At 43.0% G+C, this 57,056-nt stretch carries 61 protein-coding genes (2 of these 61 cut by a window edge); 36 read left to right on the forward strand and 25 right to left on the reverse strand.

From position 1 onward, the window contains the following. The 3 genes from AC4E8A_RS05050 to AC4E8A_RS05060 all read left to right on the forward strand — a co-directional run. A protein-coding gene (locus AC4E8A_RS05050; protein ID WP_490197206.1) for a hypothetical protein crosses the window boundary here: on the forward strand, window positions 1-32 show its 3' portion. The gene continues 169 nt to the left of window position 1, outside the view; 32 of the gene's 201 nt are visible here — the last part of the coding sequence; the start codon falls outside the window, past its left edge; the stop codon is at window positions 30-32. 380 nt (window positions 33-412) lie between these two features. Then, window positions 413-943, forward strand: a complete 531-nt coding sequence (locus tag AC4E8A_RS05055) for a GNAT family N-acetyltransferase (protein WP_490197207.1) — start codon at window positions 413-415, stop codon at window positions 941-943. Between the two features lie 78 nt (window positions 944-1,021). Continuing rightward, window positions 1,022-2,101 (forward strand): nitric oxide synthase oxygenase, encoded by a 1,080-nt coding sequence (locus AC4E8A_RS05060; protein ID WP_490197208.1) that lies wholly within the window; start codon window positions 1,022-1,024, stop codon window positions 2,099-2,101. Between the two features lie 239 nt (window positions 2,102-2,340). On the opposite strand, the gene AC4E8A_RS05065 is transcribed toward AC4E8A_RS05060, so the two are convergent. From AC4E8A_RS05065 to AC4E8A_RS05085, 5 genes are all read right to left on the reverse strand, one after another. Then, entirely contained in the window at window positions 2,341-2,565 is a 225-nt protein-coding gene (locus AC4E8A_RS05065; RefSeq protein ID WP_490197209.1) for a hypothetical protein, read from the reverse strand. Window positions 2,566-2,987: 422 nt separating this feature from the next. Continuing rightward, window positions 2,988-3,995: a rod-share determining protein MreBH gene (mreBH, locus tag AC4E8A_RS05070; RefSeq protein ID WP_490197210.1), complete on the reverse strand. Its 1,008-nt coding sequence runs from the start codon at window positions 3,993-3,995 to the stop codon at window positions 2,988-2,990. 394 nt (window positions 3,996-4,389) lie between these two features. Further along, window positions 4,390-6,045, reverse strand: a complete 1,656-nt coding sequence (locus tag AC4E8A_RS05075) for a methyl-accepting chemotaxis protein (RefSeq protein ID WP_490197211.1) — start codon at window positions 6,043-6,045, stop codon at window positions 4,390-4,392. 15 nt (window positions 6,046-6,060) lie between these two features. Further along, entirely contained in the window at window positions 6,061-7,014 is a 954-nt protein-coding gene (locus tag AC4E8A_RS05080; RefSeq protein ID WP_490198771.1) for a BMP family lipoprotein, read from the reverse strand. 359 nt (window positions 7,015-7,373) lie between these two features. Next, the gene (locus AC4E8A_RS05085; protein WP_490197212.1) at window positions 7,374-7,526 is read right to left on the reverse strand and encodes a hypothetical protein; all 153 of its coding nucleotides are present in this window, start codon (window positions 7,524-7,526) and stop codon (window positions 7,374-7,376) included. A gap of 137 nt (window positions 7,527-7,663) precedes the next feature. On the opposite strand from AC4E8A_RS05085, the gene AC4E8A_RS05090 reads away from it, so the two are divergent. After that, window positions 7,664-8,473 carry a DODA-type extradiol aromatic ring-opening family dioxygenase gene (locus AC4E8A_RS05090; RefSeq protein WP_490197213.1) on the forward strand — a complete coding sequence of 270 codons (810 nt, stop codon included), beginning with the start codon at window positions 7,664-7,666 and terminating at the stop codon, window positions 8,471-8,473. Window positions 8,474-8,544: 71 nt separating this feature from the next. Here the strand turns inward: AC4E8A_RS05090 and AC4E8A_RS05095 are convergent, their stop codons facing one another. From AC4E8A_RS05095 to AC4E8A_RS05110, 4 genes are all read right to left on the reverse strand, one after another. After that, window positions 8,545-9,048 (reverse strand): acyl-CoA thioesterase, encoded by a 504-nt coding sequence (locus tag AC4E8A_RS05095; protein WP_490197214.1) that lies wholly within the window; start codon window positions 9,046-9,048, stop codon window positions 8,545-8,547. Window positions 9,049-9,518: 470 nt separating this feature from the next. Continuing rightward, complete coding sequence (locus AC4E8A_RS05100; RefSeq protein ID WP_490197215.1) at window positions 9,519-9,647, reverse strand: DUF2639 domain-containing protein; 129 nt, start codon at window positions 9,645-9,647, stop codon at window positions 9,519-9,521. A 148-nt stretch (window positions 9,648-9,795) separates the two neighbouring features. Continuing rightward, window positions 9,796-11,082: an MDR family MFS transporter gene (locus tag AC4E8A_RS05105; RefSeq protein ID WP_490197216.1), complete on the reverse strand. Its 1,287-nt coding sequence runs from the start codon at window positions 11,080-11,082 to the stop codon at window positions 9,796-9,798. 605 nt (window positions 11,083-11,687) lie between these two features. Further along, window positions 11,688-12,920 carry an aminopeptidase gene (locus AC4E8A_RS05110; protein ID WP_490197217.1) on the reverse strand — a complete coding sequence of 411 codons (1,233 nt, stop codon included), beginning with the start codon at window positions 12,918-12,920 and terminating at the stop codon, window positions 11,688-11,690. Between the two features lie 316 nt (window positions 12,921-13,236). Here AC4E8A_RS05110 and AC4E8A_RS05115 point away from each other — a divergent pair, with 316 nt between their 5' ends. Next, on the forward strand, window positions 13,237-13,383 hold the full coding sequence (locus tag AC4E8A_RS05115; RefSeq protein WP_490197218.1) for a hypothetical protein: 147 nt from the start codon (window positions 13,237-13,239) through the stop codon (window positions 13,381-13,383). Between the two features lie 190 nt (window positions 13,384-13,573). On the opposite strand, the gene AC4E8A_RS05120 is transcribed toward AC4E8A_RS05115, so the two are convergent. After that, complete coding sequence (locus tag AC4E8A_RS05120; protein WP_490197219.1) at window positions 13,574-13,957, reverse strand: hypothetical protein; 384 nt, start codon at window positions 13,955-13,957, stop codon at window positions 13,574-13,576. Window positions 13,958-14,396: 439 nt separating this feature from the next. After that, window positions 14,397-14,849: an RrF2 family transcriptional regulator gene (locus tag AC4E8A_RS05125; RefSeq protein ID WP_490197220.1), complete on the reverse strand. Its 453-nt coding sequence runs from the start codon at window positions 14,847-14,849 to the stop codon at window positions 14,397-14,399. Window positions 14,850-15,242: 393 nt separating this feature from the next. Between AC4E8A_RS05125 and hmpA the strand changes: the two genes are divergently transcribed. Further along, complete coding sequence (hmpA, locus tag AC4E8A_RS05130) at window positions 15,243-16,454, forward strand: NO-inducible flavohemoprotein (RefSeq protein WP_490197221.1); 1,212 nt, start codon at window positions 15,243-15,245, stop codon at window positions 16,452-16,454. A 307-nt stretch (window positions 16,455-16,761) separates the two neighbouring features. Here hmpA and AC4E8A_RS05135 read toward each other — a convergent pair whose 3' ends face one another. Beyond that, window positions 16,762-16,917 carry a hypothetical protein gene (locus tag AC4E8A_RS05135; protein ID WP_490197222.1) on the reverse strand — a complete coding sequence of 52 codons (156 nt, stop codon included), beginning with the start codon at window positions 16,915-16,917 and terminating at the stop codon, window positions 16,762-16,764. Between the two features lie 180 nt (window positions 16,918-17,097). Between AC4E8A_RS05135 and AC4E8A_RS05140 the strand changes: the two genes are divergently transcribed. After that, window positions 17,098-17,472 (forward strand): DnaJ family domain-containing protein, encoded by a 375-nt coding sequence (locus AC4E8A_RS05140; RefSeq protein ID WP_490197223.1) that lies wholly within the window; start codon window positions 17,098-17,100, stop codon window positions 17,470-17,472. Between the two features lie 39 nt (window positions 17,473-17,511). Here AC4E8A_RS05140 and AC4E8A_RS05145 read toward each other — a convergent pair whose 3' ends face one another. Beyond that, window positions 17,512-18,993 (reverse strand): methyl-accepting chemotaxis protein, encoded by a 1,482-nt coding sequence (locus tag AC4E8A_RS05145; RefSeq protein WP_490197224.1) that lies wholly within the window; start codon window positions 18,991-18,993, stop codon window positions 17,512-17,514. A 218-nt stretch (window positions 18,994-19,211) separates the two neighbouring features. On the opposite strand from AC4E8A_RS05145, the gene motA reads away from it, so the two are divergent. From motA to AC4E8A_RS05175, 6 genes are all read left to right on the forward strand, one after another. Further along, on the forward strand, window positions 19,212-20,012 hold the full coding sequence (gene motA, locus AC4E8A_RS05150) for a flagellar motor stator protein MotA (RefSeq protein ID WP_490197225.1): 801 nt from the start codon (window positions 19,212-19,214) through the stop codon (window positions 20,010-20,012). Then, window positions 19,996-20,754, forward strand: a complete 759-nt coding sequence (motB, locus tag AC4E8A_RS05155) for a flagellar motor protein MotB (RefSeq protein WP_490197226.1) — start codon at window positions 19,996-19,998, stop codon at window positions 20,752-20,754. The genes motA and motB overlap by 17 nt, the downstream gene beginning before the upstream one ends. Before the next feature lie 392 nt (window positions 20,755-21,146). Next, window positions 21,147-22,520 (forward strand): alanine/glycine:cation symporter family protein, encoded by a 1,374-nt coding sequence (locus tag AC4E8A_RS05160; RefSeq protein WP_490197227.1) that lies wholly within the window; start codon window positions 21,147-21,149, stop codon window positions 22,518-22,520. Between the two features lie 184 nt (window positions 22,521-22,704). Continuing rightward, window positions 22,705-24,021: an FAD-dependent oxidoreductase gene (locus tag AC4E8A_RS05165; RefSeq protein WP_490197228.1), complete on the forward strand. Its 1,317-nt coding sequence runs from the start codon at window positions 22,705-22,707 to the stop codon at window positions 24,019-24,021. Beyond that, window positions 24,018-25,004: a class I SAM-dependent methyltransferase gene (locus tag AC4E8A_RS05170; protein WP_490197229.1), complete on the forward strand. Its 987-nt coding sequence runs from the start codon at window positions 24,018-24,020 to the stop codon at window positions 25,002-25,004. The genes AC4E8A_RS05165 and AC4E8A_RS05170 overlap by 4 nt, the downstream gene beginning before the upstream one ends. 94 nt (window positions 25,005-25,098) lie before the next feature. Further along, window positions 25,099-25,617, forward strand: coding sequence for a type 1 glutamine amidotransferase domain-containing protein (locus AC4E8A_RS05175; protein ID WP_490197230.1), 519 nt, complete (start codon window positions 25,099-25,101; stop codon window positions 25,615-25,617). A 135-nt stretch (window positions 25,618-25,752) separates the two neighbouring features. Here AC4E8A_RS05175 and AC4E8A_RS05180 read toward each other — a convergent pair whose 3' ends face one another. Further along, window positions 25,753-25,977: a DUF1128 domain-containing protein gene (locus AC4E8A_RS05180; RefSeq protein ID WP_490197231.1), complete on the reverse strand. Its 225-nt coding sequence runs from the start codon at window positions 25,975-25,977 to the stop codon at window positions 25,753-25,755. A gap of 520 nt (window positions 25,978-26,497) precedes the next feature. On the opposite strand from AC4E8A_RS05180, the gene AC4E8A_RS05185 reads away from it, so the two are divergent. Both AC4E8A_RS05185 and AC4E8A_RS05190 read left to right on the forward strand, forming a co-directional pair. Beyond that, complete coding sequence (locus tag AC4E8A_RS05185; RefSeq protein ID WP_490197232.1) at window positions 26,498-26,887, forward strand: YtxH domain-containing protein; 390 nt, start codon at window positions 26,498-26,500, stop codon at window positions 26,885-26,887. Between the two features lie 14 nt (window positions 26,888-26,901). After that, window positions 26,902-27,747 (forward strand): YihY/virulence factor BrkB family protein, encoded by an 846-nt coding sequence (locus AC4E8A_RS05190; protein WP_490197233.1) that lies wholly within the window; start codon window positions 26,902-26,904, stop codon window positions 27,745-27,747. Between the two features lie 471 nt (window positions 27,748-28,218). Here the strand turns inward: AC4E8A_RS05190 and AC4E8A_RS05195 are convergent, their stop codons facing one another. Beyond that, window positions 28,219-30,144, reverse strand: coding sequence for a heavy metal translocating P-type ATPase (locus AC4E8A_RS05195; protein WP_490197234.1), 1,926 nt, complete (start codon window positions 30,142-30,144; stop codon window positions 28,219-28,221). A 949-nt stretch (window positions 30,145-31,093) separates the two neighbouring features. Further along, entirely contained in the window at window positions 31,094-32,275 is a 1,182-nt protein-coding gene (locus AC4E8A_RS05200; RefSeq protein ID WP_490197235.1) for an MFS transporter, read from the reverse strand. 116 nt (window positions 32,276-32,391) lie between these two features. Between AC4E8A_RS05200 and AC4E8A_RS05205 the strand changes: the two genes are divergently transcribed. Further along, window positions 32,392-32,772 carry an OsmC family protein gene (locus tag AC4E8A_RS05205; RefSeq protein ID WP_490197236.1) on the forward strand — a complete coding sequence of 127 codons (381 nt, stop codon included), beginning with the start codon at window positions 32,392-32,394 and terminating at the stop codon, window positions 32,770-32,772. Between the two features lie 106 nt (window positions 32,773-32,878). On the opposite strand, the gene AC4E8A_RS05210 is transcribed toward AC4E8A_RS05205, so the two are convergent. Then, window positions 32,879-33,298 carry a pyridoxamine 5'-phosphate oxidase family protein gene (locus AC4E8A_RS05210; protein ID WP_490197237.1) on the reverse strand — a complete coding sequence of 140 codons (420 nt, stop codon included), beginning with the start codon at window positions 33,296-33,298 and terminating at the stop codon, window positions 32,879-32,881. A gap of 349 nt (window positions 33,299-33,647) precedes the next feature. Here AC4E8A_RS05210 and AC4E8A_RS05215 point away from each other — a divergent pair, with 349 nt between their 5' ends. From AC4E8A_RS05215 to rlmD, 7 genes are all read left to right on the forward strand, one after another. Then, window positions 33,648-34,505: a YfkD family protein gene (locus AC4E8A_RS05215; RefSeq protein ID WP_490197238.1), complete on the forward strand. Its 858-nt coding sequence runs from the start codon at window positions 33,648-33,650 to the stop codon at window positions 34,503-34,505. A gap of 136 nt (window positions 34,506-34,641) precedes the next feature. Further along, window positions 34,642-34,818, forward strand: a complete 177-nt coding sequence (locus AC4E8A_RS05220) for an SE1561 family protein (protein WP_490197239.1) — start codon at window positions 34,642-34,644, stop codon at window positions 34,816-34,818. A 249-nt stretch (window positions 34,819-35,067) separates the two neighbouring features. After that, complete coding sequence (locus AC4E8A_RS05225) at window positions 35,068-35,511, forward strand: GNAT family N-acetyltransferase (protein WP_490197240.1); 444 nt, start codon at window positions 35,068-35,070, stop codon at window positions 35,509-35,511. A gap of 131 nt (window positions 35,512-35,642) precedes the next feature. Further along, window positions 35,643-37,199: a fumarate hydratase gene (locus tag AC4E8A_RS05230; protein ID WP_490197241.1), complete on the forward strand. Its 1,557-nt coding sequence runs from the start codon at window positions 35,643-35,645 to the stop codon at window positions 37,197-37,199. 541 nt (window positions 37,200-37,740) lie between these two features. Then, window positions 37,741-38,541, forward strand: a complete 801-nt coding sequence (pdaA, locus tag AC4E8A_RS05235) for a delta-lactam-biosynthetic de-N-acetylase (RefSeq protein ID WP_490197242.1) — start codon at window positions 37,741-37,743, stop codon at window positions 38,539-38,541. Between the two features lie 141 nt (window positions 38,542-38,682). Then, the gene (locus tag AC4E8A_RS05240; RefSeq protein ID WP_490197243.1) at window positions 38,683-39,555 is read left to right on the forward strand and encodes a DNA-3-methyladenine glycosylase family protein; all 873 of its coding nucleotides are present in this window, start codon (window positions 38,683-38,685) and stop codon (window positions 39,553-39,555) included. Window positions 39,556-39,577: 22 nt separating this feature from the next. Further along, the gene (gene rlmD, locus AC4E8A_RS05245; RefSeq protein ID WP_490198772.1) at window positions 39,578-40,945 is read left to right on the forward strand and encodes a 23S rRNA (uracil(1939)-C(5))-methyltransferase RlmD; all 1,368 of its coding nucleotides are present in this window, start codon (window positions 39,578-39,580) and stop codon (window positions 40,943-40,945) included. Between the two features lie 271 nt (window positions 40,946-41,216). On the opposite strand, the gene AC4E8A_RS05250 is transcribed toward rlmD, so the two are convergent. The 3 genes from AC4E8A_RS05250 to AC4E8A_RS05260 all read right to left on the reverse strand — a co-directional run bounded on the left by AC4E8A_RS05250 (window position 41,217) and on the right by AC4E8A_RS05260 (window position 42,633). Further along, window positions 41,217-41,411 (reverse strand): YfhD family protein, encoded by a 195-nt coding sequence (locus AC4E8A_RS05250; protein ID WP_490197244.1) that lies wholly within the window; start codon window positions 41,409-41,411, stop codon window positions 41,217-41,219. A 130-nt stretch (window positions 41,412-41,541) separates the two neighbouring features. Beyond that, complete coding sequence (locus AC4E8A_RS05255) at window positions 41,542-41,670, reverse strand: YfhE family protein (protein WP_490197245.1); 129 nt, start codon at window positions 41,668-41,670, stop codon at window positions 41,542-41,544. Between the two features lie 54 nt (window positions 41,671-41,724). Continuing rightward, on the reverse strand, window positions 41,725-42,633 hold the full coding sequence (locus tag AC4E8A_RS05260; protein ID WP_490197246.1) for a TIGR01777 family oxidoreductase: 909 nt from the start codon (window positions 42,631-42,633) through the stop codon (window positions 41,725-41,727). 231 nt (window positions 42,634-42,864) lie between these two features. On the opposite strand from AC4E8A_RS05260, the gene recX reads away from it, so the two are divergent. Then, window positions 42,865-43,668, forward strand: coding sequence for a recombination regulator RecX (gene recX, locus AC4E8A_RS05265; protein ID WP_490197247.1), 804 nt, complete (start codon window positions 42,865-42,867; stop codon window positions 43,666-43,668). 77 nt (window positions 43,669-43,745) lie between these two features. On the opposite strand, the gene AC4E8A_RS05270 is transcribed toward recX, so the two are convergent. Further along, window positions 43,746-44,426 (reverse strand): SDR family NAD(P)-dependent oxidoreductase, encoded by a 681-nt coding sequence (locus AC4E8A_RS05270; RefSeq protein WP_490197248.1) that lies wholly within the window; start codon window positions 44,424-44,426, stop codon window positions 43,746-43,748. A gap of 708 nt (window positions 44,427-45,134) precedes the next feature. Between AC4E8A_RS05270 and AC4E8A_RS05275 the strand changes: the two genes are divergently transcribed. After that, window positions 45,135-45,458: a YfhH family protein gene (locus AC4E8A_RS05275; RefSeq protein WP_490197249.1), complete on the forward strand. Its 324-nt coding sequence runs from the start codon at window positions 45,135-45,137 to the stop codon at window positions 45,456-45,458. Window positions 45,459-45,513: 55 nt separating this feature from the next. Here AC4E8A_RS05275 and AC4E8A_RS05280 read toward each other — a convergent pair whose 3' ends face one another. Next, window positions 45,514-45,789, reverse strand: a complete 276-nt coding sequence (locus tag AC4E8A_RS05280; RefSeq protein WP_490197250.1) for a YpzG family protein — start codon at window positions 45,787-45,789, stop codon at window positions 45,514-45,516. Then, window positions 45,719-45,883 (reverse strand): small, acid-soluble spore protein K, encoded by a 165-nt coding sequence (locus tag AC4E8A_RS05285; protein WP_490197251.1) that lies wholly within the window; start codon window positions 45,881-45,883, stop codon window positions 45,719-45,721. The genes AC4E8A_RS05280 and AC4E8A_RS05285 overlap by 71 nt, the downstream gene beginning before the upstream one ends. 139 nt (window positions 45,884-46,022) lie before the next feature. Between AC4E8A_RS05285 and AC4E8A_RS05290 the strand changes: the two genes are divergently transcribed. Further along, window positions 46,023-46,292 (forward strand): YfhJ family protein, encoded by a 270-nt coding sequence (locus tag AC4E8A_RS05290; protein ID WP_490197252.1) that lies wholly within the window; start codon window positions 46,023-46,025, stop codon window positions 46,290-46,292. A 41-nt stretch (window positions 46,293-46,333) separates the two neighbouring features. Here the strand turns inward: AC4E8A_RS05290 and AC4E8A_RS05295 are convergent, their stop codons facing one another. Beyond that, a complete protein-coding gene (locus AC4E8A_RS05295; protein WP_490197253.1) occupies window positions 46,334-47,317 on the reverse strand; it encodes a metal-dependent hydrolase in 984 nt (327 codons plus the stop codon). Window positions 47,318-47,431: 114 nt separating this feature from the next. Between AC4E8A_RS05295 and AC4E8A_RS05300 the strand changes: the two genes are divergently transcribed. Both AC4E8A_RS05300 and mutY read left to right on the forward strand, forming a co-directional pair. Further along, the gene (locus AC4E8A_RS05300; RefSeq protein WP_490197254.1) at window positions 47,432-47,734 is read left to right on the forward strand and encodes a hypothetical protein; all 303 of its coding nucleotides are present in this window, start codon (window positions 47,432-47,434) and stop codon (window positions 47,732-47,734) included. A gap of 75 nt (window positions 47,735-47,809) precedes the next feature. Then, window positions 47,810-48,916 (forward strand): A/G-specific adenine glycosylase, encoded by a 1,107-nt coding sequence (gene mutY / locus AC4E8A_RS05305; protein WP_490197255.1) that lies wholly within the window; start codon window positions 47,810-47,812, stop codon window positions 48,914-48,916. Between the two features lie 21 nt (window positions 48,917-48,937). Here mutY and AC4E8A_RS05310 read toward each other — a convergent pair whose 3' ends face one another. Further along, on the reverse strand, window positions 48,938-49,162 hold the full coding sequence (locus AC4E8A_RS05310; RefSeq protein ID WP_490197256.1) for a hypothetical protein: 225 nt from the start codon (window positions 49,160-49,162) through the stop codon (window positions 48,938-48,940). 105 nt (window positions 49,163-49,267) lie between these two features. Between AC4E8A_RS05310 and fabL the strand changes: the two genes are divergently transcribed. The 8 genes from fabL to AC4E8A_RS05350 form a co-directional block, all read left to right on the forward strand. Continuing rightward, complete coding sequence (gene fabL / locus AC4E8A_RS05315) at window positions 49,268-50,017, forward strand: enoyl-[acyl-carrier-protein] reductase FabL (RefSeq protein ID WP_490197257.1); 750 nt, start codon at window positions 49,268-49,270, stop codon at window positions 50,015-50,017. Between the two features lie 102 nt (window positions 50,018-50,119). Then, window positions 50,120-50,299, forward strand: a complete 180-nt coding sequence (locus AC4E8A_RS05320) for a gamma-type small acid-soluble spore protein (RefSeq protein ID WP_490197258.1) — start codon at window positions 50,120-50,122, stop codon at window positions 50,297-50,299. Between the two features lie 89 nt (window positions 50,300-50,388). Further along, a complete protein-coding gene (locus AC4E8A_RS05325; RefSeq protein ID WP_490197259.1) occupies window positions 50,389-50,784 on the forward strand; it encodes a YgaB family protein in 396 nt (131 codons plus the stop codon). A gap of 788 nt (window positions 50,785-51,572) precedes the next feature. Further along, window positions 51,573-52,103, forward strand: a complete 531-nt coding sequence (ntdP, locus tag AC4E8A_RS05330; RefSeq protein ID WP_119547571.1) for a nucleoside tri-diphosphate phosphatase — start codon at window positions 51,573-51,575, stop codon at window positions 52,101-52,103. 108 nt (window positions 52,104-52,211) lie between these two features. Beyond that, window positions 52,212-53,960, forward strand: coding sequence for an ABC transporter ATP-binding protein (locus tag AC4E8A_RS05335; protein ID WP_490197260.1), 1,749 nt, complete (start codon window positions 52,212-52,214; stop codon window positions 53,958-53,960). Window positions 53,961-54,357: 397 nt separating this feature from the next. Then, the gene (locus AC4E8A_RS05340; protein WP_490197261.1) at window positions 54,358-55,374 is read left to right on the forward strand and encodes an ABC transporter ATP-binding protein; all 1,017 of its coding nucleotides are present in this window, start codon (window positions 54,358-54,360) and stop codon (window positions 55,372-55,374) included. Then, window positions 55,349-56,326: an ABC transporter ATP-binding protein gene (locus tag AC4E8A_RS05345; protein ID WP_490197262.1), complete on the forward strand. Its 978-nt coding sequence runs from the start codon at window positions 55,349-55,351 to the stop codon at window positions 56,324-56,326. Before AC4E8A_RS05340 ends, AC4E8A_RS05345 begins: the two co-directional genes overlap by 26 nt. 38 nt (window positions 56,327-56,364) lie before the next feature. Beyond that, window positions 56,365-57,056 carry the start of an ABC transporter substrate-binding protein gene (locus tag AC4E8A_RS05350; RefSeq protein WP_490197263.1) on the forward strand. It continues 907 nt past the right edge of the window, so only the first 692 of its 1,599 coding nucleotides appear in the window; the start codon lies at window positions 56,365-56,367; the stop codon falls past the right edge of the window.

Genomic DNA, 57,056 nt, shown 5'->3' on the forward strand with positions numbered 1-57,056 from the left:
AATTGCTCAATAAGCATAAAAGGCATGATTAATCGGAGCGGCAGATATTTCTGCCGTTCCTTTTTATTGTATAGATAACGAGAAAAGTCATGAGGTGAGGATACGAATGATGAATTCTGCATCCAGTTCCAGCACTTAACGGCGGGGCAAAAGCCAATCCGTCAGGAAGGTAAAAGGAGTACCCTTATCACTTGGCTCGTCTTATGCCTGTCGGGTCTGACCAAGTCGCTCGCGTTTTTGTTCATCCAGCTCCAGTGCTCTGCCCATCAAGTAAGGCCTTAATCATCAAGGAGGTGAAAAATCAGATCTCTCATGGCAAATCAAGGCGCTTGGTGATTTTGAGATACCAGGAAGGAAATGGCGATAAGAAGTGGAATATGTAATCAAATATTTATTTTTGGAGGAAAAGTATATGGAAGTGGAAGAGCTTGCTCGGTCCTGTAAATTAGTGGCAGCAGAGGAACAGCACCTGCCTGATGTGTACCAAATGTATAAAAGATGCAGGGACCATCTTTTAGCTCAAGGGATTTTTCAATGGGACGACACTTACCCAAATAAGGAATATTTTAAAGAAGTCATAGATCAGCAGGGAATGTATTTGCTGTTTGAGGATGACCGGCTCACAGGAAGTATGGTATTGAACGAGTGGGAGTCTGAGGAGTGGTCAATTATCCCTTGGACCCATTGCAGGCCTTGGATCCTTCATTCCCTATTTCTGGACCCTTTACAGCAAAGAAAGGGAGCGGGAACCAAGATGCTGAAACATGCAGGCAACTTGGCGAGAGAGAGGGGATATGATTCCATCAGGCTGGATGCATTTTCTGGAAACAGCCGTTCTCTAAGGTTTTATGAACGCAATGGGTATTTGAAGCGTGGGGAAGTATCCTTTTCATCTAAACCCGAAGGTCATACGATTTATTTTTGTTATGAGAAAAAATTGTAGGCAAAGAGTTCTTTTTACGACAATGATTGGCGCCGTGATATAATCACGTTAACACTCAGCTGTGAAAGGAAGTCTATATTGTCACATTTACAACAAGAAGCAGTCTTATTTATAGAAAGCTGTTACAGGGAACTGGGAAAGCCAGAAGAAATATCAGAACGAATCCAGTATGTCCAGAGTGAGATTGAAAGTACAGGTACTTACAGCCATACATATGAGGAGTTGGAACATGGTGCAAAAATGGCTTGGAGGAACAGTAACCGCTGTATCGGAAGACTGTTTTGGGACACCATGCATGTAAGGGATGCAAGGGAAGCGAATACTGAAGAAGAGATCTTTACAGAGATGGAGACACATCTTAAGTATGCTTCAAATGAAGGGAAAATCCGTCCGGCTATCACCATCTTTCGACCATCGATGCCTGGCAAGCCTGATATCAGAATCTGGAATCACCAACTTCTCAGGTATGCAGGGTATCAAGATGACCTTGGTGTGAGAGGGGATCCAGCCTCCGTTAAATTCACCAGGAAGTGTGAAGAGCTTGGCTGGGAAGGGAAAAGAACGCATTTTGATGTATTGCCATGGGTCATTCAGATTGGTGAAAGAGAGCCTTGCTGGAAAGAAGTCGGTACAGAGCATGTGCTTGAAGTGCAGTTGAACCATCCCGAGTACAATTGGTTTCGTGATCTCGGCTTGAAATGGTATGGAGTTCCGATCATTTCAGATATGAGACTTGAAATTGGGGGGATTTCATATAAAGCAGCCCCTTTTAATGGCTGGTATATGGAAACAGAAATCGGTGCGAGGAATCTGGCAGACGCATGCCGCTATGACATGCTGCCGAAAGTTGCCAGCTGCATGGGGCTTGATACCTCCAGGGCTTCTACGCTGTGGAAGGACAAAGCTTTGATTGAGCTGAACATTGCGGTACTGCATTCATTTAAAGAAGCAGGAATCAGCATTGTGGATCACCATACAGCCGCCCAGCAGTTCAAGGTCTTTGAAAACAAGGAGAAACAGTGTGGAAGAGGGCTGACAGGAGATTGGTCCTGGCTCATTCCACCGATATCACCGGCCGCCACCCATGTTTTTCACCGAAACTATGAAAATAAGTGGAAATCGCCAAATTACTTTTATCAGGAAAAAGCCTTTGACTAAGGCTTTTTTCTTTTGGAGGTTTAAGGAAGAGGATACCAAGAGGGTTAAAATAGCGGTTTAGAAATTTATTAGGAGATTGAAGAAAGGCGTCTAGAAGGGCTGTAGAGTCCAATACGAGAGGTCTTCAAGGGGAAAAAACGGGCAATTGAACAACGATAGATGCCAAGTAGTATTTTCTGCAAAAGGACCATTTCTGCAAGCGCAATGGAACCATTGCGATAGACCTGAAGATTAAACCGCTAACTAAAGCTCTTCCGTGTAATCAGGAAGTATTGGAACCAGTAGCGGAATTCATCAAAAAGCGGCTGATGATTGTGAAATGAGAAGTTTTCAAAGAAGTCCTCCAGCTCCTCTGTGCTGGCCTCATCCAACAATCCGGAGACAAATAGAGGGTATCGAAAGCGTTTATAGAGATCACTGTATCCATAAAAGTCAAATAGGTCTTCCATCTGGGCTTCCTGCATGGCCATCTCCCTTTCATTTATTCCTAGTAGTATGGACGCGGGAGAGCAGCCCAATTCTTATTCTTGCAAAAAAATAGTTAGACGTACAAGCACGTATGCATTCCGTACATAGTATGTAACATGAAGAACCTCCTTTCATCTTCATGACCGGCTGCAGGACGCTGTGCAGCCGGTTTTTTATTGTGGCAAACGATAATAGTCTTTGGGTGGGAGTGAAAATGATTAATGATTTCTGCATCCGGCTCCCGTCCTGATCCCTCGGATATAAGCCATCCGTCAAGAAGGGAGAAGAGCATATTCCCGCCTGCTCGGTTTTTTGGCCAGCCGGGGATGAATAAAGCGTTTCCGCATTCTGTGAAGGGACGAATGATAACAAAAAACCTTGAAAACCATTAACGGTTTTCAAGGTTTAGTAAACAAAGTTATTTGGCAACTTTCTGCAGTTTATGGATGACAGAAAGAGAACGGCCTGTTCCGATGGCTACAGACTCTAAAGGATTAGGGGCAAGGTGGACAGGGACGACGATTTCTTCTGAAAGCCACTCCTGCATTCCGCCAAGAAGGGCTCCTCCTCCAGTTATGATAACTCCGCGGTCGACTATGTCCCCGCTAAGTTCCGGCGGACAGTTTTCCAATGTAGCACGGATGGTTTCCAGAATATGAAGAAGAGATTCTTTGAGCGCTTCCTGAATTTCATTCGAATCCAGTGTGATGGTTTTTGGAAGGCCGGTCACAAGGTCCCGCCCGCGAATATCCATAGTCAGGTTTTCATGTGGAATCAAGGCATAGCCGATTTCCATCTTAATGTTCTCAGCTGTGCGCTCCCCGATTAAGAGGTTGTATCTTTTGCGTACGTGTTGAATGATATCATCATCCATTTGGTCACCGCCTATGCGGATGGTGTTGCAGGAAACCACACCTCCATATGAAATGATACCGACTTCAGTCGTTCCGCCGCCGATATCAACAATCACGTTGGCTACCGGCTCGTCTACAGGAAGATCTGCACCAATGGCAGCTGCCACGGGTTCTTCAATCAATGTGACCGATTTTGCACCACTTCCTTTAACAGCATCCTGTATCGCTCGTTTTTCAACGGAAGTGGCACCTGAAGGCGTACAAACCACAACACTCGGCTTTCTGATCGACAAGCCCATCTGCTTACTAGCTTTTTTCATGATTTGCTTCAGCATTTCTGTTGTAACATCGAAATCTGCGATAACCCCATCTTTCAAAGGTCTGACTGCAACGATTTTTCCTGGTGTTTTTCCGATCATGCTTTTTGCTTCGGTACCTACAGCAAGGACATTTTTTGTTTCCGTATCAATGGCGACAACGGACGGCTCGTTAAAAATGATTCCTTTATTTTTACTGTAAACCAGAATATTAGCAGTACCTAGATCAATACCAATTTCCGTATTTGATAGCATATTTATTCCTCCAACTATTAGCATTCGTCTTGTTTTCATCTCTAGTAAACGTACGCATTAAAAATCTATCTACATATACTTCATAAATTATAGGAGATTTTTGACGGTTATTGTCACGGATAAATTTCCCAAAAAAAAATTATTACAGGCTGTTACAAAACAAAATTTTTAAACAATTGGCCTTTGGGATTGCCGTATCAATAACAGCACGTGAACCGCTCATATAATAGGGATGTTAATTAGTATCTTGTGTTAATAAAATTTAAACTTCCTGTAAAGTTGTAATGTAAGAATTAGGGTTTTTCGGGGGTAGAAAGAAACAGTCTGCTGCTGGGAGGAGAGGGGAAATGAGTTACAAAAAACCGCCCCTTATTCAAGGAGGCGGTTCTCTACCTTATATCTTAAATTTGCTGAGTTCTTTTTTCATTTCTTCTGTCATTTGATGAAGCTGCCCAACTTTGGTATTCATCTGTGTAAAGTAATTCAGCTGTTCTTCAGTGGAAGCGGATATTTCCTCTGTGCCGGCAGCTGTTTCTTCGGTAACCGCGGAAATATTTTCGACTGCCGAAATGACTGCTGCTGTCATTTCATTGGAGTGATTCATCCCTTCTACTAAATTGGTCAACTGGTTATATACAAGGCTGATTTTGTCTGAAATATTTTCAAATGCGGTCTCGGTTTCCCTCATGGAGGAAAGCTGGTCCTGCGATAGGCGGTTGCCGTTGTCGGTCAATTCAAAAATGGAACCAATCCCATCTTTGATATTCAGGACCATTTTGCCTATCAGTTCGGTTGCCTTAGAAGAGTCTTCGGCAAGCTTCCTGACTTCTTCTGCGACGACGGCGAAACCTTTCCCTGCTTCACCCGCCCTTGCCGCTTCAATCGCGGCATTCAGGGCCAGAAGGTTGGTTTGATCTGCAATGCTCTTGACTGAAACTGCTGCCTGTTCAATTTCATCGGTATATTTTGCGAACTGCTCTACTGAAAGCATGATATCTTGAGATGATTGGGACTGCTGCTCTGAAAATGTCTTTTGTTTACTTATAGTCGATTTTCCTTCCTGGACCAATGCCAGTGCCTCTTTACTGGATTGGACTGAAAGGTTGCTCTCTTTTACATTTTTGCTGAATTCCTCTCCCATTGAGTTCATAAGTTCCGCAGTAGAACTGATATCCTCGGAAATGGATTGGCTCCCCCGTGAGAGTTCTTCTGTTGAAACGGCAACCTGATTGCTGCTTTCGGTAAGGCTCTGCATATGGATGTTCACTTCGTCGGTGAATGTTTTGACCCTGCCGCCGATGGAATCGACAGAAAGGACTGTCTGCTTTAGATTTTGAACCATATGCGAAAATGAACTTTGCAGATGATCGATTTCAAATTTACTGTTCATTTTTGCCGTTGCTGGCTGTATGGTTAAATCTCCATCCGCGACCCTTGCTGCATCATTGACGACCATGTTGATCGGTTTGATGATTCTGCTGGAAATCAACAAGGAGAGTCCAATTGACAGGATGATCAATAGGGCAGAGGCGATGATGGATGTCGTAATAATAAAGGCAATTTTCTCTTCGGTTTGTTTCAGGATTCCTTCATACCATTCATCCGTCTGCTTTTTCAACAGGTGCATATCATTCAGGATTCCCGCCACCCTGATTGACTGTCTTTTTACTTCTGCCGTGTCCTGGCTGTTCAGCGCCTCTTCAACAGCCAGCTTCAATTCGGTGAATTTGCCGTCTGCCTTTGTGAGTGTGTCTTTTTCGCGGTCATTTTTGATAAGCTGGCCAAGGTTTTTCATTTCTGTTTCAGTACCAGTCAGCAGAGAAATGGCTTCAGACTTGTTGGCATCCGAGGACGTGAAGGCATAGTTCGCCAACGATTGTTTTGTAACGATCAGGCTGCCGTTCAGTGATTCGGTGGCCGTTAATACGTTCACATCATCCTTTGCGGAACTTTGGATGTGAACGATCTGAAAGATCATATAGGCGATGATACTAATTGAAAGAATAAGCGGGAGTACTCCCAGGATGGTCAATCTGTTTCGTAATTTCATTTATCCGGCTCCTTGTTAGTTTAGATTGATGGTAATATCGCCAGTAGTAAGTTTCTCCTTGGCTGACTCGATGTCGTTCATTTGTTCGTCAGACAGTTTAAAGTTCCGGATCGGTGCCAGGCCGACACCATCTTCTGCAAGGCCGAGCTCGTATACCTCCGTGCCGATTGATCCGTCTTTTACGAGTTTCTCCGCCATATTGAACACCGCCACATCAATGTTTTTCATCATGGATGTTACCACAGCTTTTTCCGCAACAAAATACTGGTCTGAATCAACCCCGGCAGTGAAAATCCGGTTGTCTTGTGCCGCTTGGATGGCACCAACCCCGGTAAACCCTGCGGCAGGATAAATGAAATCAACACCTTCTTTGATCTGCTGTTCAGCAATCTTTCTGCCTAATGCGGCATCGCCGAAGTTGTTGGCATATTCCCTCATAATGCTGATGTCCGGATTGATGTATTTTGCGCCCTGCTCAAACCCCTTTTCAAATCGGTGGATGACAGGGACATCTTCACCTCCGATGATCCCGAGTTTATGGCTCTTGCTTGTCATTGCAGCGACCATTCCGACAAGGAAACTTCCTTCATGTTCCTTAAAGGTGATGGAGGTGACATTCTTAAGCTCAGATACACCATCGATTAAGAGATATTGTTGTTCCGGATGATTCTCAGCTGTTTTCTCAAGGGCTTCCTGTACTGAAAATCCCAGACCGATGATTAAATCATTATCCTGCTTGGACAACTCTTCAAGCGGTGTCTGGAAATCCCCATCAGGAGCTTCGCGGTAATCGAAAAGAATCCCTAGTTCTTCACGTGCCTTCTCAAGTCCCCTGAAAGCCGAATCATTGAAGGATTCATCCCCCAAACCCGTGTCAGATAGCAGCACACCGATTTTATATTCTTTCTTCGTGGTTTTAGATGTAGTAGATGATGAACAGCCTGACAATAATAAAGCAGAAATCATCATAACTATAAAAATTGACTTTCTCACATATGTTCCTCCTAGACGTTATCAAAATATAAATAGAAGTCCGTACCTTTCTATTATCGTCAGTGGAAGATGGTATATTAACAGCTCCAAAAAAATTTGTGGTAAACCAAAAAAAGGAAGATTTGGGCAACTTCGTGCTTACGTTCCTTATTGTTCCAGATTCGTGAGAGGGTTGCTTTAACGTAGTGCCGCATTTGCAGGTGAATGGACCGAGGTTATCTTTGGTTTCAAATATAGAGTGTTCTTTTAGTCTTAAATGTTGGAGGATTTCTTTCCACTTGTATTCTTCTGGAAAGAGGGTGTCCTCCAGGGAGGGAATCTGCACAGGAAAAGTATTATATAGTGTAGAAGTAGTTATCAGGTATGTAAATAGCCGGCTGCCTGGTATCAAACCTGGATAAAGAAACAAGAAGTTCATATTCATATGTTTCAGTAACATTGCTTTTACGGATTAAATAAAGCTTTCCTTTCATAGATTTCACTGGCACCAGTTAGTAACCTGATGGGAAACTGCACTGCAAATGACGTGCAGGCCAAGAGGTCTTATTCAGGACAGGCCGGTGTGTGAAATCATATAGAGGGTAAGCAGGCATTAGTATGATGACAATAGAAAGGAAGTGCAGGTATGAATCCGTTTGTTTTTTCTTGTATCACACCCCATGGCGGTGAAATCCTCCCTGAATTGGCAGGGAAAAGACCTGAACGGATGGAGGTTACGAGACAAAGCATGATAAGGCTTGGGGAGTTGATGAAGGAGGCAGACCCTGACTGCTTAATTATATTGACTCCACACGGAACACGAATTGATGGCCAGTTTTCGATTACTGGCTCCGAAAGGGTAGAGGGGACCGTCGAAGAGAATGGTGAAAGATTCACAATGGAAAGAAAGGTACATAGGGAGATGGCAGAATTCATCGCCAGATCTGCAAAAGGAAAAGGTCTCCCGGCAGAGGTATTGGGCTATGGAACAAGCACAGGGACGTTATCGTGCCTCCAGCTCGATTGGGGAACGGCGGTACCGCTCCGTTTCATGCCGGACAAGCCAGTAGTGATCATTACTCCATCAAGGCAGATTTCATCTAAAGATCATATCGAGTTTGGACGTCTGCTGCGAAAAGCTGTTGCGGACAGTGGGATAAACGCAGGATTGATTGCCAGTTGTGATTGGTCGCATACACATCACTCAAAAGGCCCGTATGGGTATCATCGGGACGCTGCAATACTTGACGAGAAAGTAACAGAGCTCATCAAACAGGATAACCTGGAGGGGGTGGCTGATTTTCCTGAAGAACAAATTGAAAATGCAAAGCCGGACGGAATCTGGCAAACATTAATATTGGCTGGCGCGATTCCTATTGAAGAACGCAAGAGTGAATTTTTATCTTATGAGGCCCCGACTTATTTTGGCCTTCTCTGTGCAGCTTATTATCAATAAAAGCTGTGCAGCGGAAGACTTCTTTAACATAATATCACCCGTTCTTTTAGTAGAACGGGTGATTCACTAGTTTAATGATTTGCGAAGAATTCAGCAAGTTCCTGACTGTGTTTCTTTCGTGCCTTCCGGTGAGACGCACGATTATCCGCGGTTTCGTTGAGCCATTTCTCTTCTTCTGTTTCAGGGATCACTTTTGGGACAGGACAAGGCTTACCGCTATTATCCAAGGCAACAAACGTCAGAAAGGAAATGGCCGCTACAGCTGTTTCTCCGGTAAGGAGGTTTTCAGATGTTACTTTAACACAAACCTCCATGGAGCTGCTGCCTGTATAGGTTACCATCGCTTCCAGTGTCACTGCGTCCCCGACTTTGATTGGCTTAAGGAAATCGACCGAGTCTGTCGAAGCAGTGACAACAGGATTCCTAGCCATCTTGTAAGCGGAAATGGAAGCCACATCATCAATATAGGACATGAGCTTTCCGCCAAACAGGGTGCCGTGATGGTTTGTATCCGGCGGGAGCACATGGCTCGTCTTAATGGTTCTCGTATCTTTCATTCGTTTTGTTTCGTTCATTTTAATCACCTTTCAAATTTGGCTTCTTTTATATAATCCACTAATTAACATAAAACAAACACACTTGATTATTCTTATGAAAAAAATTGTACATTTAGTGATGGGGTCTTGGATATGACCCGGCTAAGCTTAAAGATTTATGCCTGCCATCAATTGAATCATGCCTGTCATCCCTCATTAATTCCTTTGTGTTTCTAATTTGGCAATCCAAAATGAAGATGATTGGCCTCCCACTTCCTCAGCTTTCAGACGCTTAACCTCTTCTGATCCAGGTAAAACCATGTTAAATTGTATGTACACGCAACTCCTATCTTTTTCTTGTTTCTAGTCAACTCAAGTGTGAAAGGGTAAGGAGCTTGCGTGTATTTTTTTGCCTTACAACCTACCCCAACAAGTATAATTGAGCCTAAATTAATAAAGCCCTCAAAAATGAAAAAGCCGGGAAGACAGATACTCCCCGGCTGAAAAAATCATTGGTATTTTTCAAGTAAATTAGCTAAAATGTGCTTTTTATAGGATTCTAGTTTACGCTCCTCATAACGGCGAACGCCTTTCTCCTTAAGTTGTTCCACGTACCAGCCTTTGCTTCCGATATGCATTGAAATACACCCTTTCTTTGCGATTTATTGATTGGAGTCAATCGGCTCTTTCCGATGAAAAAATATAATAATCTTTCAACCGGGTCCCATTGTATCATCTATAAATCTATGGCGAAAGGGATAAATTAAATTTTTTTAGAAAGTTTCATTACGCCTTCGTATTGGCAGCAATCGGCTGATTCATCGAGCTTTGTTTATCAATCTGCTGGAACATCACAAAGTATAAAAATGCACTCGCGCAGGCAAGGAGTGCGAGAACCATGAAAGTCAGTTCATATCCAACCCATAAAGAAAAGGTGATGGACAGCGGTGCGACCGTTTTTGCCAGTGTGAATCGCAAGCTCGCCGCAGCGAAATACTGTCCCCGCATTTCTTCAGGAGCCAGCTTTGAAATGAAGTTCTGCTGAATTCCGACAGTCATCAGTTCAGCGAATGTAAATATCGCCATGGAGAGGATGAACATATAGATGGATGCTGTTTGTCCGAATAAAAAGATGGAAACAGCATAAATCAGTGAGGATAAAACAAATACATTTCTTTCCTTATACTTGGTCATCCATTTTGTAACCACCACAGTCAACAATGCAACAAGCAGTCCGTTTTCTGAAAGGATGAGGCCGAATAACTGTTCACCTGTTAAAGTAATGGACATCAACGAAGCGGTCTCCATCGAATCTTTTATATAAACTGGAATCAACAGATCAAGCTGCATGAATGTCTGTCCAACGAGTACTCCAGCCAATATGAATAAAAGGAAGGTCCTGTCCCTGGCGATCACTTTGTAATTATTGACCTGGTCGGTTAAAGCATGGTACCAGGCTTTCGACTGTCCTTTGGTCCTCACCTCTGCCTCATGATTCCGGGGAGCTGTTTCCCTTGTCATCTTGCCGAGCATCAGCCCGAGGATCATACAAATGATTGCTGAAACGAACAGGAGCTCAAAACGGTAATGCACATAAAAGATACTGCCTAAAATCGGTCCGACCACGACAGCTATATTGATAGACGTATAAAAAATTGCAAAGACATGGCTGCGATCCTTTTCAGGAACGACATCTGCAACCATAGCCTGGCTCGCAGGCCAGTAAAAAGATCCAAAAACACTGGCAAGGGTGAAACAGACAAAACCCAACGCGGCTGATTCCAGCCATGGAGAGCTGGCGAAAGCGAAAATAAGGAAGGCCAGTCCCTGTCCAAAAGAGGACAATACCATCATTGTTTTCCTTCCGAATCTGTCCGCAAAATAGCCGCCCATTAAATTCGCAAATACAGCAAAGACCTGAGAGGCGATAAGAAGCAGTCCAGCCATCTGCTTTCCGAATGCTTCCGTAAAATAAATGGTGAGAAACGGAAAGAACATCCAGAATGTGATGTTCATCATTGCTTCCCCGAAAAGCCTGACCTTCAAGTTCCGATCCCAATCTCTGATTCTCATAAAAAATCTCCCCGTTCCTTTTTTAACTTTTAATATCATATAGTCGAAACCAGAAAATTACAAGTGAATTTTATCTCCAGCGGGAGGGGAGGAACTTTTTATAAAACGCTCTTTTCACAAGGAGTGTGGCTGTTTTAAAAAATGGATTTCCGCTCCAGCCGCGCGACTCCGCGGGGCGGGCGGTGAGCCTCCTCGGCTGCGCCTGTGGGGTCTCACCTGTCCCGCTAGTCCCGCAAGAAGTCGCACGCCTTCCGCTCCAATCCGCCTTGTGAAATGAGATTTATCAGCAAGTCTACAGGACATCAAAGAGGAATTAGAGAGGTTGTTGATGTACTGAGAGGGGTTCTAAAGGACATCAAAGGTGAATTTGGGCGGTGATGATGTACTTGAGAGGAGCTCTAAAGGACATCAAGGAGGTATTTAGGCGGTGTTCATGTACTTTAGAGGGGTTCTAAAGGACATCAAAGAGGAAGTTGAGCGGCGTTCATGTACATGAGAGAAGTTTTAATCGATTTACTCATGTTCTGCCGCCAATTTACGAAGAACATACATATAAAAAACCAATCCGCAAAAACTGCGGATTGGTTTTCATCTTAATCATTCAATTAAAATGCCCAATCACCATTGCGGAAGACAGGTTCAGTTGTACCGTCTTCAGTGATGCCGTCGATATCCATTTCAGCAGAGCCGATCATGAAGTCGACGTGAGTGATGCTGTTGTTCAGGCCTGCTTTTTCAAGCTGATCCTTGGACATTGATTTTCCACCTTCCACACAGAATGCATATGCGCTTCCAATGGCAAGATGGTTTGATGCATTTTCATCAAATAAAGTGTTATAGAAAAGGACGTTGGACTGGGAGATTGGTGATTGGTGAGGAACCAATGCGACTTCTCCAAGATAGTGAGATCCTTCGTCAGTATCAACAAGGCGCTTAAGGATATCCTCGCCTTCCTCAGCCTGGACTTCAACGATTCGTCCTTCTTTGAATGTCACTTTGAAGTTATCGATGACGTTCCCGCCGTAGCTTAATGGTTTTGTGCTGGAAACAGTACCATTTACACCTGTCTTCAATGGAACAGTGAAAACTTCTTCTGTAGGCATGTTTGCCATGAAGTCTACACCTTTTTCAGAAACACTTCCCGCTCCAACCCACATATATCCTTTTGGAAATTCAATGGTAAGGTCCGTGCCGGGAGCAGTATAATGAAGTTTTTTGTATTTCTTGCTGTTCAGGTAATCCACTTTTTCGTGAAGGTTTTGGTCATGGTCCTTCCATGCTTGGACAGGGTCAGCCTGGTCTGCACGGACGGCTTTGAAGATGGCCTCCCATAACTTGTCGACCTGTTCATCGGCAGGAGCGTCAGGGAATACCTTTGCAGCCCATTTTTCTGATGGAGCTGCAAGGACAGTCCAGCTTACTTTATCCGATTGGATATAAGAGCGGTATTTGTCCATTGCCTGGCCGGCTGCTTTCTGGAAGTTGGAAATGCGTTCCGGATTTACACCTTTTAAAAGGTCTGGAGAAGCAGAAACCACTGACATGAATGCAGCGCCGTTTTCAGCAAGAGTTTCCATTTCGTTTGCTTTCCATTCAGGGAATTCAGTGAAGGCTTCATCAGGAGCAAGGTCGTACTTGTAACGATTCACTGTGTCATCGTTCCAATTGACATAAACGTGTTTTGCACCTGCTTCGTATGCCTTTTTGACAACTAGCCTAATGAATTCTGCTGCATCAAGGGATGCATTGACAACCAACGTTTGTCCTTTTTGGACATTGACCCCGACTTTGACAGCAAGGTCTGCGTATTTCTCAAGGTTTTGCTTGAAATTTTCCATATGTATTCTCCTTTTGTTCAGAATCTTTCTACTTCATTTTATCAATCCAACAAGCTTTTGCAAATTTTTAAATTGCGCTCCCTGGGAAATAATAGCTTTGTTGGGGAGCGCATGATTTATTTATATGTCATTCAAAGTAAATTATAATCGACTGATGATGGGTTTTTAATGGTAAGGAAGGTATGATCATTCTTCATGTCAAAAGAATATGGACTTGCTGTCACTTAAAAGAAATACGGATTTCCTTAGGAAGAATAATATTGATTTCTTTATATTGGACTATACAATCGTGGGGAGGTTCAATGGGGATCAATATTTGAATGCGTGGAAGGCAATTAAAGAAAAGCTTCCATGTAACTCCTTTTTTCTGGAACTGGGCATGGAGAGTGCTGCTGTCATCCTGCCGGAAAAATCATCCGCAGAAGCAGTGCGACTGCTGGTGATTACCAGTAAGGGCAGCTGAAGATGCAAGCAGTCATCCTATGTTAATAGAAGGAAAAGTGTATAGTTATAGGACGGAAGAGTTGTGTCCAGAGGGGGTCATATACGAATCTGAGGGTATTACAGAAAAGTCTGCCGTCCTCATGTGAGAAGACAATCCCTGGTCCGGCAAATGCCCAAGTGGATGAGTTAGATTGATAGGAATCCATGATTCAATCTGGCAGCTCTGAACCTTTTCGCGGGGCCAATTCATTGAAGTATCGTCCTGTCCAGCCTGACCATTCAATGCCCAGAAGATCATACATAGCCCTATTTGCCTTTTCATCAGTAGTACTTGCCAAGGTGTTGAATTCTGTAATAAGGGTAGTTCCATGATCTGTCAAAGCTTTGTCTATTTGAAAAACCTCATCTTGTGTCAGTCCGCCGTAAAGCGGATCATTGCCGCGCTCAGAGTTATCCTGCTGTTCCGGATATATACCATATGTGTCAGCAATATAGACGATGTCTGGTTCCGAGGTTGATACGGAAAGACGGAGCCGCAGCGAAAGCGAGTCTGAATAGGGCGATTGAGTATGTGGTCGTAGACCCGAAACCAAGCCAAGTCCTTAATGCTTCCATCCTCGGAACTTTACGGATACCATCCTGCGTAATCAGTCAGCTGATAGGGAGTGCTGTCTTCAGTGGCAATGATCTTCCAGTGATTTAGAAGCCAGGTCAATCCGCTTTGTTCCCTATAGTCATCTTCTGGAACAGTCTTATTCCAGAATGATGATACTGAGAGGAGTTTCTGATTTCAAAAGCCATAGAAAGTACGGAATCACTGGGAGCAGCAGCAGAAACCAAAGATATTTCTTATTCATTCAAGCACCTTACGTTTAATAGCTTATGGACTGATTCTATCCTAATTTCAGAAAAAGTAAATACTGTTGAAGACTGAAAGAATTTCCTGGGGAAGTGGTATTTCCAACGTGCAGAATTTTTCATTATATAAAGTAAGACCAGCAGCTTTTGCTGCTGGCCTTTTCATGCGGTTCATTAAGAATCAGGAGGGGCGTTCAGTGAAAACAGAAGCCGGTAATCCTCCGGTCTCTGTACGAGATCCTGCAATGTATATTGATCCAGCACATCCAAGTATGCATCTAATGCTTTGGCGAGTACATGCTTCAAACCGCAAACCGGGGTGATGATACAAGTATTATGCTCTGAAGAAAAGCATTCCACTAAATGGAAATCGTCTTCTGTCTTTCTGACAAGGTTTCCTATATTGATATCGCCTGGTGATTTGGCAAGCTTGATGCCACCATTTCTGCCGCGGATCGTTTTGATTACACCCATCTTTCCAAGCTCGTGGCTGACCTTCATCAAATGATTCTTGGAAATTTGATAAGAGTCGGCAATCTCCTTGATATTGGCAAGCTCATCCTTCTTTTTTGCTGCAAGATAAATAAGGACACGCAGGGAATAGTCTGTATATAAAGTTAGTTTCAATTGCTTCACCTTCATTAGGGCAGCCGTTTATCATCTAGGCTCTTTTCGTAAACTTTGTTGCTATTCAATATAAATTTCAACTAATATCCTGGTAAATCGTCGTTAAAACCGCGGTGAGCAGGAAAGGAAAGAGCTGCCCGTTCTTTTTCGAGAGTAAAACCCTATGAATACAGGGGAAAAATCCGGCAATTGGGATTTTTCCGAAAGCAACAATATATGCGAAAACAGCCATCATCTGAAAAACAGCTCCCAAGATACTTTTATTATACAATTTACAGTCAAACCTGTCTAAATGTGTCCATTTCTTTAAAGATGTATTGAAGATATTGCTTTAAATTCCCTCCAGGCTTAGGATAAAGATGTATTCAAAATATATCTTTTGGGAGCGATCATATGTTAGCTCAAAAAACGATCGACATCATTAAATCCACAGCACCGGTTTTAGAAGTGAAAGGTACAGAAATAACGAGCGTATTTTATAAAAGAATGTTTGAAAATCATCCTGAACTATTAAATATTTTTAACCATGTCAATCAAAAAAAAGGGCGTCAGCAGACAGCGCTTGCCAACACTGTTTATGCAGCCGCACAGAATATAGACCGCCTGGAAGCCCTGCTCCCGGCAGTGAAGCAGATTGCCCATAAACACCGCAGCTTGGGAATCAAGCTGGAACAATACCCAATCGTTGGACAACATCTGTTAATGGCAATTAAAGAAGTGCTGGGTGATGCAGCAACTGAGGAAATTCTCGAAGCATGGGGCGCAGCTTATGGCGTGATTGCCCAGGTGTTCATTGATGTTGAGGAAGGAATGTACCAGGAGGCCGAGGCGCAAGAAGCAGGCTGGAGAGACTTCAAGGACTTTACAGTGGTGAAGAAGGAAGTTGAAAGTTCTTTGATCACTTCTTTCTATTTGCAGCCCAAAGATGGGCAAAAGGTTCCAGATTATCTGCCAGGACAATATATTACCATCCGGACAGCCATTCCTGGGGAAGAACATTTGTTCAACCGCCAATACAGTTTATCGTCAGCTCCCAATAAGGAGCACTTCCGGATTTCAGTCAAACGGGAAGCTGAACATTCACCTGAAGGCAAAGTATCAAACTATCTTCATGACAACGTAAGTGAGGGAACGGTCATTGAAGTCAGTGCACCAGCCGGTGATTTTCATCTCGATGTGAACGACCATATTCCTGTGACTTTGATAAGCGGCGGAGTGGGCATTACACCAATGTACAGCATGCTTGAGACAGTGGCGAAAAACAATCCGTCCAGACCTGTCCAGTTCATCCATGCCAGCCGCAATGAAGAAGTTCACGCATTTAAAAAGAATGTGACTGAACTGATCGAAGTTCTGGAGAATGGGCGAGTATTCTTTGCCTATGAAAATCCAATCCATGCCGGAACGATTTGTGATCATCAGGGCTATATTAACACAGCTGTTCTCGAGGGCCTTGTAGAAAGAGACAGCATCTTCTATGTTTGCGGACCGGCTCAATTTATGAAAGCTGTTATATCTTCCTTGATATCGATCGGCATCAAGGAAGATAAAATCCGTTATGAGTTCTTTGGACCAGCGATGAGATTTGAACTTCAGGAAGCATAAGAAAATAAGATAAAACAAAGGGATTATGTGGTGATTCTGCTCCGGGAGCATGACTCCGATGGCCGCCATGCTCGGGTAAGGAGTTTCAGGCTCAACTTTCGCTGCAAACATTATGAGTTATCGATTAAAATCACTTTCTTTCGAAAAATTTACCGACTGCCTCACCTTAACTTCTGGTGCTTTAATGTATCAAAAGCAAAGGGACCTAACATGAAAGAGGTTTTCCCGGAAAAATAAAAACAAAAGGACGAAATTATAAAGAATTTCGTCCTTTTGTTTGTTAAGCAGTTCCTCACGCTAAAGGAATTCAATCCCCATCTACACGATTCTTGAAAGCTTCTTGTGTAACGATGTACTCTTCGTCTTCGATTTTTTCTTTTGTATGTTTTTCGGTGAGGGCATCTGATGGATTATTTCCTGGATGGCCCTTTTTCTTATGTTGAAATGATTTTCCTCTGCTCATTTTGACACCCCTTTCCGTTGGTTCCTGGTCCTAGTTTTTCCTTGAACGGGGATTTTATGAGAAACTGTTCCTTATCAGAAAGTAAATTTCAAGAATTTGACTTAAAAGGCAGGTGAGCTTCCAGCCGATAAGATATATAATAGAAGTAAGATGATTGCTTTCCTTGAGGAGGGATTGACGGTGGACTTATTTACAATTCTAGCTGAACAGAAGATCAAGAAAGCTTACGAAGATGGAGAGTTTGACCATCTTCCTGGATTCGGAAGGCCTTTAAACTTGGAAGATGATTCAAGTATTCCGGAAGAGCTTCGTATGGCGAACCGCATCATGAAAAATGCCGGTTTTTCAACTGAGGAGAATGCCCTCAGACAGGAAATGCTCCGTATAGAAGATATGATCAGGGATTGTGAGGATCAGCTTGAGAAGGAAGGGTTGAAAAAGAACCTTAATGAAAAACTTCTGAAATTTAATGGATTGATGTCTAAAAGACGAGTTAAAACAAACAGTTCTGTTTTTAAAAACTATGAACATAAGATAGAGAAGAAGTTATTATAAGAAAAGGAGCAGTCCCATGAAGGGCTGCTCCTTTTTGTATTATTCTTTATCCATATCCGCTTGGATCTTTTCGGCGCTTTTTACCGTGTCATTTACATAACCGGCAATTGTGTTAGTATCCTCGTTTAAAGTCTCAATGGTGGCACTGACTTCTTCCAGCCCTGCAGATGCCTCTTCAATGACTGCGGCAAGTTCTTTTGTAGAGAGTTCAGCATGAACCGTCTGCTGCTTTACAGAATTGGAGTTTTCAGCCAATGTATGAAATTCAGTTTGAAGCAGCTGCAATTTTGATCTCAGTTCTTTGAATGAGATGCTCACATTTTCCACTGTCCCAACATTATCGGATAGTTTGCTGCTGCTAAGATTCATTTTTTTCAGTGCTGTTGAGTTAGCCTGGTTGACTGAAGTAAGGTTCTCATTGATAAGGGCAGCCGTGTCGCTTGTCATTTCTGCAAGCTTCCTTATTTCATCAGCTACTACGGAAAAACCTCTGCCCGCCTCACCTGCACGGGCTGCTTCAATGGATGCGTTCAGTGCCAGGAGGTTGGTCTGTTCTGTGATGCCCTGGATGGTTCCGATGAAGCTGTTTGTTTCTTCAATTTTATTTGTCAGTTCAGTAAAAGTGACACTAAGCTCGTTAATCAACATGTTCAGCTCATTCATTTCAACCTGCAGCCCGTCCGCTTTTTCAGTTCCGCTGGCGGCCGTGGTACTTGCTTCTTCTGAATGCTGAAATAACGTTTCCGCCATGGAAGCCATTTCTTCCATCTGTTTCATTGTGGTTTCGGAAATGGATGCGATGCTGTTGATTTGATCACTCTGTGTCTGGCTACCAGCTGAGATCTCCTGCAAGGCAGATTTCATTTCATTATGTGAGGACAGATGGTGCTGGATCTGATCGTTCACTTTTTTGATGCTCTTGAATATCGTCCCAAGTTCAGTTTCGAGCAGCGACTTTTGCTGCTCTTTTCTGACGCTCTCCGCTTCTGCATCCATCACAAACTTCTTGAGCTGTGCGAATTGGTTTGTATTCAGTCTCACGACAATGAACAAAAGGATACCCAGCATTATATACACGAGAACACCAGGGATAAAGATAGTGTCTATTTCACCTGGTCCTTCAAAGAATTGTTTGTTAAGAATAAAAAGCACGAAACCTGTTACATACCCAATCGCAAACAGTGAAAGCCTGAAGTGCAGCGCTGAAATGACTGCGAGGAAAAGCAGGATGATCAGGTTGTTCCCCGAGCCCCCATTGACAAAGATATCAACCCCGATAATTAGATAGATGACTGGAATGGCAGCCAGCGGGAAAAGATGAAATTTCTTTAAAGCAACATGGAATATAAGAAAGAATGCAATCAAAGCCGCAAGCTGGGCAATGTAGAGGATTGTCTCAATCCAGGGGTTTCCATTAAAAAAAGTATATGAGATGGCCGCCATTAAAGAAATCGAATATAAGATCAGCATCAGGAAATTCTTCTTCTTTAAATCCTGCAGTTTTAAGTCCTCAATGGTCATTTTTTTGTCTCTCCTGTCGAATGATAGTCGTATTACTATTAATTATCGCTAGTTTTCATAATTTTTCAATAGCTTAATTGGAAAATATTTTAAAAAACCTCAAATTGGATACTTTGTGACACTTAGAAAGGTAAAACGTATAAATGCGAAAATTGTCCTTCATTATTTTCCACAGCTTCCGATATAAACAGTAAGAAAAAAAGTATAGGGTGAATTCTATGGATAAAACATCGGTTATTGGAGTCGTATTTGGAGTAGTAGCGATTGGAGTCGGAATGGTTCTTAAAGGAGTACCTATAGATCGATTGCTGAACCTGCCGGCAATCTTAATCATTATCTTCGGTACAATAGGTGCAGTAACCATTGCCTTCCCAACATCAGAGATCAAAAAAGTTCCAAAGCTTTTTGGAATTATTTTTAAAGAAAATAAACTGCAGGAGCCTAAAGAACTTATTACTATGTTTTCTGAATGGGCTGACCTCGCCAGAAGAGAAGGGCTGCTCGCTTTGGAAGCAAAAACACATGAAATTGAGGATCCATTTTTGAAAAATGGGATGGGCTTGGCTGTTGATGGCCAGAATGCAGATTATATCCGGGATGTGCTCAATGAGGAAATAGATGCAATGGAGGAAAGACATCAAGCTGGTGCGTTGATCTTTACGCAAGCGGGCACATACGCTCCAACACTTGGGGTTCTTGGAGCCGTTGTTGGTTTGATTGCCGCATTAGGGTATATGGACGATATCGGCCATTTAGGAGAAGCAATATCTGCTGCGTTCGTTGCCACCCTTCTTGGGATTTTTACAGGGTATGTTTTGTGGCATCCATTTGCCAATAAACTAAAAAGAAAATCAAAACAGGAAGTTAAGCTGAAAGTGATGATGATAGAGGGAGTTCTATCAATTATTGAAGGTGAGGCTCCTAGAGTCATTGAACAAAAGTTAGCTTCATACCTGCCGGCAAGTGAAAGAAAACGACTGACGAATGAGGAAGTGGTCACGGATGACGCGGCGGCGTAAAAAACATGACCATGAAGATCATGTAGATGAATCCTGGTTAATTCCTTATGCTGATATACTTACACTGTTATTGGCCCTTTTCATTGTCCTTTTTGCTTCAAGCAGTGTTGATGCTCAGAAGTTCCAGGCGATGTCCAAAGCCTTTAATGAAATTTTTGTTGGAGGGTCCGGGGTAATGGATTATCCATCCCCAGTGCCGGAAGTTGATTCAGGTGATCAGAAACAAGAAGAGAATCCATTAACTGTAGACGAGCTTGAAGCGGCCAAAGAGAAGGAAAGGCAGGAATTAGCGGAACTGCAGAAAAAAGTGGACGGCTATATTGCTGCGAATGAACTGCAAAAGCAATTTGCAACAGAGCTTACGTCAGAAGGGCTTTTGCTGACGATAAGGGATAATGTCCTTTTTCAATCAGGATCTGCTCTTGTCGGTTCAAAGGATCAGGGAATCGCTAAGGAATTATCTGGGTTATTGGAGATGGATACTCCGAGAAGCGTCATCATCAGCGGACACACCGATGATGTTCCGATCAGTAATGCGAATTACGATTCAAACTGGGAACTCAGTGTGATGAGGGCTGTTAATTTCATGAAGATTATCTTGAAAAATCAAAACCTCGATCCACGCTTATTCAGTGCAAAAGGCTTTGGAGAGTTCAAACCGGTAGCCGGCAATGACACAAACGAAGGAAGAGCCAAAAACAGAAGGGTAGAAGTGTTAATTCTCCCTAGGATTATGCAGTGAAAAAAATATAAACAAGAGAAGCGCCTGTTTAATGCGGGGCATTGACAATCTGCCGATTTCTAGAATATAACTTTGATTAATATAGTAAAAGTCGTCTCTTCTTCCTATAAAAGGAAGGAGAGACGGCTTTTTTTTGATCCATGGTATATCCTTCTCTTTTCACACTAGAAGTTTTAGGGTTTTTTTAATGTTTACCACCAATATAGCCATGGTGGCTTGTCATTCCATGCCAATTACCCGAGGGTTCTGCGGTTTTCTTTTTTCTCACCGTTATTGTAGTGGAAGTGCGCGACCTCCTGCGGGACTATGAAAGAATATTAAAGATTTGGAAAGTTTAAAGTCGGGAAGTGGCGGGTACTTATTATTAGAATTTTCACAGGGGGTTTGACAGATTGGATGGATTTTTAAAAGCAGTTGGTGAGGTCTCGGCATGGCTGTGGGGACCACCGGTAATAATTATTTTGGCAGGTACAGGAATCTACCTGACCTTATTATTGAAATTTGTACAATTCCGTTATCCGGTTTACATATTTCAGCAAACATTAGGAAGTATCTTTAAAAAACCTAAAGGGGAAGGGACGGTTACTCCTCTGCAGGCGTTGACATCCGCCCTATCATCAACAATTGGAGCTGCGAACATTGTCGGGGTTCCTGCTGCCATCATGTTTGGCGGACCGGGAGCACTATTCTGGATGTGGATAATTGCTTTGATAGGAATGGCACTTAAGTTCTCTGAAAGTGTACTGGCAGTTAGGTACCGTGAGAAAAATGAGAAAGGCGAATTCGTCGGCGGGCCTATGTATTATATGAAGAACGGCTTAAATATGAAATGGCTCGGCGTCTGGTTTGCATTTGCATTGATGATTGAGCTGATCCCCAGCATCATGGTCCAGGGTAATGCAGTTGCCTCCACCGTCCAGGAATCAATTGAGGTGGACGGCATGTACACCGGGATTGCGATCGCCATCGTGGTGTCTTTAATTGTGTTCGGCGGCATAAAAAGGATAGGGAAAGTAACAGAAATGCTCGTTCCTTTAATGGCGTTTCTTTATGTAGGGGCTTGTTTAGTCATATTATTCATGAATTTGGAAAAACTGCCGAACGTGTTGAATCTTATCTTTACCCACGCATTCCAGCCAATGTCTGCGATGGGTGGATTTGCGGGAGTGGCATTGGCAGAAACCATCAGATGGGGATTTGCAAGAGGCCTGTATTCCAATGAAGCAGGACTGGGGACGGCACCGATTGCCCATGCGGCAGCAACGACCGATCATCCTGTCAGGCAAGGGCTGTGGTCCATCATTGGGATTGTGATTGATACATTGATTGTCTGTACGGCAACAGGATTCGTTGTGATTTCATCAGGTGTATGGACTGCTGAAAACGCACTGGACAATCCATCGGCATTAACCACGCAGGCATTTGCAAACTACCTTGGAACTACAGGAAGTTTCCTTGTAACCATTTCACTGATTTTCTTTGTATTATCAACGATTGTTGTTATTATTTTCTATGGGGCGAAGCAGGCTGAATTTTTATTTGGTTTGAAGGCGGCCATGGTAGTTAAATTTGTTTATATAGCCGCTATCATACTTGGTTCTATCGGAGCGGCAAAAGTCATTTGGCAGTTCCTTGATCTTGCACTGGTAGCTATATTGATTCCAAACATCATAGCTGTACTGTTGTTAAGCAAAGAAGTCAGAAGGCTGACCCATGAATTTTTCACTTCTGATAAGTACTACCTTAAAGATATTAAAAATAGGTAAGACCGATAAGCCAGTTGATTGTAGCGTAAACAATCAGCTGGCTTTTTTGGCATGGTCTTCAATCTTTCGGCATTAACCGCTATTTTCCGGGAAATAATTCATCGATTACCACCTGCCTTTCAGCACATCAGTTTGTTTTAAATGGTTGAAAAAAGGTTAAATACCGGTAAAAGGCGGTGATGATTTGAGAACGGATGTGTTTATATCTGGTGGCGGAATCGGTGGACTGACTCTTGCTCTTAAACTTGCGAGGTGCAATATAGATGTAACAGTAATTGAACGTCTGCCAGGCCCGACGCCTGTATATAAAGGAGAATTGCTTCAGCCTAAAAGCCTGAAGATTTTTGATGAATTAGGATTGCTCGACAAAATCAAAGCAAATGGACATGTAATAGACGACCTGAATCTTGTAGAAATAGATAAGCCTTCAGGTTCCATTGAAGAATCGAATATGAAATATAATGTGGTACCGAGTGCTCATTCCTATTCATTGATGATTCATCATGAAAAATTAAAGGAAATCATCAGGGAAGCTGCACTGGAATACTCGTCTTTCCATTACCGTTCAAATAGCAGCTGTAAAGGTTTTTCGGATGGAAAGGCCATCGTCGAAGACCGAAACGGAAAAACCGAAGAGCACTATGAAAGTTTATTTTTTATTGGTGCTGAAGGCCGTGTATCGGTGACAAGGCAGGAAATGGGGATTGAAAAAGCCGAGAATGAATACAACCATCATTTCCTCACAGTCACATTTCCACGTCCCCCTTCATTTACAGAAGGGAAAATCATATCTACCTTTGACAGGTTTCTGGGTCTTTTTCCGCTTCCGGGCAATGAAGTGCGCTCTGTTTACCTGATTCCTGCAGGCGAATACAAGGAACTGAGAAAAAAGCCAATAGAGTATTTTCATGAATTATATATAGAGTTATGTCCTGAAATGGCGGGCTATGTCAATCAGATTGCCAGTTGGAAAACAATTCAGTTAATGGTTCCGATAGCCTATCACACTAACCATTATGTTAAAGGCAATAAAGCACTGATTGGTGATGCCGTCCATACGGTGCACCCGATGGCAGGGGAAGGTATGAATATGGCGATTCAGGATTCAGATGTATTGGGGGAGCTTTTATGTGATATGTACGCCCAAGACAAACTTAATGAAGAAAATCTGAAATGGTTTCCGCATGTACGCAGAGAAAGAGTGGCAGCCCAGATGAAGTTGAGCCACCTTTCGGCACTAGCTTACTCATTCCCATATAAATCAGTAGGCAAGCTGAGAAAAAGAAGCTTAAAGAGAATCGAGCAGGATCCGATTCTTCATTTTAAGCAAATGCTTAATATTTCTGGACTGGGTATGTGGCAGGATTCCCTTAAGGACAGGATGATTCAGGGAGGCCTTCTTCCAAAGCGGAACATGTCGCTTACACAAGAAGAAAAAGCAGCAAAGCTCTTCAGCGAAAGAGAAGATTACCCATGGAAATGGAAGGAGCAGTTAGTATGATAAGGGAATATGTACGGGTTTGGCGGGCGAGGGGATGGATGAAGAAGAACATGCCATTCTTGATCAGCTGGCATGCCTATGTCGGATATGAATTGGACTTGTTCAAGTCATTTAAAAAGCCAGCGTCTATTAAGGAAGTGGCTGCAGAGAGGAAGCTGGAATATGATCTCCTCAAACAATGGGTCGAAGTAGGGATCATCCTTAAGCATTTTAAAAGATTGTCAGGAGAGAAAGTCAGAACGATAAAAAAGTGGAAGCTGCCAAAGTCAAAATCAAATCGCTTTTCCTCAGGAATCATCCTGAAGGAGATGATGGAGCTCCATATCCCCTCTTTGCTTGCCTATCCGGAACTGCTCAGGAATCAAACAAAACAGCACTTTGATTCCAATGTTCACGGCCCTACTGTCGCAAAGACTTCTACTCTTTTAGAACAGCTTGCCTATCCAAAGGTGGAGAAGGTCATGAAAAAGTACGACGTTGATTCTGTATTGGACGTTGGGTGTGGGGAAGCAGGGTATCTGCGCAAACTGGCTAAGAAGTTCCCTGATAAGAAAATGGTGGGAGTTGAAGTGAATGAGGAGGTTGCCAACAATGCCGGTAAGATTGTCAAGGAACATGAGAACATTGAGATACTGAACAAGGATATTAATGAGTATCACCCTGAAGATCATTTTAAGCTTGTCATGGCAAACAATCTTCTCCATTATATTGAACCGGAGGAGAGGGTGGGGTTTTTTCAAAATGCTGCTAAGTGGATCAAGAAAAATGGTGCTCTTTCCATCATCACACCTATACAGAAACCTAAGCATGGAAAGGAATTCTCGAGTGCATTTAACAGCTTTTTTATGACCTTTGACAATCTTTATCCCGTCCCCACAGAAAGTGATCTCAAAAGGTTTGCGGAAAAATCGGGATTGAAAATGACTTCCCTTAACCCCATCATTAAAGAAGGCGGATGGTATATTGCTGTCTTCAAAAAATAAATAGTTTCCAATAATATATAGCAGCATCAGGTTTTTTTAAATGATGAGCGGGAATAAAGAAATGAAAAGAAAATGCTATAAAGGAGAGGTTTTAATGGCTAAAATTGCGTGCTTAGTAACGGATATGTTCGAAGATGTAGAGTATACCAAACCTGCAGATGCATTTAAAGAAGAAGGACATACAGTGGTGACAATTGAAAAGGGATCAGGAAAAAGCGTTGAAGGTAAGCAGGGAGAAGCAAAAGTAACGATTGATGAAGCAATAGATAATGTGAAACCTGAAGACTTTGATGCTCTATTCCTCCCTGGAGGCTTCTCACCGGATCAACTGAGGGCTGATGAGAGATTCGTTGAATTTACCAAAAGCTTCATGGAAAGCGACAAGCCGGTATTTGCAATCTGCCATGGGCCTCAGCTTCTGCTGACAGCAAAAACATTGGAAGGAAGAGATGCTACCGGTTTTAAATCCATTAAAGTGGATATGGAATATGCCGGGGCGAAGTACAAAGATGAAGAAGTGGTCGTGTGCAAGGACCAACTCGTCACAAGCCGAAACCCGGATGATATTCCGGCCTTCGTTCGTGAATCCCTTAAACTGCTAAAGGGTGCGTAATATATAAAAAAGGCCGCCGTAAACCGGCGGCCTTTTTTATAGTAAAACTTTTAAGCGCTTAATCCTTTTAGAGTTGCACCCTTGTCATCTTTGAGTCTAGCCCTCAATTGCTTTCATGGAGAAGGTGAGCGGCTATTACTGCTTTCTTAAGTTACCAAGTTCTTCGACAATGGCCTGCATTTCGCTTGGGCTGAAGTGAGTCTTCCGTTCAACCATTTCATAGATGTCTCTTAGTTCCTCATACATTTCTCCGTCAAAGTGAGAAGGCTTGATGGCGCCGACATTTACAACTCGCAATTTTTCTTTGATTTTTTCAATCATAAATTCAACATTTTCTGAAGATTTTTGTGAAAGATCCATAGCTTTAACCATCCTTTTATATTTAATCATTATTATTATCTTTTCATTACTGTGATGGGATGTCAATACGGAACCTTTCTGGACTGGGAAGTACAGCCCCTAGTAATGTTTGAGAAAAGAGTGGAAGGGATAAATAATACTATTGTTCAAACACATCGATGGATAAGTCTCTCAAGAAGTCTTATTAAAAGGCTCTTTTCGTAAACTTTACTGCTATTCAATATGAATTTCAAATGATATTTTGGTCATTCACCGGATAACCCACTGTAAGCAGGAAAGAAAAGAGATGCTCTCGCCTTTTCGAGGGGATATCCCGGGAATACAGGGGGAAAAATCGGCTCATGGAATTTTTCTGAAAGCACCAATTCATGCGAAAACAGCCTATTAAAAAGAGGGAAAAAGTCATATCGAAAAGAAATAGAAAAGATAAGAAAGTTTGTCCCCTGGACTGTGCCATTATATGATTAAAGATATGAGACAGGGTGCAAGCTAACAACATTAAAGGTATCGGAGGATGAATATGGGAACGAAGAGATTTGTCAAAGGGTTGATTTTTGGAGCAATGGCAGGCGGAGTCATTACATTGCTGAATAAAGAGACACGCGAAGATGTTATGAACAGTACGAAAAAAAGCGGTGAGTTTATTGGACGGTATGCCCGAAACCCTCAATTATTAATGGATTCCTCAAAGGAAGTGTATGAGAAAGTCAGAGAAACGGCAAAGCAAATAGAAGAAGATATGGATTTCATCAATCAAAAAGTGGCTGAGATTAAAGAACTCTCTCCTCAAGTAAAGGAAATCATTGAAGATACCAAAGACACGATTCATTCATCTTCTGAGTCCTATAAAGAGGTTTTTAATGAGGAGGAACATTACTCCGAAGATCCAAATCGGAGTCATAATGCATAATAAGAGGTGAGAGGATGACGAAGAGGAGCAAAACAGGAGGAATTACAGGTTTCGGCAAAAAACTTTTGCAAAAGATTTCAGATGGAGATGTGACAGGACTAGCGGCTCAGCTGGCCTATTTTTTCCTTCTCTCACTTTTTCCATTATTGATTTTCATGGTCACCTTGCTTCCTTACCTGCCTTTTGCACAAGATGATATTTTAAACGTAATCAGGGACTTTGCACCGGGTGAAACAATGGAAATGATTCAATCAACGATCAACGAAGTCATGTCTAACCGGAATACCGGTCTATTATCTTTCAGTATCATTGCCACAATCTGGTCTGCATCCAATGGAATGAATGCAATTGTAAAATCATTGAATGATGCCTATGAGGTGGAGGAAACCAGGTCGTTTATCGTGACAAGGATGATGTCCATCCTTTTGACCATTGCAATGATTTTTGTATTTGTAGTGGCCTTGCTGCTGCCGGTATTCGGTAAACAGATCGGGTTATTTCTATTCTCCCAATTCGGCTTCTCAGATCAGTTCCTGACCATCTGGGGTGCAATAAGGTGGGCGATATCACCGATCATTTTATTCATCGTGTTTGTCGGCTTGTATTTCATCGCCCCAAGTAAAAAAATCAAATGTTTAAGCGCTGTCCCGGGTGCTGTATTTGCTGCCATAGGCTGGGTAGGAGCATCACTCGCTTTTTCTTACTACGTAAGCAACTTTGGGAACTATTCGGCCACCTACGGAAGTATCGGAGGTATCATCGTCTTGATGATCTGGTTCTATCTCACCGGCATCATCATCATGATCGGCGGCCATATTAATGCTATTATGAATGTGAAAAACACCGGGGATTGTAAGTAGAACAAAAAGCAAAAACGGGGCTTCCGCTCTATATTCAAGCCAGCTTCGGCGGCCAATCCCTGTCAGATTTCAGGCTCCTTCCCCGATAAGGAAACATCAACTCACTCCATTCGTTGTGTTTCCTTTATCTCATGCAGGAGCTCTCCCATCTGTACGTCGCTGAAGGGCCGTGACCACTTTGAAGTTTACCGATTATTACCGGTAAACTTTTTCTTTGTTTGAACAGACTAATTAAACGAGGCGATTATATAAAAGGGCCTTGAATATTAAGGGAGGAATAGACCATGACGAAGAAAACCAAAAAAGATGGCGGCACAAAACAAAACAGCAAGCAAAAACCGAAAAATAAAACATCAGGATCTGCTAACGGACAAAACGGCTATCACTAGACTGTAAAAGGGTTTCCGATTCGGAAACCCTTTTTTGAATATATATGGACGAATCTGAGTCAGGCACTAAAAAGTGAAATCCTTAACGCAGCAACCGCAGTCCGTTTAAAATAACCAGTATCGTACTTCCCTCATGGCCGATGACACCAAGCGGTAAGTCAAGGACCTGCAGGAAGTTTGAGGCAATCAGTACAAAGATGACAGACAATGAAAAAATGATGTTTTGTTTAACGATCCGCTGCATTTTCCTTGATAAGCGCACAGCATCTGCGATTCGCTTCAAATCATTTTTCATGAGGACGATATCAGCTGTTTCAAGAGCTACATCTGTCCCCTCACCCATCGCCAGGCCAACGCTGGCTGTAGCCAAAGCGGGTGCATCATTGATACCATCCCCTACCATGGCAACCGTTCCATATTGATCGATCAGTTTCTTAAGTTCCGACACTTTCGTTTCAGGAAGGCATTTGGCAATATAGCTATCTAATTCAGCTTCAGTGGCGATGGCTTTAGCCGTATTTTCACTGTCACCTGTCAGCATGATCGTGAAAATTCCATCATTTTGCAGAGATTGCAATGCGGCTTTGGTTTCTTCACGTATCACATCTTTAAGGGCAATCAATGCAGCCATTCCATCTTCATTCGATATAAAGACGGTGGTCTTTCCTTCCGCAGCGAGTTGTTCGGATTTTCCGCCTGCAAATTGGGATGCTTTATTGAGGTCGACAAATTCTGCCTTTCCGACTCTCCATTCTTTTCCATCGATAAATGCTTTTACCCCCCAGCCTGAAACATCTTCAAGTGAATCTGGCTCCCCTATTGGCAGATCAGGATACAACGTTCTCGTGTGATTTACAATGGCCTGTGCAAGTGGATGGTTAGATTGTTTTTCAATGGCAGCGGCAATCGCTAAAACTTCTCTTTCCGAGACTCCTTCTCCTGTAACAATATCAGTTACTTGAGGTTTTCCTTTTGTGAGAGTACCAGTTTTGTCAAAAGCGATTGCTTGAAGGTTGCTGAGATTTTCCAAATGCATTCCGCCTTTGAATAATATTCCGTTCTTTGCCCCATTGGAAATCGCCGATAAGGTTGCCGGCATAATGGATGCTACCAAAGCACATGGAGATGCAACCACCAGGAGGACCATTGCCCGGTAAAAGGTTTCGGTCCAACTCCACCCAAGGAGGAAGTGTGGCAAAAACATCATGAGGAAAACAACTGCCAGTACGACCTTTACATAAGTTCCTTCAAATTTCTCGATGAAAAGCTGAGAAGGGGATTTCTCGCTCTGGGCAGAATGTACAAGATCGATTATCTTTTGAAATAATGTATCACTGTTCGACTTAGTAATGATGACTGTAATGGCGCCGTTAAGGTTGACAGTTCCCGCAAATACTTCACTCTCGGCCGATTTATTGACAGGCAGGGACTCCCCTGAAATGGCTGCTTCATCAATAGTGGTGGAACCTTTTATAATGAGACCGTCGGATGGGACCCTTTCACCTGGCTTTATGAGAATATGATCACCAACAGAAAGCTCGGAAACATGGACCCGCTCTTCAACTCCGTCTGTTACCCTCAAAGCCTCTTCAGGCTGCAGATCCATCAGTGATGAAATTTCCCGTTGGCTTTTATTCAATGTATAGGTTTCTAAAGCACCGCTGATCGCAAAAATGAAAATCAGGATGGCGCCTTCCGTCCAATAGCCAATGATGGCAGAACCGATTGCCGCAAAGACCATCAGCATTTCGACATTTAATTCCCGTTCTGCTATGGTCTCTTCAATGCCTTCCTTAGCTTTGGCAAACCCGCCAATGACGAATGCGAGAAGATAGAAGGTAATGGACATTGATGAAGAGACATCGGCCAATAGCCACCCGAGTAAGATGAAGATACCGCTGATGAGTGCAGCAATTAGCTCAGCATGTGGTTTGATTTTTTCAAGATAAGATAGTGAGGAGGTGCCTGCAGGTTCACTTACTGTCATGGACTTTGCATGTGAGCTCATAATCTCTTCTCCTTTTATAGTTATATTGGTTTATGGCGCTGAACGGGGTCTTTCCGCTTTTTAGTCAATCCAGCTCCAGCGCCTAGCCCCTCGGGGTCATAAGCCAATCCGTCAGCAAGGTTAAAGAGCAACCTTCCCGCCGGCTCGTCTTATGCCTGTCGGGGCTGATCAAGGCGCTTCCGCTTTTTAGTCAATCCAGCTCCAGCGCCTAGCGGATTTCAGGCTCCTTCCTTGCGATTAGTCATCATCAACTCGCTTTGCTCGTTGTGATTCCCATATCTCATGCAGGAGCCCTCCAATCCGTACGGCGCTGAACGGCCGCTTCCGCTTTTTAGTCAATCCAGCTCCAGCGGCCAGCGCCTAGCGGATTTCAGGCTCCTTCCTTGCGATTAGTCATCATCGAATCGCTATCGCTCTTCGTGATTCCTTTATCTCATGCAAGAGCCCTCCAATCCGTACGGCGCTGAACGGCCGCTTCCGCTTTTTAGTCAATCCAGCTCCAGCGGCCAGCGCCTAGCGGATTTCAGGCTCCTTCCTTGCGATTAGTCATCATCGAATCACTATCGCTCTTCGTGATTCCTTTATCTCATGCAGGAGCCCTCCAATCCGTACGGCGCTGAACGGCCGCTTCCGCTTTTTAGTCAATCCAGCTCCAGCGGCCAGCGCCTAGCGGATTTCAGGCTCCTTCCTTGCGATTAGTCATCATCAACTCGCTTTGCTCGTTGTGATTCCCATATCTCATGCAGGAGCCCTCCAATCCGTACGGCGCTGAACGGCCGCTTCCGCTTTTTAATTGATAACAATAATCAGCATCATTTCCCTATTAAAACGACGAAAGCTGCCACCTTTTTCAGGTGACAGCTGTATTGCCAGGTTGAAAACATAATTTTCGTATTTGATTGTGTTTAATTCTACCATACAGCGTATGCTTTGGAAAGAAGGAAGTGCTCTATTTATGTTGTATGGATTGGTGAGGACCTTTTTCTTTTCCATACAACATAATGGCTATAAAAATGATCAAAAGTGTGAAGCTGATAATCATAAAGAAACTGACATTTTCAAACAGCTCAATGAATATTCCGCCAGTATATGGACCAGCAAGGCTGCCGATACTGAAAGCGACACCGCAGAGCAGGTTTCCTGTAGGAAGGTACTTGTTTGGCATCAAATCTGTCATATAGCTGATCCCCAGTGAAAAGGTAGAACCGACAACCATGCCGGCAATGAACAGCACGACAGTCAATGCAGGGATGATGGCCTCCAGGAATCCGGCAGCGGTAAAACTGATAAAACCGAGTAATAGTATCGTGAGCAGCACTTTACGCCTGCCATATTTATCGCTCAAGATACCCAGAGGGAGCTGAAAGACAATGCCGCCAATGGCAAACGACGTCAGTAAAATGGACACGCTGGTGACATCGATGCCATTCCTGAGTCCGTAAACGGGGAAACTTCCATTCAGTGAGGCTTCAAGGAAACCATATCCAAGAGGCGGAAGGAAAGCGACCCATCCGTATTTTGTTGCTTGCTTGAATCTGGACATTGTACTGCGGAATGAACTGACCTCCATGGTTTGCTCAGGATATTCATTTTTTAAGATGAATAAGAACACCCACGCTGCCAGACATAATAAGGAAGAGACAATGAACGGGAGTGACTCATTGATTTTTACCAAAGGAGTCATCAATGGGCCGACCGCAAAGCCTACACCAAAAAACAGTCCGTACAAAGATATATTTCGCCCTCTTTTATTTTCTGGAGAAAAAGAAGTGATCCATGTTTGAGTTCCAAAATGGAGGGCGTGATCTCCGATTCCGATCAACAACCTCAGTGCAAACCAGAACCAGAAAGACTTCCATAGCGGAAAGAAGATGAGTGAAAGGACCACCAGCAGGCCTCCGCCGATAATGATTGGTTTATATCCGAATTTCCTAAGCGGGTCTTCCATAAAGGGGGAAATTAACAATATCCCGATATAGAGACCTGCAGCGTTCAGACCGTTATGAGAGGAGGAAAGGCCGTCTCCTTCGAATATAACAGCGATCAGGGGAAGCAGCATGCCTTGGGAAAACCCGGATATGGCGACAATGCTAATTAACACCCAAAAGCGAAATTTCATGTGTTTATCCATATATCTAACTCCCGATGTTTTATTTCCTCTATGATGGTATCGTCATTTCAAAACATTGGCAAGATAAAAGATTATGGAGTAAACTTCTCTACAGGAATCTGGAAGGAGTGATTGTTATGGAATTTAAAATGAAAGAAGGCGGATTTGTAACAGACCTTTCTTATGGTCAATTAGACGTTTCAGGAAATGAGGAATATGGGTTTAGACCATACCAGCTTATGGTATCTTCCATTGCGGTCTGCAGCGGGGGAGTACTGAGAAATATCCTTGAGAAGCAGAGAGTCAGCTTCAAAGATATCTCCATTACGGCAGAAGTGACTCGTAATGAAAAGAAGGCGAACAGAATTGAAAAGGTCGCACTGCATTTCATCATCAAAGGTGAAAATTTGAAGGAAGACAAAATTCGGAAGGCGATGGAACTGACAAGGAAGAACTGTTCAATGGTCCAGTCCATGATTGACAGCATTAAAGTTGAGGAAACCTTTGAAATAAGATGATGTCACACGTTAAAGCGCTAAGAGGGACTGTCCCTCTTAGCGCTTTAACGTGTGAAAGAAAAAAATAACCGCGGGGAAGGCATGCGGTTATTGGTGTGAAATCTGGTCAAAGACTCAATTCTTGAGGCTCTTTCCCTGTTCTTTCGAAATAAAGAATGGTTTTGGGAGTAAGTCTGAGGAGCATATATTCCGGATCGTCCGGAGCTGTGATCCAAGGTTTAAGATAATCATTCCAAAACTTTTCTTTCAATTCTTTTGATTCTTCCAGTTCAGCCGTTGCTTCAATTTCTACATAGTGTTCATGATTACTGTCACGGTCATAGCCTAGCAGGATATGGACCTTGGGATTTTGGGCAATATCCTCTGCCTTGTGCGCATGCTGGTTAGTGGCAGTGAATAAAGTCAGTTCTTCATTGTAAAACATCATGAATCTGGAATAAGGCTGATTATTCCTTATTGTTGCAAGGGTTCCTACTTTATGATTGGAGAACAATTCTAAAACCTTATCTTTTAAAGTTTGGGACATGGTGTCAACCTCCTTGAAATATACGATATTAATCTGTGTTAATAGCCATTTTTTTAACCAAACTTTTAAAGGGTATTGTTAAAATGCGGTCGATTCATTATGAGTTAGTTGACTTCGTTGCAGGATGAGTGGCTCCGCGGGGCGGCCGCTGAACTAAAAAGCCTAAAAGGCCGTTCAGTGAAAATAAGATCGGAGAGGCATCGTATGAGATAATGGCATCACAACGAACGAAGTGCCCTGTGAATGGTCAATTTATATTGAGCAACATTTTTTTGGATTTGCCTGGATAACTATGGTGACATGGGAAAACCTATAGATAAAAGCATAAGCAAGAAGGGAGTCTATCAGCATGAAACTATTGCGCATCGTACTTATGATGGTTCTTATTTCATTTATCATTCTGCCGTCGGCATCGGCGGAAAAGAAGGAAAACAAACAGCAGGAGCCTAAACAGGAAAAAGTCCAAAAGAAAGATGATGTGAAACCTGCGGAACCAAAAGTTACGATTCCATCTTCAGTATTAAATATCGCCAAAGAGAATACGTATCCCAATCCAACACAGGATCTGCCTTATTTGCAGCCCAGCGATTTAACTGCTGAATTGATTGAAACCTCGGATGTAAAAATAGAAAATCCAAACCTTATTCGCATGTTCAATGAGTCCACCATGAACAAATCCCCATTTGCCCTTGGGCTGAGAGCCACTATTTATATGGGGGAATGGCCATTGAATTATGAATCGACTGAAACGGCACCGAACTGGGAGTATCAAAAAATCAATACCAACTATTTCGACAACAGGGGCGGTAATCAAAATTACCAGATCCACTATGTCCAAGAAGCTCAGAAAACGATTAAAGGCGGACTGACAGCAAAAGTTCCTCATTCAGATGATGTACAGAAGATGATGCTGTTAAAAGCCATGGAGAACACGGACCTTCCTCTTTCCTTCCAAACAATCGTAGGAGCAGGAACAAAAAAGGACCATGTCTACAATATTTCGCCAAACCGTCTTGGATACTTATACGGATACGCACCTGCCGTCAATGAAAAGGGGAAAGTAACATACGGAGAAGTCTATCTAGTCATGAAAGGATCAAAACGATCCATTGTTGTTAAAAATGTAACTTCACAGGGGATCGGGGCCTGGATCCCGGTTCAGGATCATGTATCATTCGGGTTTATCACAGCTGATAAGCCACGGTAGGAGTCAACAGTTTCTGATCTCAATGCAAATTGGGGTCATTTTTTTTTGGCAGGCTTAAACCGTGCATAGATGGCTTGTTATTTGCTGTGGATTTCGGTACGATGGTAGAGGAAATTCAATCAAAGGAGCGAACACATTGGGTAAAGCTGCAAGCAACAGAGATGACCAGGTATTATATTTGAAGCAGAGACTGAGCATGTTCCTTGAAGTGCTGGAGTCGATCGACCCTGAAACAACAGAATTGGAAGACATTGACCGATTGATTCAAATGATTGACGATTTGGAGATGAAGGTCGATCAATTCAAGAAATAAGGGCCTTTAAATGGCTCTTTTTTATAGGCTCTTTTCGTAAACTTTGTTGCTATTTGATAATAATTCCCAAATATAGTGGAGTAATGAAACGGAAAAAACCCCTGTTTAGCAAGAGAGAAAAGAGCTTCTCTCCTCGTGCAGAGCGAAAAACGTAGTATGCAGGGGGAAAATCCGGCTTTTGGGGTTTTTCCGGAAGCAGCAATATAGGCGAAAACAGCCTTTTTATAAAAATAAAGGAGTAAAGGGATCATGGATATTTCACTGATAGCTGAAGGGGAAGCAGAAAAGGCAAAGGGAATCATCCTGCAAGGATTCAAGGAGCGGTTCGGCGTCATTATTGACGGGTTGAATCCAGATTTGGACGATATTATGGCCTATTATCAGGGAGAGAATTTGTTTTGTGTCGGGAAATATCAGGGAAAACTGATTGCCACCGGCGGGATTGTTTTGGAAACTCCAGCCGAATATCGGGTTGTCAGAATGTCGGTGTTGTCCGCTTATCGCAGTTTGGGTTTTGGGAAGCAGATGCTCTTATTCCTGGAGCAAGAAGCTCAAAAGAAAAATGCAGCCAGCATGGTCCTGGAAACAAACATAGAATGGGAAGATGCCATTGTTTTTTATCTTAGGAATGGATATAAATCGTATCTGACCGAAGGTGAAAGACTTCATTTTCGCAAAAAATTGCCGGCCTGAACTGTAATCGTTTACAATCAGGTCTTTTTTTCTGCTAGTTATAGGAGTATAATGAATTGTGAAAAATTCAAACTTTTTATAATTCACGAATAGATATAGAAAAATCAGCGGGAGAAGGGGATTGTTGTTTTATGAACAAGGAAAGATTGCAGGAGAGCATGTACCAATTGATTGTTGAGACCTCCACAAATTTGCCGAAAGATGTACGGAGGGCAATCAAAACCGCTAAGGCAAGAGAAAGTGCTGGGACCCGTTCGGCGATGAGCCTGGCGACGATTTCCAACAATATCAAGATGGCCGATGATAATGTATCACCGATTTGCCAGGATACAGGGTTGCCAACCTTTAAAATCAAAACTCCTGTAGGGGTAAACCAGCTAGAAATCAAAGAGGCCATTTACGCTGCGATGCAGCAGGCAACAAAAGATGGAAAGCTCCGTCCCAATTCAGTGGACTCCCTTACCGGCGCGAACAGCGGAGACAACCTGGGTCTGGGCACACCGGTCATTAAGTTTGAACAATGGGAAAAAGAGTATATTGATGCCCGTTTAATCCTTAAAGGAGGAGGCTGTGAAAATAAAAATATCCAATACAGCCTTCCGTGTGAACTGGAAGGGCTTGGCCGTGCCGGCCGCGATCTTGACGGTATCCGTAAGTGTGTCATGCATTCCGTCTATCAGGCACAGGGACAAGGCTGTTCAGCTGGATTCATCGGGGTTGGAATCGGTGGTGACCGCTCATCCGGTTATGACTTGGCGAAACAGCAATTATTCCGTTCTGTTGACGATGTGAACAGCAATGAAGATCTTCGGAAGCTTGAGGAATATGTAATGGAAAATGCCAATGAACTCGGTATCGGGACGATGGGATTCGGCGGCGAGACAACCCTTTTAGGCTGTAAAGCAGGAGTCATGAACCGTATCCCTGCCAGTTTCTTTGTATCGGTAGCCTACAACTGCTGGGCTTTCAGAAGGTTAGGCTTCAAGCTTGATGCAGAAACAGGCTCTGTTCAGGAATGGCTTTATCAGGAAGGCGAGCTTGTCGACCTTTCAGAAAGCGATGCTCAACAAGAGACAGCTGCAGCATCGGAAGAGGGAGCCGAACCAGAGGTTGTCACTCTTACAGCGCCAATTACTGAAGAGAAAATCCGCAGTCTGAAGGTCGGTGACGTGGTCCGTATAGATGGCAGAATGTATACAGGGCGGGACGCTATTCATAAGCATCTTTCCGACAATGACTCACCTGTCGATCTTGATGGACAAATCATTTACCACTGCGGCCCTGTTATGATGAGGGATGAGGATGGCAATTGGCATGTGAAGGCAGCTGGACCGACGACATCCATCCGAGAAGAACCTTATCAAGGCGATATCATGAAGAAATTCGGCATTCGCGCAGTGATTGGCAAAGGCGGGATGGGACCTGGAACGCTCAAAGCCTTAGGCGAACATGGCGGTGTTTACTTAAATGCAATCGGGGGAGCTGCACAGTACTATGCAGACTGCATAAAATCCGTCGAAGGTGTCAACTTCATGGAATTCGGGATTCCGGAAGCTATGTGGCACCTGAAGGTAGAAGGCTTTACAGCGGTTGTAACCATGGATTCACACGGAAACAGCCTTCATAAAGATATCGATAAATCTTCTCTTGAGAAGCTTTCACAATTTAAAGAAAAGGTGTTCAGTTAAATAGCATCTCAGTTAGGCCGCTGCCTTTAGGGCAGCGGTTTTTTTGTTTCGGAAGGGGAAATCAAGAAGTGATATAGAGTCAATGATGTGGTCTGTTGGACGGCATTTAAACGTATGAAGGTCGACAAGTCGCTCCGATTGGTGTCGTACAAAGAATTGACCTCCTCCAAAAGTGTCTATGCCTGTTCCAAATAGTCGACATCCAAGAAATGACAGTCTCAAAAAAATCTATAAACCCTACCCCGGTCTCTTTCAAACAGGCTCTTTTCATGAATTTGTTGCTACTATAGACTTGCGAACTATACGCCCTATTTCACCGGAATTTCTTGAAAAGCAAGAAAGAAAAGAATGCTCTTCATTGTAGTGGAAAATTCAGGAAAATATAAGTGGCAATCCATTAGAAAACACCTTCAATACAACCCCATCCTTCTTATTGCTTATTCATTGTCAGCTAAAACTTTTTCCATCAATTAGAAGGCATGATAAGACGGCCTCTCTGCAAAATAAATAGAGTAGATTAAACAGAGAGAAGGTTGAACACATGAAGAAATTTGTAATCGTCCTGCTTACCGGAATTTTGATTGCAAGTTTGTTTGCCAGCAGCGCTTCTGCGATCTCCAACAAAAGCATAGGATGGGGATTCAAGAAGGGCAGCGGAGGGAAACAGGCTGAAGCTGGAAAAGCTTATGATGATCTGCTTAAAGAATATGGGGCTTTTTATAAAGATTCTCCTGATAACAAAGTGTTATACATGACCTTTGATAATGGGTACGAAAATGGCTACACTGAAAAGATCTTGAATGTATTAAAGGAGGAAAAGGTACCAGCCGCATTCTTTGTGACCGGGCATTATTTGAATAGTGCACCTGACCTTGTAAAAAGGATGGTCGACGAAGGACATCTTGTCGGGAATCACTCCTGGAGCCATCCTGACCTAACAACTGTGACGGACGAGAAGCTTCGTAAGGAACTTGATCTGGTTAAGGAGAAAACAGCAGAAATCACGAAACAAAAAACGATGTCATATATCCGCCCTCCAAGAGGTGTGTTCAGTGAACGGACCATAAAGGTTGCGAAGGATGCGGGTTACACCCACGTATTATGGTCACTCGCTTTTGTAGATTGGCATACAGATGGACAGAAGGGGTGGAAATACTCTTACGATAATATAATGAAGCAAATACATCCCGGAGCCGTTCTGCTGCTGCATACCGTCTCCAAAGATAATGCAGAGGCTTTGCAAAGGGTGATTAGGGACTTGAAAAAGCAGGGTTATACTTTTAAAAGCTTGGATTACTATGAACTGAGCAGGAGCGGAGAGAACCCCTTGCTTACTCCTTGAAAATGAAGGATGAAACAGTTATTGTTTCGTCCTTTTTCAATTGTCAGCTAACGCACAAGTCTTGCGGTATAAGACAATCCGTTTATGCCTGGTACATGAAGTGTTATAATACTCATAAATGTTTTGAAAAGTGAGGGCGCTATGAAAGAACGGATTATTTCGGTTTTACCTCCTTATAATTTTGATATGGTTTTGGACAGGTTGTCACTGGACCCGTTAAATGCAGTCGATGTTGACAACCGGACGATGAAGGTCCCTTTTTACGGGGAAGAGGATGAGGTCTTGACGGTTACGGCTACCGGAACGATTGAGGCCCCGTCTTTTCTGGTGAAAATGGAAAACGAAGATGAAAGCAGTACCAGGTTGGATTACTTAAAGAACGTTTTTCAATGGGGGGGAGGTCTTCAGGATATACATCAGCATTTTTTAGATACAGACCTGAAGGATATTTTCACGGAACACTCCGGGACACCTGTTGTGCTGGAATTCAATCCCTATGCAACACTGATGAAGAGTATCATACATCAGCAGTTGAATTTGTCCTTCGCCCATACCCTTACCCAAAGATTCGTCCATAAGTATGGGAGGCAGCAGGATGGTGTCTGGTTCTATCCCCGGCCTGAAGAGATCGCCTACCTGGATATAAGGGAACTCAGGGATATGCAGTTCAGCCAGAGGAAAGCGGAGTATGTCATAGGTGTATCGAAAGAGATTGCAGAAGGCCGCTTGAATCTTGAGGAGCTGGAGAGAAATACAGATGAGGAAATAATGAAAGAGTTGGTAAAGCTAAGGGGAATTGGCCCATGGACAGCTGAAAATTATTTGATGTTTGCTCTAGGCAGGCTGAATCTTTTTCCGAAGACTGATATTGGCATTCAAAATGCCTTGAAGAAGCTGTATGGGATGGAAAGGAAACCCACTTTGGCTGAAATTGATGAGATGAGTAAGGCCTGGAACCCATACTTGAGTTATGCTTCGTTATATTTGTGGAGAAGTATTGAAAATAGGAAGTGAAATAGTGAAGAATGATAAAACAATGAAGATTAAAGAAAAGCAGCAATTCCCTTTGACCATTAAAAGACTCGGGATCAATGGAGAAGGCGTTGGGTATTTCAAAAGGCAGGTTGTGTTTGTCCCAGGGGCGCTGCCCGGAGAAGAGGTGGTCGTTGAAGCTGTCAAGGTTCATCCCAAGTTTGCTGAGGGCCGTGTGAAAAAAGTAAGGAAAAGGTCGGAGCACCGGACAAAGCCGCCATGTCCCGTCTATGAGCAGTGCGGAGGCTGTCAGCTACAGCATTTAAGCTATGAACAGCAGTTAGTGGAGAAAAGGGATATCCTACTGCAGGCACTTGAGCGCCACACTAAGTTTAATCTTGAAAAGCTTGAAGTCAGGCCGATGATCGGAATGGTCGAACCTTGGTATTACCGCAATAAAAGCCAGTTCCAGCTGGGAGTGCGGGATGGGAAAATTATTTCTGGCCTGTACAGCTTGAATTCGCACAAGCTGGTGGATATTCCTGAGTGTATCGTTCAGCATCCGTCAACCAATAAGGTAACAAACCAAGTGAAGCGGATTTTGAGTGATTTCAAAGTTCCGACTTACAATGAAAAGACCAAAAAAGGAATTGTAAAAACAGTCGTGACCAGAGTGGGAGTGACAACAGGGGAGGTCCAGGTCGTCCTTGTTACAGCTGGAAAAGATCTGCCCCGCAAGGAAATGATTCTTGCTGAAATCAATAAGCGTCTTCCGGAAGTCAAATCAGTTGCCCAAAATATCAATCCGAAAGCAACTTCGCTGATTTTTGGGAATGAAACTATTCATTTGTATGGTACAGAATCAATTGTCGAGCGCCTTGATAAGTTTTCTTATGAGCTGTCTGCTCGTGCCTTCTTCCAATTGAATCCGACCCAGACGGTCAAGCTATATAATGAAGTGAGGGATGCTGCCGAATTAACCGGGCACGAAAAGCTTGTTGATGCCTATTGTGGTGTCGGCACAATCGGTATGTGGCTTGCAGAAGGAACAAAAGAAATCCGCGGAATGGACGTTGTGAAAGAGGGAATTGAAAACGCAAGGAAGAACAGCAGAAAATTCGGCATGCAAAATGCGGTCTATGAGGTGGGGACTGCCGAGGAATGGCTGCCGAGATGGAAGGCGGAAGGCTGGAGACCGGATGTGGTTGTTGTGGACCCGCCGCGTACAGGATGTGAACCAAGTTTCTTAGAGACAATCCTGAAAGTGAAGCCAAAGAAATTCATTTATGTTTCCTGTAACCCCTCTACGCTTGCGAAGGACCTAAAAACGTTAAGCCAGACATATGATGTGGAGTATATCCAGCCGGTCGATATGTTTCCGCAAACGGCACATGTCGAAAGTGTGGCTAAACTGGTAGTGAAAAACAAATAGATGATAAGCAAAAGGGCTGCCTGGGAAGCAGCCCTTTTACTTATCATCGCATTAACGCAGCCGGGGACAGTCCCCGGCTGCGTTAATGCGGTAAAGTGTTTATAAACAAAGTTACCTACACTAAAAATGATAATATTACTAATTTTCAGAAAGTTATTAACAATATCAACAATAGGTTGTGGATTAATATCATCAGGTAACCAACACTCATTGTAGGTAAATGTGGATAAGATGGTCCTATAGTATCAGGACCATCTTATCGCACTATTTCTTATCGTTTGTTGCGATTTACTACACGCTGTCGCTGGTTAGCCGCATTTGAACGCGCCTGTGCTTCCATATCCTCTTGATCGGCAAGTTCGCGTGAGAATTCTTCGTCTATGCCATCAGATTTCATGTTTTTCGGAACCTGTGGAAGATTATTTTTATTTTTATCACGTGTCTTATGTCCATGAGATCTGCCCATTACAACCGTCCCCTTTCAAATGAAAAGATAAAGGAGCAAAAACAAAAATGTTTTCGCTCCTTTAGTATTAGCCTTGGACTTGTTTTTAAAAGAGGTATTTTTTGATACAGACAGCAGTGTATAAAATGAGTTACCTTTTTTTCTGAGTATAGCCGCCAGCTCTGTCAGCACGTTTGAATTCACGTGAATACGTTACTTCCTGCATGGAAGAGAGGGCTGATTTCGTTTTTTCTTGACGCTTTTTCTCCACAGGGACCATCCTTTCTCAAATGAGTATATGCCTATTTTTTCCTATCATTTGAGAATTCATACTTTAACTTCGATAAATCTCAGCCAATGCTTCTTTAAGGTGAGGGTATCTGAAAGAATATTCGTTTTCCGTCAGTACAGAAGGAATCACCTTCTGCCCTTCAAGGATCAAGGTACTCATATCACCAAGAACTGCTTTGAGCGCAAAGGCAGGGGCGGGCATCCAATGTGGCCTGTTCAGTACGTTTCCCAGGGTCTTGCCAAGCTCCTTCATCGTCGCAGGGAAAGGAGATGTGACATTGACTGGACCTTCAATATGCCGGTTTTCAATGACAAACCTGATAGCTCCGGCAACATCCTTGATGTGTACCCACGACATCCACTGTTTGCCCGATCCGACTGTGCCTCCGACAAACAACTTATAAGGAAGGGCCATTTTGGGGAGAGCGCCTTCTTCTTTCCCCAGAATGATTCCGAAGCGGGTAAAGGCTGTTCTCACCCCGTATCCTTTCGCCTTGCTTGCTTCCGCCTCCCATCTTTTTACTGTTTCAGCAAGGAAGTCAGTGCTCGTATCCATTGAATTTTCAGTATGGGCCTTAGTTTCGGAAGCTTCATATATCCCGATAGCACTGGCATTAATGAAGACCGATGGTTTTTGTTCGACGTTTTCCAAAATCCTGATCATCTCTTGCGTGGCATCAATCCGACTTTGCAAAATGCTTTTCTTGCGGTCATCCGTCCAGCGGCCGCTGTTAATCGACTCGCCGGCGAGGTTAATGAAGATGTCACTGCCTTCCACTTCTTTTTCTGGTTGAGCCCCATCCGTTAACCACTGGATAAATGTTATGTTTTGCCTGCTTTGGTGTTTGTCCGGGTTCCTCGTTAAAATCGATACCTCATATCCATTGGCAACGAGTTCTTCAGTCAGTGCACTCCCGACGAATCCTGTTCCCCCTGATATGACTGCCTTCATCCTTATACCTCCTTTTTTATATGCAGTAATCTTAGATCCGGCGATCAAGCTGCCAGCGTATTTTAAACTTCCTGTTTGCCATGAGTCCTCATCGGATCGCAAGGCCATTCTTTAGGTCAGCATTCCATCTGTATGCCGATGTCCAGAGCGATTATGCTTTTCTTATTATTTTACCCCTCCTGATAATAAAAAACATTTTCGATGTGTTACATTAATAAGGAGGTGTTGAACGTGGGATTCATAACAAAGATAACGAAACAAGTGAAAAATGATGAGAGATACAACATATTCATTGATGGGGAGTACTCTTTCAGTGTCGATGAAGAGATCCTTGCCAGGTTTCAGCTGGGTAAGGGGCAGGAAATCGACGAACTTGCCATAGCCGAAATAGGCTATGAAGACGACATTCGAAAAGCTTTCAACTCCGCCATACATTATTTGTCTTTCCGCATGAGAACAGAAAAAGAAGTCCAGGATCACCTTAAGAAAAAAGAAGTTGAAGAAGCTGTGATAGGAGAGGTGATCCTAAAATTAACTAAATACAAATACTTGGATGACAGCGAGTTTGCAAAAGCATATGTAAACACACAAATCAATACATCGGATAAAGGACCTGGAGCAGTTGAGAGAGAGCTCGCCGAAAAAGGGGTGGACAAGCCATTGATCGATGGAGCATTAACAGTGTTTACTCAAGAGATTCAATTGGAGAAGGCAATAGCTCTAACGAACAAACTGTTTAAAAAGTATAAAAGAGATTCCCTCATTGTCGCCAAGCAGAAGACAGAGCAGAATTTAGTTCGAAAAGGGTATTCCTTTTCTATCATAAACCTGGCATGGGAAGAAACAGATAATGAGAAATCTGAAGATGAAAAGCTCGCAGCGGTCCTCATCCATGCAAGAAAAGCCCATAACCGCTTAAAATCAAAATATACCGGCTATGACTACCAAATGAGAATGAAACAGAATTTATTCCGTAAAGGTTTTTCAATGGAAGAAATTGAACAGGCAATTGAAAAGCTGAACGAGGAAGACTAGCTGTCTCAATCTGCAACCTTTAACCTATTAAAGTGCTAAGAGGGACTGTCCCTTTTAGCGCTTTAACGTATTAGAGTTTATTTATTTTTTGACTCAATGATGATATCGGCTGACGTCTTGCTTTCTTCATAAATGATCTCAGCCACTTCCCGCGGAGACCGCAGTCTGCTTGGATCGTTGACATGTTCGGATTTTTCCCAAAAAGGCGTATTCATGCCGCCCATATAAGCATTGATGATCTCGATGCCAGTTTCCTCAAACTCCTTCTGCAGGCTTTCAGCGAACCCTCTCAAGGCAAACTTGCTGGCAGCATAATAGGATTCATTCCTCTTCCCGCGAAGCCCGGCCGTGGAAATGATATTGATAATGGTTCCGGAATCCCTATCAACCATGGATGGCAAGAGTGCTTTTGTTAAATAGACTGTGCCTAAAAAGTTGACAGAAAGCATTTTGTCCATCTCTTCAAAGGAAGAATGCAGGAAGGGACCAAAGATTCCGATACCTGCATTATTGATCAGAAGCTGAATATCATGCTTGTCTTTTATGGCTTTACTGATCATCTGTACCTCTTCTGAGGATGCAATATCCAAAGTCATATAGGAAGCTGTGCCGCCATCCGTTATGATTTCCTCTTTGACTGACTCGAGTTTTTCCTCCGTCCTTCCAAGAAGAAGGATATGATATCCCTCATTGCTGTACACTTTTGCAAGCTCCCTGCCAAGGCCCGAGCCTCCTCCCGAAATCACTGCTGTTTTCATATGTAATCCTCCTGTACCGCAGCTATGGCTGCTATGTTGTTTTCTTGAATCCTTTTGAATAGCAACTCCCTGTGGCTTATCCTTTATTTATTATGCGTTTAAAGTTGGTCTTATGAAGCGTTCATGGGACACCCAGATCTAGTATTGCGTTTAAAGTTGGTCTTATGAAGCGTTCATGAGACACCCAGATCTAGTATTGCGTTCAAAGTTGGTCTTATGAAGCGCTCATGAGCCTCCTGATCTAGTTTCGGCGTTTAAAGTTGGTCTTATGAAGCGTTCATGAGACACCCAGATCTTGTTTGGTGTTCAAAAGTGGTCTTATGAAGCGCTCATGAGCCCCCCAGATCTAGTTTCGGCGTTCAAAGTTGGTCTTATGAAGCGCTCATGGGACACCCAGATCTAGTATTACGTTTCAAAGTTGGTCTTATGAAGCGTTCATGGGACACCCAGATCTAGTATTGCGTTTAAAGTTGGTCTTACCAAGCGTTCAAGAGACAACATAACAATGTTTTACGTTCAAAACTAGTCTTAAGTTGCTAATTTTGCAGGGAGCCATCACTAGCAGATAGTACCTTAATTATAGTGCAATTGCGAGACCGGCATCATCCAACGAGTGTTTTTTATATTTTTTCCTCTAGGAGCCAGATTAAACCAACCTTTATTTATCCATTCATTTTTTTTATAATAAAAGGGAATGGAGTGAGCTGTGTGGAGAAAGGAAACAGATATAGTGAATTGAATGAATATGAATTAAAACAAGAAATTGCACAATTAAAGGAGAAAGCCAGAAAAGCGGAACAACTGGGGATGGTAAACGAATTTGCCGTTTTGGAAAGGAAGGCACTGATGGCGCAGGCCTATCTGCTGAGTCCAAACGACTTCAAGCCCGGTGAGATTTATGGGATAGAAGGGGATCCCGGTGTGTATTTTAAAATCGATTATATGAACGGTGTCTTTGCTTGGGGATATCGTCTTGGTGGATCGGGCCAGGAGGAAGCCTTGCCGATTTCGATGCTGAATCAAAAGCGATAATAAATGAAAAAATGGAAACAAGGGGCACTGTTACCAGCCTTGTTTCCATTTATTTTTACGCTCTATTCCGGGTCTGTCTTTTCAGGATAATCAAGTCTTGAGTCTGAACGGTTTGTCCATTAGCCTGTGAGTGTGCGTGTTTGGCGTTATAGAAAGCCTGATTGAAAGGACTCACATAATTATCATCAAATTTATTTGAGTTGTTCTTTTTTCCCATACCCAAAACAACCGCCTCCTTAATGATGGCTTGACTTGAGAAATTAAATAGTATCACTTTCACGCTGATTGGATGCTGCCATGCGTTCCTGGGGGTGAGTATTGATGGTTCCATCAGCCCGTTTGGAGGCATATTCCGGCTTAGCCCGCGGTTCACCTTCAAATTTGTTGTTATTCTGGTTAGGGAAGCCTCTTTCTTTATTTCGCATCGTATTCCTCCCGAGAATAATGGATGGTCACCTAGCAAAAAGCAAATCCCATAAGGGGGTCTGCTGACTGCGTACTTATAGTATGGAGCTAAAACAGAACAGTTATCATTTTAAATATTGGGAATGGAGGATTGAAAAAATGGATACTTTTCAAGAGGAGTTAACAAAGGATTTACTGGAGAAGAATGCAAACCTGACTTATGCAAGGGCAAGAACATGGGTGGAATTACTTTGGGAAGACTTTGAAACGACGTATGCCAAAGCACGGGGAGAATATTTGGGTAAAGATATGGCAGGCCGCCTGGTGAAACAATGGATAGACAGTTATGGGGGTAGACTGCATGAGTTTGCCTCAAGGAATCCCAAATACAGTCATATGCTTGAAGATGAAGGTGATGTCAGTCATTAAAGAAGGTGCCGCAAAACGGCACCTTCTTTGAATAGCTGGATTTAATCAGGGATGATCTCAAGTTTCTTCCTTAATTTTTCTTCACTGTAAATCCAGCCTGTATAGGAGCTTTCGATTTCTAAATTGTCGTCCAGCTTTACAACAGCAACAAAAGGATAATGGCCGTTGCTTCGATACCTTAAATCAATGAATCGGACTTCATATCCATCATCTTCAAATTCTTCTATCTCCCATCTGTACACAGGAGAGAAGGATAAGAAGGCAGACAGGTTTTTGTCTTTTTTCGCCGCGTTGATAACAGGGTTATCCGGGACAGGAATCCGTTTATACTTCTCAAAGAAAGTGATAGAACTGCCGTATGCCCTGGCCACATAAAAGAATTCCTTTGTTATGATGGCCAGCCTCCATTGATAAAAACGGATAGTGGAAGAGACAATGATTTTTTCTGCATCCGGGATTTTTTTCCTTACTGCTGATTTAACAGCATTCTGTACAAAGAATCTCAGGAAGTAATACAACGTGATGATCATATACATGAAAAGAAAGGTTGGCCCTGGTTCAAAGCCAAATCCCCATAAAATCAACCCGATGATATGAATGCCGAAAATAATCGGATCAAAGGTATTGATGACCCCCAAAGCGACCCATTTCGACGAAAACGGCCTGATAGCCTGCGTACCATAGGCGTTGAATATGTCGACAAATACATGAAGGAAAACGGCGAGAAATGTCCAAATCCATAAGTGCAGCAGATTTGCCTCTGGATAAAATGGATAGAGGACTGCCAATATGAGAAGCGGCCATATCAGCACCGCTGGTATGGAATGTGTAATTCCGCGGTGATTACGGATATAGACGGCATTATTTCTCAATTTAAGTACGGTGTCAATATCGGGAATCTGTGAGCCGATGATAGCACCGATCAAAACACTTTGCGAGGTTGCGGCGCTGTCCGCCACCACGGGGTCGAGTGCAGCCAGACCGCCAATAGCGAACCCCATTACAATATGAGTACCTGTATCCAAGGTTAATCCTCCTTTAAAAGGTATTGCCGGAAAAATTTTTTGAGTAATAATTCCAATCACATAGGTCTTGTTTTCATTGGCGAAAATGATATGGTATAAAAGGAGATTATTTCAATGAATCATTCACTTCAAATGTATATTCAGTACGAAATCAAAGAACCTTCCATTGAGAAGTATCAACAACTAATGAAGGATATCCTTCGGTGCCTGAACCATTATGAGGCTACCGATGTCCAGTGGATGCCCTTTTCCGGCAGCACGACTTCCTTTTTGGAAATCATTACCCTGCCGACGGAATCTCATTATCATGCATTGAAAAAACTGAGGACATCCCGTCAGCATTCAGTGTTCGGCATGCTGGATGAATGCATATCCGGCGGCCTTAATAAAATGGATTGTTTTGCATTAAAGCAATAGCAAAAGATGTCAGAGAAGAGCTTTATTATTATATTCCCTCAATAAGTGAAGGTTTAACATCTTGGAGGTACAAAAGTGGAAAGTAAGTCTTTAGCACATATAGAAGAAATTGACATCGAAACATTCAGGAAGGATCTGCTTGATTGGTTCACTGCTGAACAGCGGCTGCTTCCCTGGAGAGAAGATAGTGACCCTTATAAGGTCTGGGTGTCGGAAATTATGCTCCAGCAGACCAGGGTAGATACCGTCATTCCTTATTTCCTTAATTTTATCAGTAAGTTTCCCACAATTGAAGCTCTTGCCTCAGCTGACGAAGAAGACGTACTGAAAGCTTGGGAGGGCCTTGGGTATTATTCCAGAGCACGGAACCTTCAAACAGCTGTCAAAGAGGTCCGGGATACTTATGCCGGTGTCGTGCCTTCCGAACCAAAAGAAATAGCCAAACTTAAAGGCGTCGGCCCTTATACCGCCGGGGCAATCTTAAGTATTGCCTATGGAAGACCAGAACCGGCAGTTGATGGAAATGTCATGAGGGTGCTTTCAAGGATCCTGTTGATCTGGGAAGACATAGCGAAGCCTTCTTCCAGAAAAGTATTTGAAAGCGCAGTCCGGGAACTTATCTCGCATGATAATCCATCTTATTTCAATCAGGCAATGATGGAACTGGGGGCATTGATCTGTACGCCCACCTCACCTAAATGTCTGCTGTGTCCTGTCAGGGAGCATTGCGGCGCTTTCCATGAAGGTGTCCAGGACACGCTTCCGGTTAAAACCAAGAAAAAAAGTGTTAGAAAGCTGCAAATGGGAGCAGTAGTCCTAAAGACTGAAGATGGCAGCTATTTAATTCATAAGCGGCCATCAAAGGGACTCCTGGCCAACCTTTGGGAATTTCCCAATTTCGAGCTCGATTCATTTGGTTCCCATCGGAAGCAAATGGAAGAGTTATTGCGGTTGGAATATAATGTTGAGGCAAGCATCGAGCATGGCCTATTGACGAAAATCGAGCATGTATTTTCCCACTTGGTCTGGAATATCGATGTTTTTGCGGGCCGCGTTAAAGATTCCAGTGAAATGACAGAAGATCTAAAGGTTGTCGATGAAGAAAACCTTGCTCGGTTTGCATTTCCTGTCTCCCATCAAAAAATTTGGAAAAGCTATAAAGAAAGCTGCCTGAAGGATTAATTCCAAGGCAGCTTCATTTTATCAATCATAGGTAAGCTTAGTTCCATGGGATGCATCTGCTTCATTACGCTTTAGACCGCCGCGGCTTTCGATTTCTTCTATGATTTCCCGATGGATTGTCTGCCCCTCAGCATTCAGGTAGGGGACCATTTGCTGCAGGGAATGGTGGAAAAAAGCAAGTTCGCTTTTGTCCCATTCTGTTTTAGGCATCATGGAAAGCTCTGTCATATCTCTGCCAACGTACATATCGATTTTCCTCCTTAACATGATTAATTATAGTTTTTCTGTAAACGTTGTTGATTATGCTTTTAAAAGCTAAAATGAAGATGATTAGGAAAGGGGCAATGTAAAATGGTAAATAAGGTAGCATTAGTAACAGGAAGCAGCAGAGGGGTCGGAAAAGCATTAGCTTTAAGGCTGGCCCAGGCAGGCTATGACATTGTTGTAAACTATGCAAGGAGTAAGAAAGCTGCATTGGAAACAGCTGAAGAAATCGAAAAGCTTGGCAGAAAAGCATTGATTGTCAGAGCAAACGTTGGAGACGTAGAAAAAATCAAGGGTATGTTCCAGACTATCAAAGATGAGTTTGGAAGGCTCGATGTATTTATCAACAATGCTGCATCAGGTGTACTAAGACCGGCAATGGAGCTTGAAGAGTCCCACTGGGATTGGACAATGAATATCAACAGCAAAGCCCTTCTGTTCTGCGCTCAGGAAGCTGCCAAATTAATGGACAAGGAGTCAGGCGGGAGAATCGTCAGCATCAGTTCCCTGGGTTCCATCCGTTATCTGGATAATTATACAACCGTCGGCGTGTCAAAAGCGGCAGTCGAGGCACTGACCCGTTATCTGGCAGTGGAGCTTTCAAAGGAAAATATCGTTGTCAATGCCGTTTCAGGCGGGGCGATCGATACAGATGCATTGACTCATTTTCCAAACAGGGAAGAATTGCTGGAGGATGCACGTACTAAGACACCTGCCGGCAGAATGGTTGAAATCGAGGACCTTGTAAATGTTGCCATGTTCCTTGTTTCAGACGATGCTTCAATGATTCGCGGGCAAACAATCATTGTGGATGGCGGCCGTTCACTATTAGTATAAGGGGACTGGAACAAGTCTCAAGCAATAAATCGTTTTTTATATAATTTTTTGGAATAGTAATTCTCCACCTTGGTTAAATTAACATTCGTGGAGGTGATTACAATGGCAAAACGCAACCAAACTCAATCTGGTACAAATGCACAAGAAGTGAGACAACAAAACGCTCAATCCGCTCAAGGTCAAGGGCAATTTGGAACTGAGTTTGCTTCTGAGACAAACGCTCAAGAAGTAAGACAACAAAACGCTCAATCTCAAGCTCAAAAAGGTCAAAACCAACGTTAATTTTGATCCTTTACGAAAAGACACCCTGCTGGTAACAGGGTGTCTTTTTCCGTCTGTTCAAACAGGCTTTGTTGTTCAGGGTGTTCAAAGTGCCGGTTGAAAGGAGAAAGGGCATCCAGGAAGCAGATTACGCCGACAAACAAACCCTTCATGCGACACAACTAGTCAAAGGGATTTACATCCAGACAGGGAATTTAATAATAAAGAACTTTTTGAGAAAGCGGGTGTTGGTGTTGTCTCAATTTAATAAACTTATTACCGATCAATTAGAAACGATGGATAAGCTCCTTTTTCTGCAAGCTGAAATAGAGCGCTGTCAGGCCATAGAAACACAACTAGCTGAGTTGCAGCAGCAATCAAAGCTTGATTCCATCACAGAGGAAATTTCCTTAATGAAAGAAGAATTGAAGAAAATCCAGAAAATCTTTCAGGAACAAACCATTGAAGTCATACAGACATATTCTGAAGAGAAAGTTTTAGTGTGAGTGGAAATCAAAAAAGGAAGAAATGCAAGGGGACATTATTGTTGCTTGAAATGGAAATAGTATTACCAACTTGAGGAGGAAATCAATTATGATTTCGTTCTCTTCTTTTGTTTTGGGTAGTGGTTATGTCATAAAAAAAGTGATGGAATTGGAAAAGGGACATTCTCCGGCTGAATGTGCGGCACTCGTCCAGCGCCAGCCCCGGACTCCTTTCCTGCGAACTCGGATTCACGGTACATCTGCTAGGGTACTTCCCGGCTCCGAATCCAGCTCCAATGGCTGTACGGCTATTAGATTTCAACCTTCTCTCCTTGCGATAGGCTATCATCGAATCGTTTGGCCGCTTCGTGGATTCCTTACCTCATGCAAGTGCCCCTCAATCCCTTCTGAGCTGAGCCGCCCGTTTTCGCCTTTTCATGATATGTCAACAAGTTCATTTACTACTGAATCCAGACAGCCTCTGAAAAATCAGGTTCTGGATTTCTTCTGTCATAGCTCTATTTTTCGGTGTTCATTTTTATTCAAAGGGAAATGCTCATTAACTCTTGTGTCATCCTTTTATCTCATAAGAGTCCCTCCAATATGTACTAACAGCTTCAGCTTTTTGATTCACCGCCAGCCTGATTTGTCGTTTGCTTGCAGCGAAAATCACTGCAGTTTAATCTGCCAGAAAGAGGCATTGCCAAAAACAATGGCTCTTTTGTTTTAAAATTATTCTCAAAACGTTATAATAATAGAATAGACTTAACAGATTAGCGGAATATTCTGCGGGAAGGCAGGGGAGATTGATGGCGGTTCCCAGTGAAGGGCAACCAATACAAATACATAGCTATAAGCATGATGGCAATATTCATCGTGTCTGGAATGAATTGACAGTTTTGAAAGGGACCAGGAATCTTGTGATCGGGGGAAACGATCGTACGATGGTGACGGAATCGGACGGAAGGACATGGATCACCCGCGAGCCGGCGATCTGTTATTTTCATGCGGAGCTTTGGTTTAATATTATTTGCATGATACGTGAAGATGGAATTTATTATTATTGCAATTTGAGTTCACCTTTTGTTTATGATCATGAAGCACTTAAGTACATAGATTATGACCTTGATATCAAAGTATTTCCGGATATGACCTATACTCTGCTTGATGAGGACGAGTATGAACAGCACAGAAAACAAATGGGGTATCCTGATGTCATTGATCATATCTTAAAGAGAAATGTAGACAAGCTTGTTCGCTGGATCAGGCAGCGAAAAGGTCCTTTTGCTCCTGACTTTATAGATGTATGGTACGAAAGATATCTATATCACAGGAAATAAAATGGAGTATTTGTCCGGTGAAAAATCTGAATGCTGCAGTAAACCTGTTGTAATCAACAGGTTTTTTATTGTTTTCACAGGGAAAAATACCGAGAGGAGGATGAATGGATGGACAGCATAAAACGTTTTATGCAGTTTGTAAAACCATATAAACTGCAGATAATCGGCACACTTCTAATTGGAATCATCAAATTTGCGATACCTTTGCTGATTCCTATATTAATTCAATATGTGATAGACAATATTGTGGGAAGCGATACACTTTCCAGCGGGGAAAAGACGGAAAAGCTTCTGTGGATCATGGGTATCATGATCTTTGTTTTCGTTATCGTCCGCCCGCCTGTTGAATATTACAGACAGTATTTCGCTCAATGGACAGGCAGCAAAATTTTATATGATCTAAGGGATAAACTATTCAGCCATACACAGAAGCTGAGCTTTAAGTATTATTCAAACACAAGAGCGGGAGAGGTCATTTCAAGGGTAATCAATGATGTTGAACAGACAAAGAATTTCGTCATTACGGGATTGATGAACCTCTGGCTGGATGTGGCGACCATCATTATTGCTCTTGCGATTATGTTTACATACGATGTAGGACTGACGCTTGTGTCGCTGATTGCCTTTCCGTTTTACGCCATTTCTGTAAAGTATTTTTTCGGCAACCTGCGAAAACTGACCCGGGACCGCTCTCAGGCGCTGGCAGAAGTGCAAAGTTACCTTCACGAAAGGGTACAGGGGATGTCCGTAATCAAAAGTTTTGCTATGGAAGGTCATGAACAGAAGCAATTCAGGGGACACAACAGCCATTTTCTGGATAAAGCATTAATACAAACCAGCTGGAATGCAAAGGCGTTTGCTGTCGTTAATACGATTACGGATATTGCGCCGTTGATTGTCATCGGTTATGCAGGGCTGCAAGTAATCAATAATAACCTGACTATAGGGGTAATGGCAGCTTTCATTGCTTATGTCGACAGACTCTATAATCCCCTCAGAAGGCTTGTCAACTCTTCCACAACACTTACTCAGTCGATTGCATCCATGGACCGGGTCTTTGAATTCATGGATGAGAAATATGATATCGACGATGAGCCAGGGGCTGTAGAATGCAAAAATGTCAAAGGAGAACTTGTCTTTGATGGAGTTCATTTTCAGTACAGTACGGAAGATGAAGAAGTGCTCCGGGATATCAACCTAAAGATCCCGGCAGGAGAAACGGTAGCGCTTGTCGGTATGAGCGGCGGAGGGAAATCTTCGCTCGTCAGCCTGATTCCCCGGTTTTATGATGTCACGAGGGGTAAGATCACACTCGATGGCAGAAATATTAAGGAATATCAGGTAAGAAGCTTGAGGAACAATATTGGCATGGTTCTCCAGGATAATATTTTATTCAGTGAATCAGTCAAGGAAAACATCTTGTTTGGGAAACCGGATGCTTCTGATGAAGAGGTCATTGCTGCTGCCAAAGCTGCCAATGCCCATGACTTTATCATGAGTCTGCCTCAAGGGTACGATACAAAAGTGGGCGAACGGGGCGTTAAGCTATCGGGAGGGCAAAAGCAAAGGGTTGCCATTGCCAGGGTATTCTTGAAGAATCCACCGATTCTGATCCTGGATGAAGCGACCTCTGCACTAGATCTGGAAAGTGAGCATCTCATTCAGGAAGCGATGGAGGAATTGGCCAAAGATCGAACCACTTTCATCGTAGCGCACAGACTGTCCACCATTACTCATGCAGATCGCATCATCCACATAGAATATGGAGAAATAGCCGAGATGGGAACTCACGCCGAGCTGATGGAGAAACAAGGACATTATTATAAATTGTTTCAAGTTCAGCAGCTTGATCAATAACCCTTTAACAAATCACGGTCCTTCATTTGGACTAAATTTTATCATGGACGTTTAATATGGATATACCCTGCACATATAAAAAAGGAATATTTCAGGTGGAAAAAGGAGTTGGACCCCAAAAGGATCCAGCTCTTTTTTTGGGTTTCAGGCGCGAAATCACACTATATTTGTCAAAAAATCTTTTATTAAATTCCATCTCCTTCAAAAGAATGGCTCAATAAGGGGGAACACCTATCAAGAAGAAGGTGTATATAGGTAAAAGTACCCACATAATTTCTTTCTATCTACTAATTGTTTAAAGGCTATTGATTCTTTTGAGAGGCAATGTATAATAAATTACAAGACATTTCAGAAATGTTATAAAATTTTAAATAGTCTTTCTTAGGGGGTTATAGAGATGACAGCAAATACTCCTATTTTAAAAGTGGAAGAACTTCAGACCACCTTTTTTACAGATGACGGGGAAGTCCCTGCAGTAGATCAAGTTAACTTTCACGTGAATGAAGGAGAGATTTTAGGCATTGTCGGTGAATCCGGCTGTGGGAAAAGCGTGACATCATTATCGATTATGGGATTGGTACCGAGCCCGCCGGGAAAAATTACAGGGGGTAAAATCCTTTTCAGAGATGAGGACCTTACAAAAGCAACTGAAAGAAGAATGAGGGAAATCCGTGGAAACGACATCGCCATGATTTTTCAGGAGCCTATGACTTCCTTAAATCCAGTCTTTACGATAGGCAACCAGCTGACAGAAGCGATCCGTATACATAAAAAAAACAGTAAAGCAGAAGCAAGAAAAGACGCTGTAAAAATCATGCAGCTGGTCGGGCTTCCCAGAGCTGAAGAGTTGTTGAATGAATATCCTCATCAATTGTCAGGGGGAATGAGGCAAAGGGTCATGATTGCCATGGCAATGGCATGTGACCCAAAAGTATTGATTGCCGATGAACCGACAACAGCATTGGATGTGACAATACAGGCCCAGATCCTGAAGCTGATGAACCAGTTGAATAAAGAAATGAATACAGCTGTTATCCTTATTACTCATGATCTCGGGGTTGTGGCTGAGACTTGTGAGAGGCTGATCGTCATGTATTCAGGAAAAGTAGTTGAAGAAGGAACCGTGGAGGAGATCTTTAAAGATCCTAAGCATCCGTATACAAAGGGACTTATACAATCCGTTCCGGATATGCGGTTTAAGAAGCAGAAGCTTTACTCCATTCCAGGAAGTGTTCCGAAACCAGGGTCCATCAAACATGGCTGCCGGTTTGCGGCCAGATGCGAATACGCGTTTGACCGCTGCGTAAGTGAAACACCGGAACTCTATGAAACGGGGCCAGGCCATACAAGCCGCTGCTTTTTATATGACAGCAAGGAGGAGAGGGCGAATGACAGAGCCGCTGTTAAAGGTTGAGGGACTCAAAAAGCATTTTCCGATCACTGGAGGGATTTTGGGACGGCCCGTCAATCATGTGAAGGCAGTCGACGGCGTTTCATTTCAGGTGAAAAAAGGGGAGACTCTCGGGATTGTCGGGGAAAGCGGCTGCGGGAAGTCGACCACAGGAAGAATGCTGATGAGGTTGATAGATCCCTCTGAAGGAAAGGTGACTTTTGAAGATAAAGAGCTTACAAGTCTATCAAAAGCAGAAATGCGTAAGATCCGCAGGGATATCCAGATGGTATTCCAGGATCCCTACGCTTCACTTAATCCAAGGCATACGGTTGAGAGGATTTTGGAAGAGCCGCTGATTGTGCATGGAATCGGCTCGGCAAAGGAGAGAAAGAAGAAGGTACATGAACTTCTTGAAATTGTCGGTTTGAGCAGCTATCACGCCAAGAGATATCCCCATCAATTCAGTGGAGGGCAGAGACAGAGGATCGGCATTGCCAGGGCATTGATGACACAGCCGAAGCTGATCATTGCCGATGAACCCGTTTCTGCACTTGATGTTTCAATTCAGGCTCAAGTGCTTAACTTGATGAAGGAACTGCAGGAAGAATTTGATCTGACCTACATATTTATCGCCCATGACTTAGGGGTGGTCAGGCATATAAGTGATAGAGTGGGTGTTATGTATTTAGGTAGAATGGTAGAGCTTAGTGAAAGCGAAAACCTGTATGATAAACCGCTGCACCCTTACACACAGGCTTTATTGTCAGCTGTACCGATTCCTGATCCGGCTTTCGAAAGGGATACAATCCTTTTACAAGGAGATATACCGAGTCCTTCGAATCCGCCGGCAGGCTGTGCTTTCCACACCAGATGCCCACATGCGATGGATGTGTGTAAAAGTAAGACACCTGAATTCAAGGAACAATTACCAGGGCATTATGTTGCTTGCCATCTCTATGAAGATAGCAAGTGACGTAAGCATATATATAAAAATAATGGAGGGGATTTTAATTGAAGAGAAGGAGCTGGGCAGTAATTTTAGTGCTTCTTATGGCAGTTTCCACGGCGCTTTACGGCTGTGGTGCCGACGAGGGGTCAGGAGGCGACGATGCTGCTTCAAAAACGTTGATTTTTGGACGCGGGGGTGACTCAGTCGGATTGGATCCAATTACAGTCACTGATGGGGAGTCATTTAAAGTAACGAAAAACATTTTTGAAACACTTGTTAAATTCGGAGAGCAGGACACAGAAATCAACCCTGGCCTTGCCAAAGAGTGGGAAGTATCCGAAGATGGTTTGACTTATACATTCACGCTTCAGGAAGGAGTCAAATTCCAAGATGGAACAGACTTCAATGCTGATGCAGTAGTGTTCAACTTCGAACGCTGGATGAATGGCACTGCTGATGAATTCCCTTACTATGGCTCCATGTTTGGAGGATTCAAGGGGGATGAAGGGCATGTTATCAAGGAAGTCAAGGCTGTAGATGAAGGTACTGTAGAAATTACATTGAATCGTTCTCAAGCACCTTTCTTGAAAAACCTTGCGATGAGCCCATTCTCAATCGCAAGTCCTGATGCTGTAGAAACACTTGGTGACAAGTTTGCGAAACAGCCTACGGATGCAGGTACAGGTCCATTCAAATTCGTTGAGTGGAAAGAAAATGATAAGATTGTTATTGAAAAGAATGAAGACTATTGGCA

The organism is Bacillus sp. SRL337 (genome assembly GCF_984799155.1).

Coding starts and splice junctions, on each gene's coding strand:
- AC4E8A_RS05280 (WP_490197250.1), bottom strand. CDS start 45,789: ATGGAACCATCAATACTCACCCCCAGGAACGCATGGCAGCATCCAATC.
- mreBH (WP_490197210.1), bottom strand. CDS start 3,995: ATGCTATCAAATACGGAAATTGGTATTGATCTAGGTACTGCTAATATT.
- hmpA (WP_490197221.1), top strand. CDS start 15,243: ATGTTAGCTCAAAAAACGATCGACATCATTAAATCCACAGCACCGGTT.
- AC4E8A_RS05180 (WP_490197231.1), bottom strand. CDS start 25,977: ATGGATCTTTCACAAAAATCTTCAGAAAATGTTGAATTTATGATTGAA.
- AC4E8A_RS05135 (WP_490197222.1), bottom strand. CDS start 16,917: ATGAGCAGAGGAAAATCATTTCAACATAAGAAAAAGGGCCATCCAGGA.
- AC4E8A_RS05310 (WP_490197256.1), bottom strand. CDS start 49,162: ATGTACGTTGGCAGAGATATGACAGAGCTTTCCATGATGCCTAAAACA.
- ntdP (WP_119547571.1), top strand. CDS start 51,573: ATGGCGGTTCCCAGTGAAGGGCAACCAATACAAATACATAGCTATAAG.
- AC4E8A_RS05255 (WP_490197245.1), bottom strand. CDS start 41,670: ATGGTCCCTGTGGAGAAAAAGCGTCAAGAAAAAACGAAATCAGCCCTC.
- AC4E8A_RS05175 (WP_490197230.1), top strand. CDS start 25,099: ATGGCTAAAATTGCGTGCTTAGTAACGGATATGTTCGAAGATGTAGAG.
- rlmD (WP_490198772.1), top strand. CDS start 39,578: ATGAAGATTAAAGAAAAGCAGCAATTCCCTTTGACCATTAAAAGACTC.
- motA (WP_490197225.1), top strand. CDS start 19,212: ATGGATAAAACATCGGTTATTGGAGTCGTATTTGGAGTAGTAGCGATT.
- AC4E8A_RS05105 (WP_490197216.1), bottom strand. CDS start 11,082: ATGAGAATCAGAGATTGGGATCGGAACTTGAAGGTCAGGCTTTTCGGG.
- AC4E8A_RS05240 (WP_490197243.1), top strand. CDS start 38,683: ATGAAAGAACGGATTATTTCGGTTTTACCTCCTTATAATTTTGATATG.
- AC4E8A_RS05260 (WP_490197246.1), bottom strand. CDS start 42,633: ATGAAGGCAGTCATATCAGGGGGAACAGGATTCGTCGGGAGTGCACTG.
- AC4E8A_RS05145 (WP_490197224.1), bottom strand. CDS start 18,993: ATGACCATTGAGGACTTAAAACTGCAGGATTTAAAGAAGAAGAATTTC.
- AC4E8A_RS05090 (WP_490197213.1), top strand. CDS start 7,664: ATGAATCCGTTTGTTTTTTCTTGTATCACACCCCATGGCGGTGAAATC.
- AC4E8A_RS05190 (WP_490197233.1), top strand. CDS start 26,902: ATGACGAAGAGGAGCAAAACAGGAGGAATTACAGGTTTCGGCAAAAAA.
- AC4E8A_RS05285 (WP_490197251.1), bottom strand. CDS start 45,883: ATGCGAAATAAAGAAAGAGGCTTCCCTAACCAGAATAACAACAAATTT.
- AC4E8A_RS05290 (WP_490197252.1), top strand. CDS start 46,023: ATGGATACTTTTCAAGAGGAGTTAACAAAGGATTTACTGGAGAAGAAT.
- AC4E8A_RS05100 (WP_490197215.1), bottom strand. CDS start 9,647: ATGCATATCGGAAGCAAAGGCTGGTACGTGGAACAACTTAAGGAGAAA.
- AC4E8A_RS05270 (WP_490197248.1), bottom strand. CDS start 44,426: ATGAAAACAGCAGTGATTTCGGGAGGAGGCTCGGGCCTTGGCAGGGAG.
- AC4E8A_RS05340 (WP_490197261.1), top strand. CDS start 54,358: ATGACAGCAAATACTCCTATTTTAAAAGTGGAAGAACTTCAGACCACC.
- AC4E8A_RS05320 (WP_490197258.1), top strand. CDS start 50,120: ATGGCAAAACGCAACCAAACTCAATCTGGTACAAATGCACAAGAAGTG.
- AC4E8A_RS05080 (WP_490198771.1), bottom strand. CDS start 7,014: ATGATGATTTCTGCTTTATTATTGTCAGGCTGTTCATCATCTACTACA.
- AC4E8A_RS05210 (WP_490197237.1), bottom strand. CDS start 33,298: ATGTCCCAAACTTTAAAAGATAAGGTTTTAGAATTGTTCTCCAATCAT.
- AC4E8A_RS05065 (WP_490197209.1), bottom strand. CDS start 2,565: ATGCAGGAAGCCCAGATGGAAGACCTATTTGACTTTTATGGATACAGT.
- AC4E8A_RS05225 (WP_490197240.1), top strand. CDS start 35,068: ATGGATATTTCACTGATAGCTGAAGGGGAAGCAGAAAAGGCAAAGGGA.
- motB (WP_490197226.1), top strand. CDS start 19,996: ATGACGCGGCGGCGTAAAAAACATGACCATGAAGATCATGTAGATGAA.
- AC4E8A_RS05345 (WP_490197262.1), top strand. CDS start 55,349: ATGACAGAGCCGCTGTTAAAGGTTGAGGGACTCAAAAAGCATTTTCCG.
- AC4E8A_RS05205 (WP_490197236.1), top strand. CDS start 32,392: ATGGAATTTAAAATGAAAGAAGGCGGATTTGTAACAGACCTTTCTTAT.
- pdaA (WP_490197242.1), top strand. CDS start 37,741: ATGAAGAAATTTGTAATCGTCCTGCTTACCGGAATTTTGATTGCAAGT.
- AC4E8A_RS05200 (WP_490197235.1), bottom strand. CDS start 32,275: ATGGATAAACACATGAAATTTCGCTTTTGGGTGTTAATTAGCATTGTC.
- AC4E8A_RS05335 (WP_490197260.1), top strand. CDS start 52,212: ATGGACAGCATAAAACGTTTTATGCAGTTTGTAAAACCATATAAACTG.
- AC4E8A_RS05055 (WP_490197207.1), top strand. CDS start 413: ATGGAAGTGGAAGAGCTTGCTCGGTCCTGTAAATTAGTGGCAGCAGAG.
- AC4E8A_RS05170 (WP_490197229.1), top strand. CDS start 24,018: ATGATAAGGGAATATGTACGGGTTTGGCGGGCGAGGGGATGGATGAAG.
- AC4E8A_RS05230 (WP_490197241.1), top strand. CDS start 35,643: ATGAACAAGGAAAGATTGCAGGAGAGCATGTACCAATTGATTGTTGAG.
- AC4E8A_RS05195 (WP_490197234.1), bottom strand. CDS start 30,144: ATGAGCTCACATGCAAAGTCCATGACAGTAAGTGAACCTGCAGGCACC.
- fabL (WP_490197257.1), top strand. CDS start 49,268: ATGGTAAATAAGGTAGCATTAGTAACAGGAAGCAGCAGAGGGGTCGGA.
- AC4E8A_RS05095 (WP_490197214.1), bottom strand. CDS start 9,048: ATGAACGAAACAAAACGAATGAAAGATACGAGAACCATTAAGACGAGC.
- AC4E8A_RS05215 (WP_490197238.1), top strand. CDS start 33,648: ATGAAACTATTGCGCATCGTACTTATGATGGTTCTTATTTCATTTATC.
- AC4E8A_RS05300 (WP_490197254.1), top strand. CDS start 47,432: ATGAATCATTCACTTCAAATGTATATTCAGTACGAAATCAAAGAACCT.
- AC4E8A_RS05185 (WP_490197232.1), top strand. CDS start 26,498: ATGGGAACGAAGAGATTTGTCAAAGGGTTGATTTTTGGAGCAATGGCA.
- AC4E8A_RS05250 (WP_490197244.1), bottom strand. CDS start 41,411: ATGGGCAGATCTCATGGACATAAGACACGTGATAAAAATAAAAATAAT.
- AC4E8A_RS05110 (WP_490197217.1), bottom strand. CDS start 12,920: ATGGAAAATTTCAAGCAAAACCTTGAGAAATACGCAGACCTTGCTGTC.
- AC4E8A_RS05075 (WP_490197211.1), bottom strand. CDS start 6,045: ATGAAATTACGAAACAGATTGACCATCCTGGGAGTACTCCCGCTTATT.